We start from the raw sequence: 57,671 nt of genomic DNA on the forward strand, positions 1-57,671 counted from the left end.
CTTTTATTCATTTTAGTTGATACTTATAGTAGTCAACCAAATCCAGGGTAAGACAATGTACTGTTGATTTGATTGACTTGACTGCACGTTTCAATCACATTAACCATATCAGTTATTCCGATTGAGCTGTTCTCTTAGGAAGCATAAAATCAATTATTGGTCAATAATACATGATTTCTCAGTCTTTAATACCTGATTTCTCAGTTATTAATGGTTGAGAAATCAAACGTTAATAACTGACACATCAGACATTAACATCCTGTAAATCAAAAGATAACATTACAAAAACGATACTAATCAGGACGAGACAGAGTGAGAGCAACCGTTTGCTCTCATACTTGCCACCACGCTTGCTACCATCCCTGAAACATCGATGAATAAAGGGATACAAGTGGATAGTGAGAGCGTGATAGCAAAACGGCTATCTAATTCCTTATGGTGCGAACAGAAAAGAAGGGACTCTTTTTCTTTGAAAAAAGAGAAATCACTGTTATGTGAGACACTGTCCACAAACTATTCGAAATTCTTTCGGTAAGTACATCCATTTCTCCATTCCGAACATCCGTAAGCTGTCTTCCCTTTAATGATGGTTCCCTTACCACAAACCGGACACGGTTGTCCGACAAAAGTATCTGCATTACCGGTAGCCGGAGCAGAGGCAGGAGCAGAAGGAGTCAGAGCAGGAGACGGAGAAGATGCAGGAACTTTCGGTTCTGCTTTCGCCTTCTTTTCTTTGGGAGCACTTGCTTTACGCTCACGCTTCTTAGGTTCTTTCTTTGCCTTTTCTTCCGTTTGGGCAACTGCCTCCTGAATAGTGATACGTCGGTTCGTATTATCTGAAAGTACGCTCATCACGATTTCAGATACCATTTGCTTCAGTTCTTCAAGGAATTGACGGGCATCGTATGTCTTCTTTTCAATCTCACGTAGTTTCTTTTCCCATATACCGGTCAGTTCCGCAGATTTCAGCAGTTCTTCGTGGATGATCTGTACCAGTTCCACTCCCGTAGGGGTGGCTATCAGGTTCTTTCTTTCCTTGCGGATATAGTTTCGCTTGAACAACGTCTCGATAATGGCGGCACGGGTAGACGGCCGACCGATACCATTCTCCTTCAGAGCATCACGGAGTTCGTCATTATCCACCAACTTTCCGGCTGTTTCCATCGCACGAAGCAATGTTGCTTCCGTATAAGGTCTGGGCGGTTGCGTCCACTTCTCATTCAAGTCCGGAACATGAGGACCACTCTCCCCCTTGACAAAGGCAGGAAGTACATTTTCATCCTCTTCCTCTTTTTCTTCGGAAGTATCTTTCACATCTTTGGCAAAAACGACGCGCCATCCCGGCTCCAGAATCTGTTTGCCGGTTACTTTAAATTCTATCTTGTCCACTTCGCCCATCACGGTAGTGGTAGAAATCTTACAATCGGGATAGAACACCGCTATAAAACGACGGGCTATCAGGTCATAGACACGACGTTCCATATCCGTCAGATTCTGCGCATAAACGCCTGTAGGGATAATGGCATGGTGATCTGTTACCTTCGAATTATCAAATACCTTTTTCGATTTAGGCAATGAAGCACCCGCCAAAGGAGCAGTCAGCACCTCGTAGTCCCGAAGACCTTTCAATATTCCGGGACACTTCGGATAAATATCGTCACTCAGGAAAGTAGTATCGACACGCGGATAAGTAGCCACTTTCTTTTCATAAAGCGACTGAATCAGCTTCAGCGTTTCATCGGCAGAATAGGCAAACTTCTTATTACACTCTACCTGAAGAGAAGTCAGGTCGAACAGACGCGGAGCATATTCCTTTCCATCCTTCTTGCCGACATTGGTGACAATGAACGGAAGGTCCTTTATGCGTTCCACCAGCGCTTCTCCCTCCTCCCGGTTGGCGATAGGGTCGATGCCGGGATTGTCTATCTTCTTCTTTCCGCCACTCTTTTCTTCTTCCGCAGCAATTTCTTCATCGCTTTTACGGATCAGAGCAGAAAAGGTAGTATCACGATAATTCGTTTTCAGTTCCCAGTATTGTTTCGGCTGGAAGTTGGCGATCTCCAATTGGCGGTTGACAATCAATGCCAGCGTAGGAGTCTGCACACGACCGATGGAAAGCACTTGTTTGTTCTGACCGTATTTGATGGTATAAAGACGGGTGGCATTCATCCCCAGCAGCCAGTCCCCCATTGCACGGGAAAGTCCCGCTTCATACAGTGATTGAAAATCCGACTGGTCTTTCAACTTCGCAAATCCTTCGCGGATCGCTTCTTCTGTCAGCGAAGAAATCCAAAGACGTTTCACCGGACAGCGGGCACCTGCCTTCTGCATCACCCAACGCTGGATCAATTCTCCTTCCTGGCCGGCATCACCGCAGTTGATGATTTCATCCGCGTTCTGCATCAATCCCTCAATGATGTGAAACTGTTTTTCGTAAGTAGGGTTCTCTATCAGCTTGATGCCGAAACGTGGCGGAATCATCGGTAAACTACCCAAGTTCCATGATTTCCAGTTAGGAGTGTATTCATGCGGCTCTTTCAAGGTACAAAGATGACCGAATGTCCAGGTTACCTGGTATCCGTTTCCTTCTATATACCCTTCTTTTCTTGTATGAGCGCCGAGTACTTCGGCTATATCACGTGCTACAGACGGCTTTTCGGCTATGCAAACTATCATTTTTTCTCTTCTTGTTTTTATACTAACAGTCTACAAAGTTACATGATTATTTCTCACTGACCGCATAAAGATGAAAAAAACATCCCGCCTTCAGCCCGAATGGAGCTATAAGGCGGGATAAAAAAAATAGAAAAAATGATTAAATTCCGTGTTTATTCTTCATCCATCAGGATTTCCAGAATCTGGCAAGCAGCCTTCGCTACCGGAGTACCGGGACCGAAAATAGCAGCTACACCTGCCTTATACAGGAAGTCATAATCCTGTGCAGGGATAACACCGCCGGCAATTACCACGATATCTTCACGACCCAGCTTTTTCAGTTCTTCCATAATCTGCGGAATCAATGTCTTGTGTCCGGCAGCCAATGAAGAAACACCTACTACGTGAACGTCGTTTTCTACAGCTTCGCGGGCAGCTTCCGCCGGAGTCTGGAACAATGGTCCCATGTCTACATCGAAGCCACAGTCTGCATAACCGGTTGCTACCACTTTGGCACCACGGTCGTGACCGTCCTGTCCCATCTTCGCAACCATAATACGAGGTTGACGTCCCTCTTTCTTAGCAAACTTCTCAGCCAGTTCACATGCACGCTTGAAGTCGCCATCGTTTTTACTTTCTGATGAATACACGCCTGATATTGTTCTAATTATTGCTTTATAACGTCCTACAATCTTTTCGCAAGCATAGGAGATTTCACCCAGCGTTGCACGAACACGAGCAGCTTCTACAGCCAGTTCCAGCAAGTTGCCCTTACCGGTCTCTACGCATTCGGTGATGGCTGCCAGTGCTTTGTCCACTTCTGCCTGGTTACGTCCTTCTTTCAAACGTTTCAGGTTCTCGATCTGTTCAAGACGAACTGCCGTGTTATCAATCTCAAGGATATCAATCGGAGCTTCTTTTTCCAGACGATATTTGTTCACACCGACAATAGTCTGAGAACCGCTGTCGATACGGGCCTGCGTACGTGCAGCAGCTTCTTCGATACGCATCTTAGGAATACCTGTCTCGATAGCTTTCGCCATACCACCCAGTTTTTCTACTTCCTCGATACGTTCCCAAGCCTTGTGAGCCAGTTCGTTGGTCAGAGCTTCTACGTAATAAGAACCGCCCCATGGGTCAACGTTCTTACAGATATAGGTTTCTTCCTGAATATAAATCTGAGTATTACGGGCAATACGTGCGGAGAAGTCTGTCGGAAGGGCAATAGCCTCATCCAGCGCATTGGTATGCAAAGACTGTGTATGTCCCAAAGCGGCAGCCATAGCTTCGATACAAGTACGTCCTACGTTATTGAACGGATCTTGTTCTGTCAGCGACCAGCCGGAAGTCTGAGAGTGTGTACGCAATGCCAGTGATTTCGGATTCTTCGGATTGAATTGTTTTACAATCTTAGCCCACAACATACGGGCAGCACGCATCTTCGCGATTTCCATGAAGTGATTGGTACCAATCGCCCAGAAGAAAGACAAACGGGGAGCGAACGCATCGATATCGATACCTGCCGCTGTTCCGGCACGCAGATATTCCAGACCGTCGGCCAATGTATAAGCCAGCTCGATATCTGCCGTCGCACCTGCTTCCTGCATGTGGTAACCGGAGATAGAGATAGAATTGAACTTTGGCATCTTCTGCGAAGTATATTCGAAGATATCGGAAATAATCTTCATAGAGAATGCAGGCGGATAGATATAAGTATTACGCACCATGAACTCTTTCAGAATATCATTCTGGATAGTACCGGCCATTTCTTCGAGTTTAGCACCCTGTTCCAGACCTGCATTGATATAGAATGCCATAATCGGAAGTACTGCACCGTTCATCGTCATAGACACGGACATCTTGCTCAAAGGAATACCGTCGAACAAAACTTTCATGTTTTCGAGTGAGCAGATAGATACACCTGCCTTACCTACGTCACCTACCACACGTTCGTGATCGGGGTCATAACCACGGTGAGTAGCCAAGTCAAATGCTACGGACAAACCTTTCTGACCGGAAGCCAGGTTACGGCGATAGAAAGCATTTGATTCTTCGGCAGTAGAGAATCCGGCGTACTGACGGATGGTCCAGGGGCGAAGAGTGTACATCACTGAATACGGACCACGCAGATAAGGAGGAAGTCCGGCAGCATAGCCGAGGTGTTCCATTCCTTCGAGGTCCTCTTTTGTATAAACAGGCTTCACATCAATGTGTTCCGGTGTATTCCAGTCAGCGGAAATACCGTTAGCCTTTTGCCATTCAGCACCGTTAGCGGGCTGAAATGCAGCATATATATCTAAGTTTTTAAAATCTTTTCTCATCTTACTTCAATAGTTTGGCGTTAAACTCTTTCAAGGTATCCAATACGTTGACACGCACGTGGATGAAGTTCTCGATACCTGCTGCCTTCAGTTCATCCATACAAGCGGGAGCACCTGCTACGATAAACATAGCACGGCCGTTCAATGCATGGTATGCCGGAACCGCATATTCCGCATATTCGTCATCGCTTGAACAGAGGACTACAATGTCAGCTTTAGCAGCCATAGCAGCTTCTACTCCGGCTTCCACCGTTTCGAATCCGAGATTGTCAATAACTTCATATCCGGCACAAGCGAGGAAGTTGCAAGAGTATTGCGCACGTGCCTGACGCATAGCCAGATTACCGATAGTCAGCATGAACGCTTTCGGACGTTTGCCGGAAGCCTCCGTTTCAAGGCGTAATGCCTCAAATTCGCTGGCTGCACGGTCGAATACCAAAGTATCCACATCTTTCTCGCAAGTATGAGCATCACCTCCGCAGCAGCATTTTGCTTCTATCGGCTGTTTCTCACCTGCTTTTTCATTGAAGTTCGGGAACTGGTTGGTACCCAGCAGCACTTCACGACGTTGAGCAACTGCTTTATGACGGGCCTTGTTGCTTTCGTTCACTGCTGCCTGAACTGTACCGGCTTTCAATGCAGCATAGAAACCGCCTGCCTCTTCTACGGCAAGGAAGAGTTCCCACGCCTGTTTAGCGATAGACACTGTCAGATTCTCGATATAATAAGAACCGGCAGCCGGGTCAATCACCTTATCAAAATGAGATTCTTCTTTCAGTAACAACTGCTGGTTACGTGCAAGGCGTTCAGAGAATTCATCCGGAGTCGAATAAGTCTTATCGAACGGAACGACTGTCATTGAATCCACACCGGCCAATGCAGCACTCATCGCTTCAGTCTGTGTACGAAGCAAGTTCACATGAGCATCAAACAAAGTAAGATTGAAAGTGGAAGTTTCGGCATGAACCGCCATCTTCGCAGCACAACGACATTCTCCATTAGCCCCCTTATTGTCGCAATCACGCAGGCATTCAGGATGGTAGGAAGCTACGATGTTTGCCCACAGCATACGTGCTGCACGGAATTTAGCGATTTCAAGGAAGTAGTTGGAACTGATACCGAAGTTGAACTTAATTTTCTTGGCAACTGTAGCAGCAGGGATACCTGCGTCTGTCAGCTGGTTCATGTATTCATTACCCCATGCCAATGCATAGCCCAATTCCTGAGAAATGTAAGCTCCGGCATTGTTCAGCGAGATTGCATTTACATTCAGTACACGATAGAAAGGAAGCGGTTGGATAGCTTCGATCAGGGCTTTGGCAGTTTGAACCATATCGCCTTTTTCTTTACCGCGAGTCAGCATCTTGTTAAAGAAGTCATAATTGACAGAACCTCTCAGTTTCTTCACGTCATAATCCTTCTTCTGGAAATAAGCCACCAGCAGACCAGCCAATTCAACCACATGTCCCTGACAAGTAGAGAAGTTCAGTTCTACACACTCAGCCTGAATACCATTCAACAGTGTTTCAATGTATTCCGCATTGAGTTCTTTCGCTTTTACGTGGAAAGAAAGTGAATCCACACCTTTGTTCAGAATATCCAGTGCTTTGGCATTGGCTTCCTTCGGACATTCAACTTTGATTTCCTGGCGAACCAGCCACTCATTATTGCTCTTCTTGGTGCCTCTCAGATAGGGAAATTCTCCGGGAAGTGCATCTGTTGTTTTCAAACCCTCCAGATCTTCCATCCGGTAGAAAGGTTTCACTTTGAACCCTTCGTTTGTCTTCCAAACGAGCTTCTTCTCAAAATCAGCACCTTTCAAGTCGGCTGTAACCTTCTCCATCCATTGTTCGGTGGAGACAGGAGAAAAGTCTGAGAAGAGTTTTTCTTTTTTGTCTGCCATAGTTTATTTAAAATTAAAACAAGAATTAATATTGTCTTTATTTTTATTTGTCTCTTTCTAAATGTCAGTCGTTCGACTTGCAAATATAATTAATAAGTTCGAACGATTCCTCTTTTTAGAAAAAATTCGCACTACAGGTTACAGAGAGAAAATGAAGAATGATAAACTATAGAATGAAGAATCTCCATGCAACTTAAAGCTAAACGAAGCAAATTCCTCATTCTTCATTTTTAGTTCTCCTTTTATTTGATTAGCTCCGATGTAATGAGTAATTTTGCACCCGTTTTTAAAAGAACATTATAAAAACTACTAATATTTATGGATTGGTTACAAAGTTTATTGTGGGACCCTAGCTCCGTAGCGCACATTGTATTCCTCTACGCTTTTGTAGTGGCAGCCGGTGTGTATCTCGGTAAAATAAAGATATTCGGAGTATCTTTGGGAGTCACTTTTGTTTTGTTTGCCGGCATCCTAATGGGACATTTCGGCTTCACAGCCGATACACACATCCTACATTTCATCCGAGAATTCGGATTGATCTTGTTCGTATTCTGTATCGGTCTTCAGGTGGGGCCATCATTCTTCTCTTCTTTCAAAAAGGGGGGAATGACATTGAACCTGTTGGCTGTAGGCATCGTAGTGTTAAATATTGCTGTTGCATTGGGGCTTTATTACCTCTGGAACGGTCGTGTGGAACTGCCGATGATGGTAGGTATCCTCTACGGAGCTGTGACGAACACTCCGGGACTTGGTGCCGCCAATGAGGCCCTGAACCAGTTGAGCTACAACGGACCGCAGATTGCACTGGGTTATGCCTGTGCGTATCCGCTGGGTGTGGTAGGTATCATCGGTTCTATCATAGCTATCCGTTACATCTTCCGCGTCAATATGACCAAAGAGGAAGAGAGCCTGAAAACTCAGAGCGGAGACGCGCACCACAAGCCGCACATGATGAGCCTTGAGGTACGCAATGAGTCTATCAGCGGAAAAACACTGATTGAAATCAAAGAATTTCTGGGACGCAACTTTGTTTGCTCCCGTATCCGTCACGAAGGACACGTAAGTATTCCGAACCACGAAACGATATTCAATATGGGCGACCAGTTGTTTATTGTCTGTTCGGAAGAAGATGCTCCCGCCATCACCGTATTTATCGGAAAAGAAGTCGAACTGGACTGGGAGAAGCAGGATCTTCCGATGGTTTCCCGCCGTATTCTGGTTACTAAACCGGAAATTAACGGAAAAACGCTCGGTTCCATGCACTTCCGTAGTATGTATGGTGTCAACGTGACCCGTGTCAACCGTTCCGGTATGGACCTGTTCGCTGATCCGAACCTGATATTGCAGGTAGGTGACCGCGTAATGGTAGTAGGTCAGCAAGATGCGGTAGAGCGTGTAGCTGGTGTTTTGGGTAACCAACTGAAACGTCTGGACACACCGAATATCGTTACTATCTTCGTAGGTATCTTCTTAGGTATTCTTTTAGGAAGTCTTCCGATTGCATTCCCCGGTATGCCGACTCCTTTGAAATTAGGTTTGGCCGGTGGTCCGTTGGTGGTAGCTATCCTGATCGGACGTTTCGGACACAAACTTCATTTGGTGACTTACACCACAATGAGTGCCAACCTGATGCTGCGCGAAATCGGTATTGTGCTATTCCTTGCCAGTGTAGGTATAGATGCGGGTGCCAACTTTGTGCAAACAGTTGTAGAAGGCGACGGCTTACTGTATGTAGGCTGTGGTTTCCTGATCACTGTCATCCCGTTGCTTATCATCGGTGCAATTGCAAGACTATATTATAAGGTAAACTACTTCACTCTGATGGGATTGATAGCCGGTAGTAATACGGACCCTCCCGCATTGGCTTATGCCAATCAGGTGACATCCAGTGATGCACCGGCAGTAGGATATTCTACTGTTTATCCATTATCTATGTTCCTTCGTATCCTGACGGGACAGATGATATTACTGGCGATGATGTAAAGCGAACTAATTTAATTAATAAATAAAGCCGACCAAATTCAGAAAGAATTTAGCCGGCTTTATTATTATCGGGATTTTGTTTTCTTTTTCAATTACATTCCAATCTGTAGTTTTTTAGCCACAAACTCTTCCACAAACCGCACCGTCTCCTCAATCCCCAAAGAAGAGGAATCAACACACAAATGATAAGTAGCCGCTGCTCCCCATGTTTTATAACTGTAGTAATTATAATACTCCGAACGTCTCTTATCCGCTTTTTCTATCATCTCTTCCGCCGCCTCCTCATCAATACGATGCATCTGACACAACCGTGCGATACGATCTTCTTTAGTAGCCGAGATAAAGACATTTGCACAACGGGGATGTTCCCGTAAAATATAGTCGGCACAACGTCCGACGAACACACAGGATTTCTCTGCCGCCAGACGACGGATAACATCACTCTGCACCTTAAATAAAGCATCATTGCTCAGACAGTTGGTACATGGCATTGCCCCTTCACTGATGAAAGGAAAACGCATACCGAACAGTCCGCCGATAATGCCTTGCGAGGCTTTTTCATCAGCTTTTTCGAAGAACTCCTTACATAAGCCGCTCTCTTCGGAAGCCAGATTGATCAGTTCCTTATCATAAAAGTCGATTCCCAAACGGGCAGCCAACTTCTCTCCTATTTCTTTTCCGCCGCTACCTAACTGGCGACCGATATTGATAACATAATTACCGCTCATAGTACATTTTGTTTTATGGTTTGATAGCAAACATACGACTTTTTTCTAAAAGATGCACCATTATACAAAAGTTATATTTAAAAGAAACAATCGGAAAGCATCCTTTTTTCATATATACTCTGCCAATAATACATCTACATGGCACAGGAGTCCGGCTATCACCCACCTATTTTTTCTTCTTGCCCCACTTGGGAGTTATACCGATAAAGAACTCGAAGTTAATTCCCGGCATCGGACGGGATAATACCGAAAGATACTCTTCGTCAAAGAGATTATTGACTGTCCCTTTTAAGGATAAATCTGCCCAACGGAGTGAGAATCCTTTTTCAAGGGTCACGTTGCTCATGAGATAGGGTGGAAGATGTCCCGTATAGGATACAGCATTACTCGTCATTGTATAACGTTCGCTATAGTAACACCATTTATAAAGAAGCCCCCAACTGCGATATGTCAGCCTGCCTGATAACGTAGCTGAATATTCGGGTATGTATGGTAACTGCTTCCCTACTGACTGGTCAGCCTTGCTCGTAGGTTCACCTTCATTAATAGAAGGAGTCCACGCAAATGTTCCATTTAATCCAAGCTTCCATGCTTTATCAATTGCAACTGCATAATCAGCCTGTACTTCCACGCCATAGGCGTGTACTTTTTTAAGATTAACGGGGGAATAAAATCCCTTCGACGTAGGTAGCCAAATAATCCAGTCGTTTATATGTTGATCGAACCAGGAAGCCGAACCGGATAATGTATAAACATTATCCTTATCCACAGAAAAGGACAGCCCCGTTTCGTAAGTAAATCCACTTTCATTATTCAATGCCGGATTGCCACCCGGCAAAAAATAAAGGTCATTCAATGTCGGAAAACGATAATTACGGGTAATAGAAGCCTTTGCCATTATATTGCCTCTTTTAGAAAGAACATAATCTACAAAAAAGGCAGGAATAACCGGTGCCCATTTAGTCCCGAACATCTCTCCCCGCAGGACCAATGACATACCCAACCGATTGACCGGCTGCCATTTCAATGAGACATTACCCGACAACTCAATACGTCCTTTATCAAAATAAACAATAGAATCATTCTTCCTTCCCTGACCATACTTATCGTTCTTATTATCATCTTTATTCAGATCTTTATCCAAACTATTCACCAAATGCTGATGAGCCGACACACCCGCCGTCAAAAGGAGTTTATCTGAGAAAAAATACTCTCCATCCAACTGCCCGTAGAAAGTATTGACTTTACTACGTGAACGGGTCATTGTAGCCATTATACCATTTCCCAAATCCCGCTTATAGTCGTACGCCAACCATGTATGCACATAACCTCCCCTTGCCGATACTTTCCAGTTTTCACGCGTATGATCCCATGATAAAACACTTCGCAGTGTATGTTCCCGTTGTCGGTTCTCGAAATCCATAAGATCACCCTGATCGGTCGTCAGTAATGCCAGTTCACGGTTAGAATCAGTATACCACGCATTCAGTCCGAAGCGATCACCTTTACCCGTATTGTAATATACCTCCTGTAAAATGTGCAGATCTTTGTATGCACCACTACGATTACGTTCTATGGGATAATACTGTTCGATTATATTATATTTATCATCATAAATATTCTCTTTCTTATCATGATTACGATATTTATAATCATTGGGCGACGACTGATAGACCGCCCGCGTCGAGATCTGCCAATGTTTATCTCCATACTTCAATTGCAGAAACTCATCGAAGGTACTAAATGAACCGATACCTTGAACATATTGCATTCCGAAGCCTTCTTGATGAGCAGGCACTGTAGATAATTTCACCAATCCTCCCAAACCACCACCAGCCATATTCACCGATGAAGTGCCATGCAGCAAAGAAGCGTCATCTATAAAATAAGATGGAATCATCGAAAAGTCAGTCATCCCCAACATTGGATTGTTGATACGCATACCGTTCCATGTTACCTGTGTATGCGAAGCAGACGTTCCCCGAAATGATACAGTAGAAAGCGTGGCACGTCCGTAGCTTTTTACAAAAATAGAAGAATTGAAAGTGAGTATATCCGCCATTGACAAGGCTATATTCTCCTTAAGCACAAGTGAATCAAATCTGGTCTGCTGTACGCCTATATCTTTCATCGGGCGCTTTCCTAAAATTTCCACTTCACGAATGACAATTCCCTTTTCCGCCCAATTCTTATTGTCGCTGCTGTGTTGTTGTCCACTCATTATAGATGGAAGTAATAAAAGAACTCCTACAAACTGCACTAATAATATATTTCTCCTCATATTCTTCTCTACCGATTACTTCCAACAAAATGCTCCGGGAATAATTCCAACATAAAACTCATCCACAAGTTCCCCATCCTCCGTATAGCGATAAATCATCCCCTGTTGCTGATAGTCAATGGCGTCAGCCACATAGACATCTCCGTTTTTCGGACTAACTGTCAACCCATAATACTTCGTATCACGATACTTGAGGAAAGGACGTACGGGAACACGTTCTTCATCGACAGACATACGCCAGATATCTTTGTTAATCCAGTAAAGCTCATCACCCGCACCATTAAGCTGTACTTCCGAAGGAGCATCTCCCAACTGAAACTTAAATTGTTTCTCTATTTTAAATGTCTCGGCATCAATGCGATAAAGCGACGGCTCCTCATATCCGTATGGACTTCCTTTATACCCTCCATCAGTAATCGTCCACATCTTGAAGTTCTTATCCATCACTAGAGAAGTAGGTTGTATACCTACAGTAAGCTGATCTACCACCTTGTCCGTTGTAGTATCTATCTTTAATATACGATTCTGATAAGACCAGCAATTCACATACACATACTTGCCATACTGCACCATTTGCTCTGTCGAGCCTGTTTCCATCGTCATATCCGGACATTCGATATATCCGGTTATCTGATAAGTTTTGGGATTGACAATAAAAATACGATAATCCCATATTTGTGTAATATAAGCTTTCTCATCCGAAATAAAATGAATATAGCGTGGAGAAGTAAGTCCCGTAATGCGTCCCACCTCTTTGAATGTATTGGTGCTAATAGCGAAGATTACATGAGAATTATTCACTACCACCCATCCAATAGTATCCCGGACAATCATTGATTGCGCTACATCACCCAACTTCATCGCATTAGCCCGGTAAAAGATCTCATTCTCCACCTTTTTCGTTTCCGGATCATAATAAGATAAGGTAGCATTACCGTATTGAAAATTCCCCTCATTCATAATGAAAAGTCCATCTCCTGTAGCCCTGAAAGGCTCCATCTTGCCATAATCCCATTTCATACAACCGACAAAAGCCGTCAGACAGAAGACAATAAATAAAACAGAAAGTAAAATTCGTTTCATAATTAAAAGCGAGAAAAGGTTATTAACTAACTTGTCGCATCACTCTTCAGACATCTGCCGGCAAATCAGGATTTGCGACAAATATCAAACATAGCATTTGTACCGACCGGTTGAATGAGGAATCAATTGAATATAGGAATGAACTATACCAGTTGATTTCTACCCGAAAACCCGCGGGTATAAATCTGCAGCGTCAAGGCAGGTCTTCTGACTCGTCCCCATTTATCACGCCTTCCCAGTGATGTCACCAGTGGCAAAGAATGTGATAAACTCATCTCCCGAAAGAGAGGACTTACAGCAGCAGGTACTGTCCCGGATTTACACCGGATTCCCTTTTCATCGTTTTGGAAGGTTAGACAACTCCAAATACGAACCTTGCAGGTGCAAAGATACTATAATTATACTTCACGCCTCACTTCTCCCCTGTCTTTTTTTTAACAGGAACAAATCTGATGAACAGAATCTTTTAAAATGACGTCACTATGAACATGTATATATGATAAATATAGGATAGATAGTCTTTATAGTGAATTACGAATATTTAAATTCCAAGGATTCTCAATTGTCTCAATCGTTTTTTTATTAATAAGAGAAGCCATCGTGCGTCCCATCAATTTGAAATCAGTAGAAAGAGTAGTAATCCCTCCTGCCAGCACTTCTTTCAAAGGGGTATCATTATAAGATATAATACCGAAATCTTTTCCCGGAACTAACTGCTGACGGTCAGCCTGCTTCAACAAATTGACCAAGTCTCTATCATTAACAACCATAAACACCTCCTGCTTTACAATCTCCCTTCCCTGAATTTCGCCAATGCACTCATGCGTAAAGCCATGCTCTTTACAAAAAGCCCGTAATCCGTCATAACGTTCAAAAGGTTCTTTCGAATCTTTCTGAACCATTACAATATGCTTGTACTTTCGCAAGTTGGACAGACCATACACTAATGCTTCATAAGTATCTTTTTCAAAGTTCTGGAATACAGACGAATATTTCCCTTTCAATTCCGAGTGATAATGATCGAGTAGAAATACGTTTCCGGATAAACTCTCCAGTAAAGGACCAATATCGGCAAATTTGCCGGACATTATAATATAGGTAGTATATTTATGGTTTGCATTATTCACCAAAGTCTCAAACACCTTCCGATTATAGTTATGAAAATAAAGATCAACAGTAGCTGAATTGCCTACTGTCTCCATAAAAGAATTATAAATATCTTCTTTAAATTCATTGAACTCATTGAAAAGCAGAAATATATTGTGTTTGAACGGAACACGCGTACTTACGATATAATACCCGACTCCAGGATTCGATTTAATGATACCTCTCGATTTCAATTCTCGTATTCCGGAAAAAACAGTATCACGAGACAAGCCGTACATTTCTCTAAATTCATTAAGAGAAGGTATCCAGGCACCTTTCTTTAATCGTCCTTCATTAATCCCGTCGATCACATAATCAACTACCAACTTATATTTTGATTTATTGCTTTTCATCGTTCGTTATTTTTGCGCAAAGATACAAATATCACAGCCATACTGGTACGGAGTGGTATGTGTTTTACAACATACAGACCAGTTCGTACTAGTCAAAAAGAATATTCTATCTTTGCGGCAGATTCATCTTCATATAAATTAGAAAGTTAAACATAAAGTTAGAAACATGAAAAGTACAAATCTACTTAAATCCTTGGCAGTTATAGCAACACTATCCGGAACTCCACATAGCGCGGTACAAGGACAGACTGGGAAAGTACAATTTGCGAACATTGAAAACGTAAAAGTGAACGACGCATTCTGGAGCCCCAAATTTAAAACATGGAATGAAGTAACCATCAATGATGTACTAAACAAATTCGAGGGTAAACACACCAACGCCCCGGAACAGCACAATGCTTTCTGTAATTTTGATAAAGTGGCCAAAGGTGAACGTGGCACACAGGGACACTTCGGAGAGCCGTGGTTCGACGGACTTATCTATGAATCGATTCGGGGTATTGCAGATTATCTGGTCATGTATCCGGATAAAGAACTGGAAACACGTATTGACAGATATATCGACCGTATCGAAGCAGCACAAATGACAGAACCAACCGGATACTTAGAGACTTATACACTTCTGAAAGAACCGGAACACCGTTGGGGAGACAATGGTGGTTTCCTCCGGTGGCAACACGATGTGTATAATGCCGGCATGATGATTGAAGCCGCTGTGCATTACTACAAAGCAACCGGAAAAACCAAACTGTTGGAAGTCGCCACCCGCTATACAAATTACATGGCAGACTATATGGGACCAGCACCCAAGAAAAATATTGTTCCCTCTCACTCCGGCCCGGAAGAAGCCATTATCAAACTATACTGGCTATTCAAAGAACAACCGGAACTTAAAAAACAATTATCAGTGTCCGTAAATGAAGACGCTTACTGGAAGCTAGCTACTTTCTGGATTGAAAACAGAGGGCATCATTGTGGCTATCCTTTATGGTTGACTTGGGGCAATGGCAAATCCGAAAAATGGATCAGAGATGCCCAATATAATGCTCCTGAGCATGGCGAGCATAGTCGTCCGACATGGGGAGATTATGCTCAAGACTCAATTCCGGTATTTGAGCAACAAACCATTGAAGGACATGCCGTACGCGCCACACTATTAGCAACTGGTATCACTACTGCCGCTTTGGAAAATCATTCACCTAAATATATAGAAACAGCCAAGCGCCTTTGGGACAATATGACCGGTAGACGTATGTTCATCACAGGAGGAGTCGGCGCTATCCACGAAGACGAAAAATTCGGTCCAGACTTTTTCCTTCCTCCGGGTGCCTATCTGGAAACTTGTGCTGCCATTGGCGCCGGATTCTTTAGCCAAAGAATGAACGAGCTAACCGGTAAAGGAATGTATATGGACGAACTGGAACGCGTTCTATACAACAGTTTGCTTACCGCAGTTTCACTCAAAGGAGACAATTATACCTATCAGAATCCCTTAAACGCAGAGAAACATAATCGTTGGGAATGGCATGGTTGCCCTTGCTGTCCTCCAATGTTCTTGAAAATCACATCTGCTCTTCCGGGATTCATCTATGCATCAGACAAAAAAGGAGTTTATATTAACCTGTTCATAGGCAGTGAAACAGAAATCAAGCTTTCTTCCAAAAACAGCGTACAATTAAAACAAGAAACATCCTACCCTTGGAAAGGCAAAGTCAATATTTCCGTAAATCCACAGAAAACAGACAAATTTCCGATTAAAGTACGTATCCCGGGATGGGCACAAGGCATTGAGAATCCATACGAGCTTTATCAATCAAACTTAAAAGGAGCGCCCCAACTGTTCGTCAATGGGAAATCTGTTCCAATTAAAATCGTTGACGGTTATGCCGAAATCAATAGAAAGTGGCAGAAAGGAGACCTAATCGAGCTTGAACTACCTATACAACCCCGCATCATCACCGCACATACTAACACAAAAGATTTGAGCAACACAGTTTGTATAGCTTCCGGTCCTATCATCTACTGTTTTGAAGACGTAGATAATCCGGATTTCAAAGATTTCCGATTAGACACAAATGCTCCATTGGAAATCATTTATCAAAAGGACTTACTGAATGGAGTGAATATAATCAAAAGTAACGGAAAAACGACTGCTATTGCTATTCCTTACTACTCGATAACTAATCGTAAAAGAGATAGCAGTCATAAAGTATGGGTACCTAAACTCTAAATTAAGTTGTGAAGTTGTAAAGCAAACAATACCGGCACAGCCAACGTGAACGCCGTAGTATTCGTCAAATAACTTTCCGCATCAATACTGAAAAGTTAGATTCAATACATTCACCTCCCAGCGAAACTTTCTCGTAAGGGAGGTGAATTTTCTTCTTTTTTACTACTTTTGTCCTCAGATAAAAACATCCGTATGAAATTTAAATCCATTATTTCAACTATCACGCTATTATGCCTCCTTTCTTTGGCAAGCTGCGTATACAATAAAAAAACTTCTTTGGAAGCATTCAAGCAAGACGTATACATGCCCGAATATGCTACCGGATTCAAGATACTGGGCGCAAAGAATGCCCAAAGCACCTTGATACAAGTATCCAACCCGTGGCAGGGAGCCAAAGATGTAACAATGTCCTACTTCATCTCCCGCAATGGTGAGCTCCCCCCCGCAGGATTCACCGGACCGACCATCCCTGCCGGAGCCCAACGCATCGTATGTATGTCTTCTTCCTACATCGCCATGCTCGACGCACTGGGACAGATGAACCGCATCGTCGCCGTATCCGGCATCAATTACATAGCCAATCCCTACATCCTCGCTCACAAAGATTCTATCAAGGACATGGGTCCTGAAATAAACTACGAGCTGTTACTGGGATTAAAGCCGGACGTCGTACTGCTATATGGCATCGGTGATGCCCAGACAGCCGTGACAGACAAGCTGAAAGAACTCGCTATCCCTTATATGTATGTAGGAGAATATCTGGAAGAGTCACCGCTTGGCAAAGCCGAATGGCTGGTTGCCCTCTCCGAACTGACAGACAGCCGTGACAAAGGCATCGAAGTATTCAGTGAAATCCCCAAACGCTATCAGGCACTGAAAGACCTTACCGCATCCGTAGAGCATCACCCTACCGTGATGTTCAACACCCCGTGGAACGACAGCTGGGTGATGCCTTCCACCCAGAGCTATATGGCACAACTGGTCACTGACGCAGGAGCCGACTATATATATAAGGAGAACACCTCCAACAGCTCCGCCCCCATCGGCCTGGAAACTGCCTACGGACTGATACAAAAAGCAGACTATTGGATCAATGTAGGCACGGCATCCACACTGGACGAACTGAAAAACATGAATCCCAAGTTTGCCGATGCCAAATCTGTCCGTGATAAAACAGTTTATAACAACAACCTGCGGATAACCGCCACAGGAGGCAATGACTACTGGGAATCGGCAGTCGTACGTCCGGACGTCGTATTGCGTGATCTGATTCATATCTTTCATCCCGAACTTGTATCCGACTCAACCTACTATTACAGACATCTAGAATGAAGCAACCTCGTAGACACACCACTCTTTTATTCATCACTTTGGGAATAATCGCCGTAGTCTTATTATTAATAGATATGGCGACAGGGGACACTTATATCCCCATCCCCAAAGTATGGGCCGTACTGACGGGAGGCGAATGCGACGAGATGACACGCAACATCCTTCTCTCCATCCGCTTTATCCGGGTAGTAGTAGCAGGGTTGATAGGTATCGCCTTGTCGGTCAGCGGCCTGCAAATGCAGACCGTTTTCCAGAACCCGCTGGCAGACCCTTATCTGCTGGGAGTCAGTTCCGGTGCGGGACTCGGAGTGGCGTTGTTTATATTAGGTGCCCCGTTGCTAGGCTGGGCAGATTTCCCACTTTTGCAATCCGCCGGCATCGTAGGTTCGGGCTGGATAGGGACCGCCGTCATCTTGCTGGGCGTAGCCATCATCAGCCGGAAAGTAAAGAATATACTGGGCGTACTGATCATGGGAGTCATGATAGGCTACGTAGCGGGAGCCATCATCCAGATATTGCAGTATCTAAGTTCGGCGGAACAACTGAAAATGTTCACCCTGTGGTCAATGGGATCGCTCAGCCACATCACAGCCGGACAGCTGTCTATCATGATACCGGTTGTGTGCATAGGTCTGCTGCTCTCCGTAGCCTGCATCAAGTCACTGAACCTGCTCTTGCTTGGCGAAAACTACGCACGCACGATGGGCATGAGCATCAAACGCTCGCGGACGCTTGTCTTCATCTCTACAGCACTGCTGACAGGAACAGTCACCGCCTTTTGCGGCCCCGTAGGATTCATCGGACTGGCAGTGCCGCACATCACCCGGCTGCTGTTTGATAACGCCGACCACCGGATACTGATGCCGGGCACCATGCTGACAGGACTTATCGCCATGCTGATATGCGACATCATCGCCAAGAAATTCCTGCTGCCGGTGAATTGTATCACCGCACTGCTGGGAGTTCCGGTTATTTTATGGGTAATAGGTAAAAACTTGCGTATATTCAAATGATTCAACTCAAAGACCTGACACTGGGATACGAACAGCGTACGCTGCTGGAAAAAGTCTCCGCCCACATCACGGGAGGACAACTCGTCGCACTGCTCGGCAGAAACGGCACAGGAAAAAGTACACTGCTGCGTGCCGTCATGGGACTGGAAAAGCCCCAAAACGGAGAGATTATCCTGCACGGGAATAACATCGCTTCACTGAAACCGGAAGAACTGGCACGGAACATCAGCTTCGTCACCACCGACAAAGTGCGCATTGCCAACCTGCGATGCAGAGACGTCGTCGCACTGGGACGTGCTCCCTATACCAACTGGCTCGGTCAGCTGCAAGGAGAAGACAAGGAGAAGGTGGACAACGCCATGCACCTGGTAGGCATGGACAGTTATGCGGAAAAGACGATGGACAAAATGTCCGACGGAGAATGCCAACGCATCATGATAGCCCGTGCCCTTGCACAGGACACTCCTGTCATCCTGCTCGACGAACCTACCGCCTTCCTTGACTTGCCCAACCGCTACGAACTCTGTCTGCTTCTCCGGAAGCTGACGCAAAAGGAAGGAAAGTGTATCCTGTTTTCCACACACGACCTGGACATCGCTCTCTCACTTTGCGACACAATCATGCTGATTGATAATCCTCAACTCTACAGCCTGCCTACCAATGAGATGATAACGAGCGGACATATAGAAAGACTGTTCCATAACGAGTCAATCACATTTGACGCACAAGCCATGAAAATAAGAATCAGATAAATATCCCATATCCTGATTAAACAAAAACAAGCATGACAGGCGGAAATTATCAAATGATAATTTTAATCTCCTTACATCCATCTACCTTTGCAGATGTTTTCAACAAACTAAAAATAAGAAGTTATGAAAGATAGTATTGATTTCGGTAGTATGGACATCTCCACATTGTTTCGTAAGTTATTAGTTCCTACGGTACTGGGAATGGTATTCTCAGCTATATTCGTTATTACAGACGGCATATTCGTAGGTAAGGGAATAGGCAGTGACGCCCTAGCTGCCGTCAATATAACAGCTCCACTTTTTATGATCGCAACAGGCATCGGACTAATGTTCGGAGTCGGAGGCTCAGTAGTCGCTTCCATCTATCTGTCTCAAGGTAAACGCAAGGCAGCAAATATCAACATTACTCAGGCTCTTGTATTCTCTACGTTCATCGTATTAGTGATGTCTGCTTTATGTTTTTGCTTCGTAGGGCCATTGGGATGCTTACTCGGAAGTTCAGACAAATTATTGCCTCTTGTCATAGAATATATGATCTGGTATCTACCCTTCCTCGTATTCTATGAGTTATTGAGCACAGGCATGTTTTTCATCCGGCTGGACGGATCTCCCAATTATGCCATGATGTGCAATGCCATCGCAGCTATATTCAATATTATATTCGACTATATTTTCATCTTTGAATTTGGCTGGGGAATGATGGGTGCTGCCTTTGCCACCAGCCTGGGAACAGTAGTAGGTGGATTGATGACTGTAATCTATCTTACGCGGTTCTCCCGCAACATTCATTTGCATCGCATCAAGCTAAGTTTGAAAAGCCTGATGCTAACGCTCCGTAACGGTGGCTATATGATAAAACTGGGAACTTCCGCTTTCATCAGTGAGGCTTCCATCGCCTGTATGATGTTTTTAGGGAATTATGTCTTTATCCATCATCTCGGAGAAGACGGAGTAGCTGCGTTCAGCATTGCCTGCTACTTCTTCCCCATCATCTTTATGGTATACAATGCCATCGCACAATCCGCACAGCCGATTATCAGCTATAATTTCGGTGCCGGGCAACCGGATCGGGTTCGAAAAGCCCTACATCTTGCCATCCGTACAGCTTTAATTTGCGGAATCAGCTTTTTCATCATCACGTTTCTATGCCGTCAGAATATTGTTTCGTTGTTCATTGACCGAAGCTGTCCGGCCTTTGATATTGCGGTCAATGGCATTCCTTATTTTGGGGTTGGATTCATATTTTTTGCCGCCAATATGATAGGCATCGGCTATTACCAGAGCATCAGACGAGGTCAACGAGCCACCATCATCACTCTTCTGCGGGGAGTGGTATTCATGCTGATCGGATTCTTTGTACTTCCACTTGTTTTAGGAGTACCGGGAATATGGCTGGCGGTTTCGTTGGCAGAATTGTTAACGACTCTCTATATTATCGGAATTTATTTCAAAGATCGCTTCATGGTCCACCGACTATGAGTATATTTGCAACATGGATGCATTCATTAAAAAACTCTGCGACAAATATAAAGTATTGGAAAGTGACGTACAGACCTTACTAGGCTGTATGGAGGAAGTACATTTCAAAAAGAGAGACCTCATTGTACGTGAAGGGACAAAGAACAGCAACCTTTATTTTATAAAAACGGGAATATGGCGGGCATATTACCACAAAGACGGAGCAGATGCCACCATCTGGTTCGCTTCAGACGGAGAAGCAGCTTTCTCCGTCTGGGGATATGCAGACAATGCTTATTCACTGATTAATATTGAAGCAATGTGCGACAGTGTAGCCTACAGTATATCCCGCGCAACCTTGAATCAATTATATCATTCTTCCATCGGACTAGCCAATCTGGGACTGCGGCTGATGGATCACCAGCTTCTTCTGCAAGAAAACTGGCTCATCAACTCCGGCAGTCCACGAGCGAAGGAACGTTACCTGACTCTTATCAAGGAGACTCCGGAACTGTTGCAATATGTGCCTTTAAAGTACATTGCATCTTATCTGTGGATAACACCGCAGTCGCTGAGCAGGATTCGGGCATCCTTATAATCTTCACTTTTTTTATGAGTATAAGATCAAATATTTCTCTCAAACTCAAGTGAATAAATAAAACTGTCCGCACGATAATATCCTATATTCCATTCCAACGGACACCCTTCGGGATCATAAACAAACCTTTTACGCACCAAAATTGGATCTCCGACCTTTATCTCAAGCTTACCAGCAATGTACTTGTCAGCCAGCCTGGCACTAATATCTTCTTTAGAAACTTTTGCAATAGCATGATAATCTCTTTCCAATATCTCATAAAGAGGTCTGGAGAAATCCTCACTTCCTGTTAAACCTATTTTAGGATTAAAATAGGATATAAAGTACACGAAAGGGTATTCTTGATTTCCACGTAAACGCTCTAACTTCAGTATTCTTTTTACATCAGGAGCATTAAAAAAAAGGGCTATATCATCTGTAGGCTTTGTCCAGCTAACATGAAGTTCATAATTCATTGGTACAATTCCCAAAGTTTTCATTTCCTGTGTGAAACTCATCCAATTCTGAGCTTTGGAACATACAGCTGAATTTACAACAACTGTACCTACTCCCTTTTTCCTCATCAGCAATCCTTCGTTCACAAGGTTATTAATCGCCTGTCTCAAGGTATTACGAGATATGCCCAATTGTTTAGACAAATCAATTTCATTTGGAAGCATTTTACCTTGTTTATATTCCTCCCCTTTGATAATAGTCCTCAACTGTTCTTCTATCTGAAGATAAAGGGGGATTGCGCTGTTATGGTTAACTAATATCTTCATGATTAACTTTTTTACAAAGATAAAAATAAAAATAAAAACAGGCAATACTTTTTGTTCTTTTCAAGAAAAAGAATACATTTGCAAATGTTTATATGTTCAGACATACTAATTAATTAAATCATAATAACTATGAAGTATTATTTGGGAATAGACATAGGTGGTACACATATAAAAGGTGGAATCGTCAACCTTCTAACGAATGACATTCATCAAAACATACTATCTCACGAAGAACTGAATGCCACAGATTCAACATCAAGCATCATTACGAAAGTCAGAAAAGTTATTACTGACATTCAAGCCTGTATGCCCCTATCTAAATTAGGCGGAATCGGTATAGCCATGCCCGGTCCTTGCGACTATGCCAAAGGTATAGTTGCCATTTATGGTGTGCCAAAGTTTCAGTCACTTTTCGGTCTTAACCTTAAAGAAGAAATTAAAAAAGTATCTGACCTGAATACTGTTTTCATAAATGACGCATCCGCTTATGCCCTTGGAGAGTATTATGCAGGAGCAGCAAAAGACACAAGTAGAAGCATTATAGTCACAATCGGCACCGGACTTGGAAGTACATTTCTTGAAAATGATACTGTTTTGAACGAACTGACAGAAGGAATACCTGAACATGGATATCTCTACAACATACCTTACCGAGACGGAATGGCAGATGACTTTTTTTCGACAAGATGGTTTGTAAATACATGGAATATGCTATTTCCAGATAAAAAGGTAACTGGCGTAAAAGAAATCGCACTACGCGCTTCGAACGGAGACAATAATGCACAGTCATTATTTGAAAACTTCGCTTCAAATTTCGTAGAATTCATAACCCCATTCCTGCTAAATTTTAAACCGGAGAAACTTATTATAGGAGGAAATATAGCGAAAGCTTCTGACTTCTTTTTAGATAATATTCAGTTTCAATTAAAGAAACTCAATTTAATCACTAAAATAGATATCTGTAAATTATGGGATATGTCGCCATTAATCGGATCTGCTATTTACACAAGCAACATACTTGAAAATATGGAAAATACAAAAGAGAAAAGACACACACAGCAATTTATTGCACCTACTAACTCTACTGCCACCCCATCAGGAGAATATGATATATACCCGGCATTTCCATTGGGAAAAGGCAAAATTGGGAAAGGTATAAACCAACTAGCTGACTGGATAGAAAAGCATTCCCAAATAAAAATAGATGGTTATATTGGAGTCTTTTGGGATGAATTAATCATTAAGTTAGGAGAAGAACTCAGAAAAAGAGGAAAGAATGTGCGATTCTTTCATTCCAGTGTAGCAATGAAAGATCCACAGACTATTGAAAAAATGATTGCTCCTTATCTTGGAGGAGATAATCCGTTATTCGGCACCATTACTGATAAGCATTTGGTTAATTGGTTTGATGAAAATAAGCTTAATTCCATACAACCTGACCCGGAAGCAGATTTAAATATATTTATAGGTACAGGAGCAGCCCTATCTCAATGGAAAGCTCCCCTGATTTATATTGATATTCCTAAAAATGAGATTCAGTTTAGAATGCGCGCCGGAGCCATCAATAATTTAGGATTAGATTATCGAAAAGACAATCAACAGGCTTACAAACAACTATATTTTGTAGACTGGATTGTTCTTAATAAGCACAAAAAGCAATGCCTGCCTCTGATTGACCTACTTATTGACGGACAAAGAGAATGGGATGAACTATTAATGATTTCAGGAAATGACCTACGAGAAGGATTGCACAAAATGAGCCGCAATTTCTTCAGAGTTCGTCCATGGTTCGAGCCTGGCGCCTGGGGAGGACAATGGATGAAAAATCATATTCAAGGATTAAATAAAGAAGTAAATAATCTGGCATGGTCTTTTGAACTGATGGTACTTGAAAACGGACTAATGCTGGAGAGTGACGGATATCGGCTTGAAGTATCTTTCGATTTTCTTATGTATAGTGATTATCAGAATATATTAGGAGAATGTTCGGAAACATTTAAGTACGATTTCCCGATACGTTTCGACTTTCTAGACACCTTTGACGGAGATAATCTTTCTATCCAATGCCATCCACGCCCCCGATATATACAAGAGCATTTTAACATGCCATTCACCCAAGATGAGACATATTACATATTGGATTGTAAAAACTCGCCATGTGTATATTTAGGCTTTCAAGACAACATCGTCCCTGAGGAATTCCAATATACCTTGGAACGAAGTCAACAAAAAGCAACGAAGGTAGAGATAGAAAGGTTTGTTCAAAAACACCAAGCTAAAAAGCACGATTTCTTTCTTATTCCCAATGGCACCATACATGCTTCAGGAAAAGATTGCGTGGTATTGGAAATAAGTAGCGCACCCTATATTTTCACATTTAAAATGTACGACTGGATACGCATGGGATTAGACGGGAAACCACGACCTCTAAACATTCAACACGGAATGAATAATCTATATTTTGAAAGAAAAGGGGAAAAAGTAATCCAGGAATTGATATGCCATCCATATATCATGAAAGAAAATCAGGAGTGTACTATAGAGCATCTACCTACTCATAAAGAGCATTTTTATGATGTATATCGTTACACCTTCAAAGACCGTATTCAAATGAATACAGAAAATACATGCCATGTATGTATGATAGTAGAAGGAGACTCCGTTTGCATTGAAACAGAGGACGGCATGAAACAACGCTTTAATTATGCAGAGACTTTTGTCATCCCTGCTGCTGCCCGATCATATACAATCATAAATGAAAATCCCGACAAAAGAATAATGTTGGTAAAAGCCTTTGTAAAAAAAGAAGTTACTTTGAAATAATGTCTTAATAAAAACATCTTATCCAACTACTATGAAACGAACTATTGTACAAATTATCTTTTTCATATATTGTATTGCGAATGTATATCCACAATACAGCACAATCTGGCAACTTGGCAAAACAGATAATTCATCCAAGGAGTTTGCCTTAGCACCGGATGGAAAAGATCGATTTATTATCTCCGGATTTGGGGATAATAAAAAATATTTTTATGCAGGCGAACACACACCGGCCGATTTTCCATACATTATACCGGGGCCTACTGCTGAATGGGCTGGCTCATCTTACTGGGCAGGACAATGCAGGATACAACTTCCTATTTTAATAAAACTATCCGATGTCAATCCGCTAAAGAAATATCAATGGAATATTTTTATAGAGAATGTAGAATACGAAGACTGTATGTTCTTAAGACTGGAAGTCAACGGAAAGAATTACGATTCTCCTATAAAGCCTGGCACCAAACAGCTAACATATTCAATACAGCCCGGAATTCTAAAGGAAGGGTACAACAAGATTGTAATGCAGTTATTCAACGGTAAATCCCTAACTTTTGACGCCATTTGCCTAAACGGACCTCAAGAGACACAAATCAATAAGATAGGTGATACTCCTATTATTTCAATGAAAATGGCTGATTATGAATTAGAACAAGGGAAAACAAGAACACAGCCTCTTCTACTGAAAACTATAACTAAAAAATCCGGAACACTTAAAATACAAATCAACCAAAAGAAGATATTCAAACAAGTAGAAGAAGGAGAGAATATCTACGAAATTCCAACCGGAAAACTTAAAGACCAGTCTAAAATCAAAGTTAAAATATCAACAGAAGGACAAACAGTAGCAACTCAAGAATTTATCCGTAGTAACCAGCAACTACGCAGATCAATTGATTATGTTGATCAGTTTGCTGGTTCCAGTGGTTCACGATGGATGATAGGCCCCGGACCATGGATGCCATTTGGAATGGTAAAACTTATGCCCGATAACGAAGATGCCCATTGGAAAGCAGGATATGAATATAACGTTGAAAACATAATGGGATTCAGCCACATTCACGAATGGACAATGACAGGACTCTTAATGATGCCAACTACGGGAGATTTAAAAATACAACCCGGAACAGAAAAACAGCCGGACTATGGGTATCGCTCCCGAATTAATAAGAAAACCGAAACAGCCCGAATCGGTTATTATTCTGTTAATCTTACAGATTATAATATCCAAGCAGAATTAACAGCAACTACCCGCAGTTCCCTTCAGCGATACACATTCAACAAAGCAGAGCAGCCACGAATACTAGTTGACTTTTTCTTTCCAGCAGAATACGACTGGAATTTAGATGATGTATACGTAAAAAAAGTATCTGACACAGAAATAGAGGGATGGACCTTGAACGATTGCCGGTCAACAGGATACCATGGAGTACAAAGATATAAATTACATTTTGTCATGCAGTTTGATAAGCCATTCAAAACAATGAATGGCTGGATACGAAACAAAGTATATAGCCAAATTGAACAGCTACATAAATCAAACATGAAGTCCCGACAGGTATTTACAGTCGAAAATAACAGTCAAGACAAACTGGACGCAGGAATCTTCCTCGACTTTAACCTTAACACTGGTGATGATGTTATGGTAAGGACAGGTATTTCATTAGTAAGCATTGATAACGCACGGCTAAATCTGGAAGAAGAAATAGCGAGACCATTCGGATGGAATTTTGATAAAGTTGTCACCAATCAACAAGATACCTGGGAAACACTTTTCCAAAGAGTCAGTATCACAACAGACAATTACCTCTTAAAGCAAAAATTCTACACCAATCTTTACCGTTCTATCAGTCCACGGACCATCTGGAATGATGTAAATGGGGAATGGATAGATATGAACGGTAACAAAGCTCTTATAGACAAGCCAGGTAAAAGCGTATATGGAGGTGATTCTGCTTGGGGAATGCATTGGACATTAGGTCCATTTTATAATCTTCTCTATCCGGAGTACATGTCCAATTGGATTTACACTTACGAGCAGTTCTATCGTCGTGGCGGCTGGCTTCCCAATGGTAATCCCGGTATGAAATATTTCAGAGTCATGATAGGCAATCCTGCTTTGCCATTGATAGTCTCCGGCTATCAACATGGAATTCGTGACTTCGACAGTCAACTCATGTATCGGGCATTAATTCACCAACAAACAGCCACTATGATAAACTATCCCGGAGGAGGACAAGTCGGTAACGAAAGTTATCCCGATTATATAACCAAAGGTTATGTACCTCTATACGATGACGCATGGGATTGGAATTCTCCGCATTATCAATCATACGTTTCCAATACAATGGAATACTCATATCAAGACTATTGCGCTGCTCAATATTTTGACGCTCTTAATAAAAAAGATGACTTCAATACATTTATGAAACGTTCTGATAACTGGAAAAACATATTCGACCCATCAACCGGATATGTACGCCCCCGACGTCCCAACGGAGAGTGGATCGAAAACACCAACCCATATCATGCTCCCGGATTTTGCGAAGGCAGCGCTTGGCAATTCACCTGGTACGTTCCTCATGATGTAAAAAGCCTCATCAATTTAATAGGAGAGCGTCAATTCATCGACCGGCTGAATGCCGGATTTGCAACATCCGAAAAAGTAAGCTTCAATGCTTTAGGAGATAATATGGGAGCTTATCCTATTAATCATGGGAATGAAACAAATATGCAGGCAGCTTACCTCTTCTCTTATACCAGTGAGCCGTGGCACACCCAGAAATGGGCACGTGCTATACAAGAAAAATATTATGGAATGGGTCCCCGAGACGCCTATCCGGGAGACGAAGATCAAGGCCAAATGAGTTCTTGGTACATCTTAAGCAGCATAGGACTTTTCCAAATGGATGGCGGTTGCAGCAAAGATCCTGTATGGTTACTGGGGAGTCCGCGATTTGACCGGGTAGAAATTCTGTTAGACAACACCTATTACTCTGGAAAAAAACTTATCATAAAAGCAGAAAATGTATCCAAAGACAATTGTTACATTCAATATGTAAGATTCAATAACAAGCGCCTTAGTAATAACTATATAGAATGGAGTAAACTCAAAAAAGGAGGAACACTTCATTTCATTATGGGTGACCGACCAAATCCAAATGCATTTAAATAAATAAACACATATGAAAAATAAAAGTAAGATACTACCAGTTCTTTTTGGTTTCTTTATTATGGGGTTCTGTGACTTAGTAGGAGTATCAGTCACCTATGCGAAAGATTATTTCAGTTGGAGCGAAACCCAAGCCGGTTTCCTGCCATCAATGGTATTTATATGGTTTTTACTCATCTCTATTCCGATTTCTATCTGGATGGACAAGAAAGGTAGAAAAACAATATCACTGATAGGACTTTTATCTACTTTTATTGGAATGTTACTTCCATTACTTACATTCACACAGACAGCCTGTTATATCGCCTTTGCACTTTTAGGCATAGGAAATACCATCCTTCAAGTGTCACTTAATCCTTTATTAACCAATGTTATCGCTGAAGGAAAATTATCAAGCATTATGACAGCCGGACAATTCATCAAAGCACTATCTTCTTTTGTAGGACCTATAGTGGCCGGATTCTGCTCTGTTTATTTCAACAACTGGATATTAATGTTTCCCATATTCGCCGCCATTACTCTAATTTCCGGAATCTGGTTATTTTTCACTCCAATAAATGAGAAAGACGACAAAAGATTAACATCCAGTTTCTATCAAGTTATTTCTCTCCTGAAAAATAAAACCATCTGCCTTTTATTCGGAGGCATCATTTGTATTGTTGGCTTAGATGTAGGAATGAATGTATTTACCCCAAAACTTTTAATTGAAAATGCAGAGTTGACTAAAGAAATCGCAAGTTATGGTACAAGCTGGTATTTTGCCGCTCGCACTTTGGGGACCTTATGTGGTGTAATTCTATTAGCAAAGTTTTCCGAAATTTATTATTATCGGATCAATATGTTCATTGTATTAATAGCTTTGTCCTGCATTTATTGGATACATTCTCAATATATTATTTTGTTATTAGTATGCATTATAGCCTTTGCAATGTCTAGCATATTTGCCGTCATCTACTCGCTAGCCTTGCATACATTACCCTATAAAACCAACGAAATATCAGGACTCATGATAACTGGGATATCCGGTGGCTCCATCATTCCTCCTCTCATGGGAGTTTGCGCAGATTATACCGAAAGCCAATCAGGCTCCATCCTTGTCATGCTAATTTGTGTAATCTATCTAATTTTATGTTCGTTTCATAAATTTAAAACCATACACACAAAGCCGCATTAACATTTATTCTCAAAACAACCATTCATATATAAATTTATATTAAATAAATAAATCTTTCTAGTTTTCCTGCTTTAAATATATATATTTGCAATATGTATATACATATAAACATTATATAATACATATATCATAAGCAATTAATACTATGTAGATTAAAATATACAGCCTTTATATACAAGAAATCACATTAAATCTAATATAAAACCCTTATGACTTACTTTTTAAAATCACAGAGTATGAAGAAGCTTTTATGCAACTTACCACGCTTCGTATTATGGATAGCTTTCCTTCTAATCATTGAAAGCTATGTAACCTTGCAAGCTCAAACCAGTAGTAGTAACAACTCATCCAAAGCAATATCAGGGAAAATTGTGGATGAAACAGATTTGCCTATTGCAGGAGCTACTGTACAGGTGAAAGGATCAACAAAAGGAGCCATTTCGGATATAGATGGCTTATTTACTATTTCATCCGAACCAGGCTCTATTTTGATTTTCTCATTTTTAGGATACCAATCTATTGAATACAAGATAGATAAAGTACCTCAAACCATTAAACTTTTGCCAAAGGTAGATGAATTGGATGAAGTTACTGTGGTTGGTTTTGCTAAACAGAAAAAAGAAAGTGTGATTGGAGCAATATCAACCTTAAAACCTGAAAGATTAAAAATTCCAACCAGTAATCTGACTCAAGCCTTAGGTGGTAATGTTGCCGGAATTATATCTTACCAGTTGTCCGGTGAACCTGGAAATGACAATGTGGAATTCTTTATTCGCGGTGTGACAACTTTTGGTTACTCTAAAAGTCCACTGATATTAATCGATAATATCGAATCATCTACTACTGATCTTTCCAGACTGTCCGCAGATGACATTGCTGCTTTCTCTATAATGAAAGATGCAACAGCAACTGCCATTTATGGTGCACGCGGAGCTAATGGAGTCATTTTGATTACTACCAAGCAAGGCAAACCCGGTAAGGTAAAAATTAGTGCCAGAGTGGAAGGTTCATTGTCAGCACCTACAAAAAGAATAGACATGGTAGATCCTATCAGCTATATGAAATACCACAATGAAGCTGTACTCACACGTAATCCGTTAGCTGTCCGGCCTCATACCGATGAGAAAATAGCATCAACAATAGCCGGCAAAAATCCCTATGTATATCCGGCGGTAGACTGGTACAATGAATTATTTAATGATAATGTATTTAATTCACGTGCCAACATCAATATGAGCGGAGGTAGTGAAACTGCCAGATATTATGTTTCTTTAGGCATATCGGATGACAATGGTATCATGAAGGTAGATAAACGAAACAATTATAACAGTAACATTGATTTAAAAAAAATCTATGTACGTTCTAACATTGATATTGATGTGACCAAGACGACTACATTTTCTGTAAAATTCAGTGGCAATTTTGATGATTATACCGGTCCTATTGTAAGCGGCAATGATCTATACCGAAGAGCAATGGCAACAAGTCCTGTTTTATTCCCCAAATATTATATGCCTGATGAAAATCATACATCTACTTCACATATTTTATTTGGTAACGCAGGTGATGGTAATTACATCAATCCCTATGCGGAAATGATACGTGGTTACAAACAATACACCAATTCGGTTATTTCTGCCCAGGCGGAATTAAATCAGAAATTAGATTTTATAACTCCAGGACTTAGTATCAAAGTCTTCGCAAGTACTACCCGAAATTCATACAGCGGACAACAACGTTCTACTTCACCCTTTTATTATTCAATCAGCTATTATGATAAACTAACCGACACATATACTTTAAGGGAGCTGAACCCTAATGGTGGACGGGAAGATTTGGATTATACAGCAGAAGGGAATCAAGTCAGCAGTTCGTATTATTATGAAGCATCTCTCAACTACAACCGTACGTTCCGGGAAAAGCATAATATCACCGGATTATTAGTAGGAGTTCTGAGAGAGAATAAGAGCGGAGGCGCAAGTTCGATACAGACATCTTTACCAGCCCGTAACATTGGATTATCAGGTCGTTTTACATACGCATACGACGGACGATATTTTGCTGAAGCAAACTTTGGTTACAATGGTTCCGAAAGATTTGCCAAAAATGAACGATTCGGACTCTTTCCTTCGATAGGAGCAGGCTGGATGATCTCCGAAGAAAAGTTTTGGAATCAAGACCTTAAGAATATTATCAATAAACTGAAACTAAAAGGAACTTACGGTTTGGTAGGTAACGACAATATTGGTGCATGGAATGACAGATTCTTTTATATGTCCGAGGTAAATCTAAACGGTAGTGGTGCAAATTTCAGTTGGGGACAAGATTTTGAACGGAATGTCGGTACTATCGACATGATACGCTATCGAAATGACAAAATCAAATGGGAAATTGCTCAAAAAATGAATTTAGGTCTCGAAGTTGGGCTATTTAATATATTTGACATACAATTCGATTACTTCACCGAATATCGAAAAAACATCTTTGGCGAACGCCAAACCATCCCGTATGAAATGGGATTCAGTGCACCTCTTTATGCTAATAAAGGAGAAGCTTCTTCACATGGATTCGAAGTGCAGGTAGATGCCAACCACGCTTTCAATAAAAACTTCTGGTTAGGAGTGCGTGGCAATTTCACTTATGCAACAGGCAAATATGAGCATGTAGAAGAACCCTATCGTCCTTACCCTTGGCTTAGTCATATTGGAAAACGTATTAATCAGACTTATGGATTAATAGCGGAAAGACTGTTCATTGATGAAGAAGATATTGCAAATTCACCTGTTCAGACATATGGTGAATATATGCCCGGTGACATAAAATACAAAGATGTAAATAATGACGGAATAATTAATGATGAAGATATTGTTCCAATAGGGATTTCCTCTTCTCCAGAAATTGTATACGGCTTCGGAGTGTCGATGGGATACAAGAATTTTGATATTTCTTGTTTCTTTCAAGGAGCAGCGAGATCTTCTTTCTTTATTAATTCCAAAGCAACAAATCCTTTCATGCAAATGGATTTCGGAGGAAATAACCTCAATGGTATGATGCAAGCATATGCGGATGATTACTGGTCTGAATCGAATCGTAATATATACGCTACTTTCCCAAGATTGTCAACTACTGACATTGCAAACAATAACAGAAACAGTACATGGTGGTTACGCGACGGTTCTTACTTGCGTTTAAAATCAGTCGAAATCGGATATACATTACCTAAAAGGCTGACCAGCCATCTAGGTATGTCCAATTTGAGAATCTATGCCAGCGGACTAAATCTTTTCGCATGGAATCGTTTTAAATTATGGGATGTAGAACAAGGAAACGACGGAATGCAATATCCTATTCAGGCAGTTTACAATTTTGGTATTAACTTAAGCTTCTGATTACATTATGAAATACAAACATTTATTCACTAGTACATTATTGGCGATATTAATCACATCCTGCAACTATCTTGATATCGTGCCGGATAATATCGCAACGCTTGAAATGGCATTCAACACTCGGGCTAATGCTGAAAAATATTTAGCCACCTGCTATAACTTCGTACCTACAGCAGCCAATCTTGATCACAACTCCGGCCTCATCTGCGGTGGAGAAATGTGGTATCTGAAACCAGAGTCCCACTACTATAAAAATATAACCTCATTCAACATTGCACGTGGTATGCAAAACTCTAACGACCCCTTACTAAATTACTGGGATGGAGGTCAGGGAGGCTACAACATATTCAGAGGAATCCATGAATGCAATATTTTTATAGACAACATCGATCGCGTACCTGACATGCGTATGGAAGAGAAAAATAAATGGAAAGCCGAAGTGATGACTCTGAAAGCATATTATATTTATTATCTCATGTTGCACTATGGGCCCATTCCTTTACTTAAAGAGAACATCAGCGTAGAAGCAGACTTAGATATGATGCAACTGGAGAGAGAAACGATTAATGATGTCGTCACTTATACAACTGATTTATTGGATGAAGCCATGAACATCCCTTCCGGATTAACATTCAATGTGACTTCTCCACGCACGGAATTAGGGCGTATCACATTACCTATTGCGAAAGCAATCAAGGCTAAATTACTAATACTGGCTGCCAGTCCTTTATTCAACGGCAATACGATGTATGCTGAATTTGTCAATTCAGAAGGGATACCTTTCTTCGACCAAGAGTATAAAAAGGAAAAATGGGAGGCGGCAGCCGCAGCGTGCCTGGATGCCATCAACACTGCCCACGAAGCCGGAGCTTCTTTATACAAATTTGATGAGAAGCTAAATTATACTCCTTCATCAACTTTACAACAAGAGTTGACACTACGTAACACAATTACCGGTCGTTTTAATTCTGAAATAATATGGGCATTAGGTTCCAATGCAACAGATGGAATACAGAATCTATGCCAAGCGCATTTAACCAGCTATTCATTGGGGAACAGAATGATTCGTAGTTGCTCACAACTTGTGCCGTCATTAGAAATTGTAGAACAATTCTATACAGCGAACGGAGTCCCGATGGATGAGGATAAAGATTATGAATATGAAAACAGATATAAACTGACAACAACTCCAGAAGATGATCCTATTCATTTTACACCAAACTACACAACTATCAAGATGCATTTAAACAGAGAGCCTCGTTTTTATGCCTATATTGGTTTTGATGGTGGAAAATGGTTCTCCATCGAATGCTGTAACGACAATGAAACGAGCTCCTATCCTATCAAATCAAAGAAAGGAGATATTGCCGGCGTTTCAGACGAACTATATTCACCGACAGGTTATTTCACAAAGAAATTGGTTAGTTATCAAAACGTAAACACCAGTGCGACCAATATCAATTACGTATATTCTTTCCCGATTATTCGCCTGTCCGATCTATACCTGCTATATGCAGAAGCTCTCAACGAGCTTAATGAAACTCCGACTACAGATGTATACTACTATGTACAACAGGTCAGGAATAAAGCCGGTCTGGATGAAGGAGGTTCTTTGGTAAATACATGGCGTAATCATTCCAACCGCCCGGATAAGCCAACCACCCAAAGAGGAATGCGTGAAATTATACAGAAAGAGCGAATGATAGAGCTTGCATTCGAAGGCCATCGTTACCATGATGTACGCAGATGGAAGTTAGGCTCTACATATCTGAATACTCAGATAAAAGGCTGGTCGGTATTAGAGCAGGACCCGGAGTACTTTTATAATGCACGAGTTCTCTTCACGAGAAAATTCATGCCAAGAGATTATTTATGGCCTATTAAGACCAATTCTATCAACAGAAATCCGAAACTTGTTCAGAATCCTCAATGGTAACTTTTAACATAAAAATGACAAAGATGAAAAATATAGCTTTTATACTTTTAATACTTGCAGCAGTTTGTTTTGCAAACTGCGCCGGTGATTACGAGGCCGAACCACGCGGTACGAATGATGGAAAAGCTCCGGCACCGATTACTAATATATCGGTGAAGAATGTAAACGGAGGAGCTATTATTAAATATACTCCTTCCGATGATGTCGATTTATTATACGTCAAAGCTATCTTCACTAATACCCGCGGAGAACAGCAGGAAGTAAGATCTTCCATGTATGTAGATTCTTTGGTAATAGAAGGGCTGGGGGATACACAAAAGAGAGAGGTCAAACTTTACTCTGTAGACCGCCACGAAAACTATTCCACACCGGCTATCGTGACTATTGAGCCTCTGACTCCTGCAGTCGTTCAGACACAAGAATCATTAAAAGTGACTGAAAGTTTTGGAGGTTTCTTCCTCGATTTCAATAATGCAGCAAGAAGTGCATTATCTTTCTACATTTACAAATGGGTAGATGAGCACAATGAATACGAGATCCATGACGTATACTCCTCACAACAGGAAGAAGGCCGCCTGACTATAAAAGGCTTAGAACATAAATTATTGAAATTAGCCATCTTCGTTAGGGATAAATGGGAAAACACTTCCGACACATTGTATGCCGAAATTACTCCTTGGAAAGAAAGCTTATTAGATAAAACAAAATTCCAACTTGTCAAAGTTATGGATGATGTCAGCTGGGATTACCACGAAGGTTATCATTCCCGTCTATGGGACGGGCAAATAGGTGGATGGAACTGGGGACATACCGAATACCCGATACCTTTCCCGCATGCCTTCAGTATTGATTTGAATGTCAATGTACGTCTCAGCCAATTCCAATTCTGGCAACGTCTGGACAGCCAAGACTTATTATATGCCCATGGAGCTCCCAAGTACTTCAAATTATATGGCTGCGAAGAGGGTAAAGATTTGCAGAATCCGGATAACTGGGTGGTATTATTTGATGGAGAAATGAAGAAACCATCCGGCGGGGCATTTGGTGATGCGCTTACTCAGGAAGATATTGAGGAAGCCCAAAGAGGCCATGTATTTACCCTCAACCAAGATGTACCATTCATTCGCTACTTCCGGTTCCAGAGTTTAATGTCATGGTCGGGAATGGAAACATCAGTTATGTCAGAAATCACTCTTTGGGGAGATATCCAAGGTGAAGAATAACCTTATAAAATAGACAGAAATGAAAAAAGTAATATATATAATAACTACTATTCTCCTGTGTATGACCTCCTGCACAGATATTCATGATACCTATTCTGAATATATCAAAGACGGAGAACAAATTTATGTAGGAAAGCTGGCGGATGTAAAAATACATCCGGGATTTCAGCGTATGATGATAACGGGGTCTATGAAATATCTAGCCACAGCAAAGACTTGCATAATAGAACTTGTAGGTTACGACAAGGTTTTCACAACAGACATTGACAGAACGCAACCTGAATTCAGTTATGAAATCAAAGATGTGGAAGAAGGCAACTATTACGTTAAAATAACCACAAAGGATAAAGAAGGTAATACCTCACTATCCGAAACCTACAATGTAGATGTATACGGAACGGAGCACATAGCGACTTATTATCCCAAGCGAATTACCGATATACAATTCGTCATTGCCGACAACTCGCTCAACTTAATTTGGAATCAGGCAGACAATGTGGTGGAAGCAATAGTTAAGTACTATGATTCAAATGAGCAACTACTAACTTTAACAGTGAAAGGAGATGCTGCTTCAACCAATTTACCTGATTGGAAAGCTACTTCTATATTAACAGTAGAAACACGAATCCTACCCAGCGAAACAGCATTGGATATCGTATCCCTGCCCATTTCAGAATACACTTTGCCCGACGATCCGATTGTAGAAATCCCCAGAACTAACTTTGCCAACGCAAATATGCCTTCAGATGTTGTAAACGGTTATGGCGGTTCAGTAGAAAAGTTATGGAACAATGATACATGGAATTATGACAGCGGTTATCATGCCGGCGATAATCAAGGAGTTCCTCATCATCTGACCATTGACATGGGACTTACAGCAACGATTACCGAATGCGAACTGTTCTTTACCGGATATGAAAGAACAGACTGGATGCCTCGATTATTCCAAATATGGGGAATTGAAGATGTAGAAGACCTGGAAAGCCATGAACCGGATGTTCCATCTATAAACCCGGCTTGGGAAGAAAGTGCGAAAGCAAAAGGATGGAAACAGCTGACTACAAAAAACATTTCTGTTTCCGGTTGGCAACCCAGTATTAAGTTCGCCTGCGATAAAGAACACGAAAATATAAGATACATCAGATACCGTATTGTAGAATCACTCTCAGCTCCACACGTAGGAATGGGGGCCTATGGTTCCGCCAGCGAAATCAAGTTCTGGGGTAAAAAGGTTAGTTTGTTACAGTGATAACAGTTGAATTTGTTTTTGCATAGGAGTGTATACAAAAAAAGAATGATACATTCCTATGTAAAAAACAAATTTGTATCTTGAATCCAAAAGACCGAAAGTTAATATGAAAAGAATACCATTGAGTTTATTCACGTTTTTATTCCTCCTATCCGGATTATGTGCAGCACCTACCAAGACTGTCTGGCAAATCGGGGAGAAAAATCATAGTGCCAGTGAGTTGGCATTGTCCCCTGACAAATACAAAGAGTTTCTGGCAAATGATTTTGGTTGGGAGGACAGGTTTTATATCATTGGATTGTCTTCCCCTCAAAAAGATTTTCCTTATGTTCTGCCGGGACCTGCCGATCATTGGGGAGGAACAAGTTATACTGCCGGTATACGGACTCATGTTTTAAACATACTCTTTGGTATGAAGGAAGTTCCCGAAACGGACTCATGGAAATTAATCATAGACCTATTAGATACTCACCACGAATTTCCGGCACTATTTAAAATAACGATCAACGGAAAATCATGGAAATATGCACTTCCCAAAGGAAGTGGAAAATCAATAGACGGTGACTATTCACAAATCAAACCGCATACGATCGAAATTCCTCTGAACTCCGGAGTGATCAGAAAAGGAAGCAACTCCATCGCGCTTACAAGTCTCGAAGGCTCATGGATTCTCTTCGATGATATCAGACTTATGGGGCCGGATAATGCTGAACTAAATGAAGTCAACAAATCCGTTTATCTCCGGGATGTTAAAGCTGCGGACTTTCAAACCACCAGTCCTGTAGCCCAACCACTATTAGTAGACATAGAACATCTTTCCGGGCATCCTCTCCTTGAAGTGAAAGTAGATGGAAAAAAGATACTGGAACAACGTTTGGAAAAAGGAAGATACATACTAGAAGCTCCGATGCCAGTTGTCAAGTCTCCCAAGACAAGCCATTACATCATATCCGCCGATGGTGCAATCTTAGATAAAGGAATGATCAGACGCGCACCTCACAATACAATCACACTGGCCGATTACATCGATACACGAATGGGAACTGCGCACTCCCGTTGGATGATAGCACCAGGTCCGTGGATGCCATTCAGCATGGTCAAATTAAGTCCGGACAATCAGGATAGCGGTTGGCAATCGGGATATGATCCTTCATTCGAGAGCATAGGTACGTTTAGCCACATACACGAATGGACCATGGCGGGTCTGGGCATCATGCCTGCCAACGGTCCTTTAAAAACGGAGATAGGCAGCCAGTCTTCCTTAGTCAAAGATGCCAATTCGTATCGTTCAGCCATCGACAAAACAAGTGAAGAAACGAAAGTCGGATATTATAAAGTAGACTTGACCGATTATCAAATCAAGGCGGAACTGACTGCCACCTCCCGGTGTGGTTTTCAGCGTTATACATATCCGCAAGATAAGGATGCCCGTGTCATGATCGACCTGAAAATCCCTAGTGAATACGATTACCAAATTGTTGAAGGAAGTATAAAGCAAACAGGAGCACGACGGATCGAAGGATTCAGCAAGCAGCTATCCAAAAATGTATGGTCGGCGGATGCGGATCAGAACTATACAATTTATTTCGTGATTGAATTCAATAAAGATATCAAGAAATTTGGAGGATGGCACGATCATACTTTATGGGAAACAGATACTATGACAGCCAGCTACCCTCAGCGATTCGGCTGTTATGCCGAATTTGATACTACCGATCATCCGGAAGTTATGGTACGTTCCGGAATATCTTATGTAGATATGGCAGGGGCTTCCAACAATCTTTCCAATGAGATAATGGAACCATTCGGGTGGAATTTTGAAGCTGTACGCAAACATCAGTCGGATAGTTGGAATAATATTTTAAACAGAGTCCGGATATACAGCAACGATTATCGGGAAAAGGTAAGATTTTACACCAATTTATACCGTGCTTTCTGCCGGAATACTTTCAGTGATGCAGACCGCAGATGGGTGGATGCAGCAGGCAACATTCAAAAGCTGGACGACCCGGATGCTGTCGCTTTGGGATGCGATGCCTTCTGGAATACTTTTTGGAATCTGAATCAGGTATGGAATCTGATTGCTCCCGAGTGGTCATCCAGATGGGTAAAATCGCAGTTGGCTATGTATGACGCCAACGGATGGCTGGCAAAAGGCCCCAGCGGAATGAAATACATACCTGTAATGGTGGCCGAACATGAGATTCCCCTTTTAGTAAGTACTTACCAAATGGGAATACGGAATTACGATGCAGAAAAAATGTTCCGGGCAATCGTAAAGATGCAAACTACCCCAGCTCAACGTGTAGCCAATGGGTTTGCCGGCAACAGAGATTTGGAAACTTATCTGCAACATCAATATGTACCTGCCGACAAAGGACGTTTTTCTAACACATTAGAATACTCTTATGACGACTGGACAGTCTCTCAACTAGCAAAAGCACTGGGAAAAGAGGAATATTACCGAACATTCTCCAACAGAGGCAACTGGTGGAAAAACGCAATCAACCCGGCGACAGGTTATGCCCAAATGCGCTACAGCAATGGAGAATGGGAAAAGAACTTTGATCCGTTCAAATCAGGAGCTAACCATCATTATGTAGAGGGAAACGCCTGGCAACTTACTTTTTTTGTACCTCAGAACGTTCCCGCACTCACCGAAATTATCGGTAAAGAGCTCTTCATCGACCGGCTGTCATGGGGATTCAAAGCCAGTGAGCCATGGAGGTATAATGCCCCGGGAGACCAGTATTGGGACTTTCCAGTAGTACAAGGTAACCAGCAATCCATGCACTTCGCCTTTCTATTCAACTGGGCAGGCCAACCGTGGCAAACGCAACGGTGGAGCCGTTCCATTATCGACCGCTATTATGGCTTTGACACATCAAATGCCTATTTGGGAGACGAAGACCAAGGACAAATGAGCGCTTGGTTTGTCATGGCTGCATTGGGATTATTCCAGACGGACGGAGGTTGTAACGCAGAACCTGTTTATGAACTGGGGAGTCCTCTGTTTGAAAAAATAAAAATAGATTTGGGAAAACATTTCGGTAGAGGAAAGCAATTTATCATCAAAGCTAGCAATACTTCGCGGGAAAATAAGTACATCCAGTCCGCCAAACTAAACGGCAAGAAGTTGAACTCTTTCAAGTTTCCGGCAAAAGAACTGCTCAAAGGCGGCACATTGGAACTTGAAATGGGAGATCGTCCGAATAAAAATTGGGGAATCAAATAACATCATAAAAAAAATAGTAACAAATGAAAAAGATCTTACTCAGTCTTATCACAGCAGCCGTTTTATTATCATGTCAGTCATCACGTGACACATCACACAAGTATACAGCCATCACTCCGGGAGTAGAATGGCTCGACACCAACAACGAGAAAATAAATGCTCACGGAGGCGGTATATTATATCACGAGGGAATTTACTACTGGTATGGCGAATGTAAAAGTGATTCCACTTACTGGAATCCCAATGTTCCCGGTTGGGAATGTTATCGTACGGAAGCCGGTGGAGTAAATTGTTACTCTTCCAAGGACCTTCTCAACTGGAAATATGAAGGACTCGTTCTCCAACCGGAAATATCTGACACACAATCCGATCTCCATCCTTCCAAAGTGCTGGAGAGACCTAAAGTTATATACAATGACAAAACCAAGAAATTTGTAATGTGGCTGCACGTGGACAGTGACGACTACAATAAAGCTGCTGCCGGAGTCGCTGTTTCCGATTCACCGACTGGTGTTTTCACCTATCTGGGTTCGATGCACCCGAACGGGCAAATCAGCCGGGACATGACCCTATTCAAAGATGACGACGGCAAAGCTTATCATATCTACTCTTCCGAACAGAATTCTACATTATATATCAGTTTGCTGTCCGACGATTACCTGAAACCTTCCGGCACTTTCACACGCAATTTCGCAGGTAAATTCCGGGAAGCCCCTGCTGTGTTCAAACACAACGGACTATACTACGTCATCAGTTCGGGATGTACCGGCTGGAGTCCCAATGAAGCGGAATATGCAGTGGCTACCCAAATTTTAGGACCATGGACCGTAAAAGGAAATCCTTGTGTAGGAAAAGATGCCGACAAAACCTTCTATGGACAAAGTACCCATGTACTGCCGATTCAAGGAAAGAAAGACGCATACATAGCCATGTTTGACAAATGGAATAAAACAGACCTAATTCACTCAACCTATATCTGGTTGCCTATACAGTTCCGTGAAGACGGAAGCATGGCTATTCAATGGCTGGATAGCTGGTCACCTGATACATACGAATTCTAATTAAGATATAGCAACGGCATATCATTTTCTAAAAGGAACTCACATGAGAAAGATAAAAATTAAAGAAATCGTTTGTATCATCGGATTGTTGGGAACTCTCACAGCTCATTCTCAAAATACAGTCTGGCAAATAGGAAACAAAGATAAATCCGCCAAAGAGTTCAAGTTCTATAAAAACGATTATCGGAACTACATCAATGATGTTTATCTATACGAAGTAGGGAGAAATCATTCTGCTGATTTTCCTTACTTTCTGCCGGGGCCTAGTGATGCCTGGGCAGGTGGCATATCAGGGCAGGCTGTTATTGGCTTTTCATTGGCCGAAGCTCCTTCTCCGACAACCCAAATACAACTACGACTTCTATTTGCAGAAACTCATCCTTCCTCACCTCCCCGACTGGAGGTGAGGCTCAACAGCTTCGAGAAATCCATCCAAACACCCAAAGGCACAAACCCTGAATATCTGGACACAAAAGAAACAACTTCAAAAGAGTTATCCGTCACGCTTGACATTCCGGCTGATGAGTTCAGAGCAGGAAACAACACACTCACGATCCGAAATATATCAGGCAGTTGGGTAGCATTCGACCAGATAAAGCTGACATCTGACTCTCCTCTGCAAACAAACAATCTTACGACCAAAGCCAGTCTCGTATCTTCCGCCTTCTCTCCTGTATTGGTGGTCGGAAAGAAAAAAGAACTGAGACAGCCGGTCAAAATAAAAGCAGTCAACTGGCATCATAAAAAGAGACCGGTGGAACTGCAAGTCGGTAATTTCCCACCGGAAAGATACGTATTGTCCCCCGGAATAAATAACATTGAGACATCCATTCCGGAAGTCACCGCTCCATGTGAGTTACCGATCATACTGAAAGAACAAGGAAAAACCGTCAGCAAAATCAATGAAAAGGCAACTCCTGTCAAGAAATGGACAGTATATCTCGTTCAGCATACTCACACAGATATAGGCTACACCAAACCTCAAACCGAAATCCTGTCGGAACATCTCCGGTATATAGATTATGCCATTGAATACTGCGAACAAACAAAAGACTACACAGATGATGCGAAGTTCAGATGGACCTGCGAATCGGCGTGGGCTGTAGACGAGTATTTGAAAAACAGACCGGAAGAACAAGTGAACAAACTAAAAAAATACATTGCCGAAGGACAAATAGAAGTTGCATCCATGTATTTCAATATGTCGGAGATTGTAGACGAAAACTCTTTCAAGACTTTCCTTCAGCCTGTCAAAGAATTCAGAAAACATGGAATTCCCTCTGCGCTGGCCATGCAGAATGACGTCAACGGAATTGCATGGTGTCTGGCAGATTATCTGCCGGACCTCGGGATAAAATACCTGTGGATGGGAGAACACCATTACAAATCGCAGGTTCCGTTTAATATGCCGACTGTCTTCCAATGGGAATCTCCGTCAGGTAAACCGATCCTGACTTACCGTGCCGACCATTATAATACCGGCAATTTCTGGGGAATAGAGCAGGGAGACATTCAAAAGACAGAACCGAAGTTACTACATTATTTATCAGAACTGGAGCGTAAGCATTATCCGTTTGATGCAGTAGGCGTACAATACTCCGGTTATTTCACGGATAATTCACCGCCCTCCATCATTGAATGCAAACTCATCAGAGAATGGAATGAAAAGTACGCATATCCTAAGCTACGAAGTGCCACTGCATCCGAATTTATGGATTATGTAACGGAGCGATACGGGGATAAAATTCCCGCATACAGAGCCGCATATCCAGACTGGTGGACAGACGGTTTCGGTTCTGCCGCAAGAGAAACAGCAGCTTCACGCAAAACTCATTCGGATATGACAGCGGTAGAAGGGCTACTGTCTATGGCTGTATTAAAAGACAAATGCCTGCCACAGGCCACTCATCAACAAATAGAGCACATACATGAAAGCCTGCTATTCTATGATGAACACACGTTCGGAGCATCCGAAAGCGTCAGTGATCCGTTGTGCGAAAACAGTCAGGTGCAATGGGGAGAAAAGTCAGCCTATGCATGGGAAGCAGTCAAAAGAACACAAATGCTGTATGAAACCTCCGTCGGTTTACTTCAAGGAGACCTCCGCAGAGGCAAGAACCCGACCCTTACGATTTTCAATACGTTGAACTGGAAACGTTCGGAGATGCTGACTGTATATATTGATTTTGAAGTGATCCCCCGAAACCAATTCTTCGAAATAACAGACTTTCAAGGACATTCGTTGAAAGTTCAACCGATCCGTTATCGCAGAGAAGGGTGCTACTATGCAATTTTCGCAGAGGATATTCCGCCTATGGGATACAAGACGTTTGAAATTGTCTTCAAACAACCGTCTACTGATACAGGAACTATTACAATAAACAATGCCAGTATCGAAAATCATTTCTACAAACTACAACTCAACCCGGACAAAGGAACGATCCAAAGTTTGTATGATAAAGAATTGAATTGTGAACTGGTCGATAGTTCGTCTCCATGGGAACTGGGTGCTTTTATCTATGAGAAATTAGGTAATCGTGACCAATTGGCCCAATATCGCCTGGATGATTACAACAGAACAGGATTGAGTGAGTGCCGGATCATCGACAGTTCGAATGGACCTATTTATCAACGTATCCTGTTGCAGGGAAAATCTCCGGGAACAGACGAAGCATTCGGGGTCAATCTGGAAATTAAATTATATCATGATACCAAACGAATAGAACTGGAGTACGCAATCAAGCGTCTGCCGGAAACGGATCCCTCAGGGATATACGTTGCTTTTCCCTTCCAACTGCCCGAAGGAAAACTGGCATTCGACGTTCAGGGCGGAACAGTTATATCTGGCAAGAATCAACTGGAAGGGACATCTACAGACTGGAATACTGTTCAAAACTTTGTATCGGTACAAAATAATCAGGCGCAAATTATTATAGGAAGCAGCCTCATCCCCCTCTATCAACTAGGAGACATAAATCTCGGTAAATTTCAATATCAGAAACAATACGAAAGGCCTCATGTCTACTCGTGGGTGATGAATAATTACTGGAATACCAACTTCAAAGCTTCCCAAGAAGGAGAGTTCCGTTGGAGTTACCATCTGACCTCTTCCGTTGACCCATCTAACAACCTTGCTACCAAGTTTGGCTGGAGCTCACGTATTCCTCTATATGCCCGGGTAATGCCGACAGGAACAGAGAATCATAAACCCACAGAGTACTCAGCCTTCCATTTTGAGAAAGACAATTTCCTGATGACTTCATGTACCCCCTCTAAAGAAGAAGGTTATATACTACTGAACATTAGAGAGATAGATGGAAAGAGAACCAACCTCAGGATTTTAAATGAAGACGGGCAAACCATCCCCTTCACAATAGTAAACGCTATTGAAGAGAAATTGGAAAATGAAACGTCAGAGCATATATTTGAGGGGTACCAGAATAAATTTATAAAGATAAAACGTTTTTAATCAAAAGAATCAAATGCGTAGTCTACCCTAAAAAACGGAAGAATCATCACCACAAAGAGACGAGGAGATGTCAAAAGTCAGTAGCAACTCTCCTAATACTATTGACTTTTGCCCCTCATCATCTGTCAGAACGACCGGAAAGTATCTGCTCCAAACTTTCATCGACCACTCCCGCCAACTGAAGATTGGACAGCAAGCGGTCATAAGAAATCCTCCCTACTCCTTCCATTTTCAGCAGCCATCTCCATCCCTTTCCCGATACTAATTCCAGCAGTTGCCCTACCGTCCGGATTTCTTCTTTATACAAGACATTAGTCAGCCTCGTATCGGCCACTTTGCCGACAGACAATTGGAGTACCCTTTCTTCCTGATTCAAATTTATATTCTTGCTTTTATCCGCCAAAGACTGAAAACGGGCATCTATGATATGTTTCCGATAAGTAGCCAACACATTCTTTCTCACTTTCAGTCCTCTGAGATGAGAATTATAAATCTGTAACGCCCTGTCATAAGTAATTCGATGCCGACCGGCAACTTTCTCTATTGACTCCCCCATAGAGATGGAGTAGAAAATATCACGGGCTCCGGGATGAACAATCAATTGGGAAAGTTCACGAATAATAATTTCATATAGAGGTTTACACGTTTTCTGTGTTCGCAATACATATAGCAGATCATCATATCTGGAAATAATAAAGTCGCGTTCCAGCTTTTTCTCTTCCACAATCTTTGCCAGATAATCCGCTTGCAATCCAAGCCTTTTGTGAGCTTCGAGATAGGCAGTCAGACTTTCGTCATCCAAGAACAGTTGGTTGCCCATCCGGCAACTGGTAATGTAACCGAGATTCGCCCAGTTTCGCAGAGTTGCTTCCTGAACGCCATGTCTTTCAGACATTTGTTTTGTTGTGAGCCAATAGGACATAAAAAAACGGAACTAAGTTAATACTCTTACCTAGTTCCGTACCTTTTATATTATAAAAGAGTACGGAGCTGTCACATCCCGCTAATAGGAGGTAGTAACGGCTACCTGATGTATACGGGCAGACAGCCCGTACCCTATGAGAAGTCATAGAAGTACAGGCGTCTTCCCGGCATACATCAAAAAAATCCGTTACAATTTCCTATTAGCCGAGGAAACGCGCAATCGCACACCTTTAAACGGTATGCTACGTTCCGATGACAAAGTTACAAATAGTTTTCGGAAAATAACAAAAGAGGCTAATAAATGTTTGGGGAAAATTAGAAACAAAGCAATCGTCACTATTATATAAATTCAAAAGACTATGTTGTAACAATTAACATTACCAATCCATCATTTTATATTATATAAAAGTAGAACAGAATCTGAATTATTTCACAATATCATTCAGATCAAAGTAGAGCAAACGTGTAGCAGAATCCACATCTTCATCATTCAATGGGACAAAACCGTTTTTCATATAAAAAGGCACAGCAGCCGCATACGCATCAACAGTTAAAAAACGGCAACCTGTTTTATTCTCAATAATAAAATAACTTTTAATAAAATTCAATAGGAATGAGCCTATTGATTGACCTTTTACAGACAAGTCAACACCCAAACGACAAATCTTTGCAGCAGGATAGCTTTTTAAACGCTTCTCATTCACAAACCGATGTTTGCGGAAACGATTGAATTCAGTTTTATTTTCAAAATCAGACAAAGAGATCCTGTCATTGGCAAGACTGAAATAAGCAACCGATCGCTGATTAACTTTATTCTCAAGTACATAACTGACAGCCAGCAAAGCTTCCCGATACAGGAAAGATTCATTCAAAATAAAATCGTTCAAGTCGGTATCTCCGCAATCGAACGATTCTATTTTTTCTGAGGTATCTAGTTTACGCATCTCATACGTTGTCTCTATTAACTGACGATCCATATCTATTTTTTAAATATTTTCATTGCCAGTTCGTAGTCTTTCAATCTTTTTGCCCGCTGCTCGGAGGTCTCCCTGCGTTTTTCTTTCATCCGCTCTTCAAACCGCCGTGCATCTTCTCCGAAAAGTATCGGAGTTTCTTTAATCGGTCTTGCCATACTCACCTATCTCCTTTCTTCATTTAATACGCTACAAAAGTAACCTAATAAATCGGGAAGTGCAAGTAACCAGGAATTTATCTTCGAGACATATATGTCTCAAATACACTCACTATATCTTCTCTATATTTCTTTATATCAAAAAGAGATTGCCGCTATCTTCATAAAACACGGAATAAAATACGAACCGACCTTCGATATATACATCGAGAAATACGATTGGTAGAAGCAGAATTATTCTCACCCCTTTGAGAAAATATTCTCATAGGCATGAGTATTTTTTCTCACTGTGGTGAGAATTTTTTCTCAAGGCGATGAGAATAGTTTGAGAACTTTATTGCAGTTGCCCCGCCGCTTTCAAGTAAGCCACATAGTTTACATACAACTGAAAATGGGCATCCACTTTCGTCTGATACGCCTGTTGCCACATAACTTGCGCTTCCAGATAATCCGAAAGAGTTTCCAATCCCACCTCATACTGTTTGCCGCTGACTTTCATATTCTCTTCCGCCTGTTCCAGCGAACGTTCTGAAAGCTCGCATTCCAGTCGGGCCTCATCCAAATTATTAGTGGCCTGCGTCAATTCAAGCAACATCTTTTCATTGGCATTTTCCTGTTCAAGACGAGTCTGTTCCAGTTTTACCTTGGCAGAGCGCACCTTATTCATACGTTCGCCAAAATGAAACAGAGGTACTGAAACATTCAGAAAGACGGAGAATGATCCTTTTTTCATCAAAGTTTCGTCATTGATTTCCAATCCATGGAAATAGTCATAACTTCCCTTCACTCCCACACGTGGCAGCAGTTCACTCCGATTCAGCTTTACCTGCTGCTCGGCCATGGCGATCTGTTTATTCAAAATACCATATTCGGGACGGGCACTGATATCGGCAACCTGTGTCTTCCACTCTTGCTCCACTTCCGGAAATTCATCCGAGATATCAATCCCCGCTGTCAGAGGCCGACCGATATAGTGGCAAAGATTCATGCCGGCAAGACGGAGCGCATTATCCGCCTTGCGCAATGCCAGCTCACTCTCATTAAGTTTCACTTGTACCTTCAACACATCATTCTGAGGTTTCATGCCATGCTGGTGGGCACTCTTCACATTCCGAAACAGCTCATTGAGCAACACATGATATTTCTCCGCTACTTTCTTCATTTCTTTGGCTTTCACTAGTTGCACATAAGCCTTGTCTGTATTCAGAATCACTCCGGATGCAGTCAGTTCCTCATTCAGATGTGCCATTTCCTTGCCGAGCAATGACATTTTATAGGCGGCGCGAATCTTTCCGCCCATATAAAGCGGTTGTTCCACTTGTACTCCGCCTGTATAGACGGTCCCGACTTTATAGTCCAGATTCAATCCGGGGAAATAAGCGTAACCGCTTGTTGCCAACTCTCCAGTAACGGGATCGGGCAGGAATACCGGCAGATTTCCTCCCCGAATGCCCAAGCTGCCGTCTGCCGTACTATACAGTCCGGTTCCGCTTGCTGTAAAATTGGGGAAGAAGTTAGCTTTATAGCTGAGAGACAGCAGCCGGGCTGCCTCCGTCTGTTTATCGGCAGCAGCCATTTCCTTGTTATATTTTAGAGCCATTTCACGGCATTGTTTCAGGCTGAGCTTCTCTTGTGCCGAAACAGAAAGAGAAGCCGCCATTCCAAACAAAACACTAACAGCTACGAGAAATTCTTTTTTCATTTGTCTGTCTTTTTGATATGAAAGAATAATGCATACAGAATCGGGATAAAGAGCAACGTGATGAGCGTGCCAAACAGCAATCCTCCCATGATAGAAGCTGCCAACGAACCGAACATAGCATCGGGCAACAGCGGAATCATTCCAAGAATAGTGGTCAGCGAAGCCATCATCACCGGACGGAGACGACTCTGGGAGCTATCGATCAACGCAGTGACCGGTTCTACTCCCTGGCTGATCTGCAACGTAATTTCATCCATCAGCACAATTCCGTTCTTTATAATCATACCGATCAATCCCAATGTGCCGACAATCGCCACAAAATTGAATGTCTTCCCGGTCAGCAACATCACGGCGACTACACCGACAAAAACCAACGGTATGCAGCAGAAAATGATAATCGGCTTACGATAGTCTTTAAACAGCATAATCAGTATCGAGATCATCAGAATAATGGCAAACGGGAAGTTCTTGAACAAATACTGCATAGATTTCGTACTGGCATTCCTTTCACCCTGCCATTGCAGTTTATAACCGTCGGGCAATGGGATCTGCTCTATCTGTGCGGCAATGGACTGGCGTGCCTTCTCTGTTTCTATTCCCGGAACAGGCGAACACTGTACACGCTGGCTACGCTGCCCGTTATAGCGGGGGACGACGGGATCTTCCCACTGTACATCGATCCGCTTGCTGATCTGTTTCAACGGAGTAGTTCCCATCAAGGTTTCTACCAGTTCGTCTTTCGAAAGCGTTCCCGTTTTCAGTTTCATCATCATCTCCTGCGTCAACAAGCCATTCAAAGAAGGAAGAGAAGAAAATATTTGTGTGTTATCCAAATCCTCAATCGGTCTTCCCTGTTCGTCAAGGCAGCGCAGATAGATATTGTCCCGATGGATTCCTTCGTGGAAAGAACCGATGGGAATGCCACTGGTGGCCGAAAGCAACGAGAGGCTTACATCATTACGGCTCAGTCCGATAGCGCGGGCAGTCGGCTGGTCATATTCAATGGTCAGCACGGGAATCTGCGGCTCCCAGTCCGTAGTTATCAGATATACATCCGGACAGCTTTCCATAATGCTGCGGGCACTGTCTGCCAATTGATGCAAAACAACCGGGTCCGGCCCCGTAAACTGTGCCTCGATCGGATATTTCTTGAACATCAGGTTATAGCGGTTCAGTTTCACGTAGGCATCGGGGTAACGAGACGAAAGATATTGCTGAATCTCGGGCATATTATCCACCAATGCATCGGGAGAAGTAAAGTCTATAATCAATTCACCGTATGCCAAAGAAGGATTGGCTATGTTACGCACCAAATTATAACGACCGGGGGTACCACCGACGGAAGCTGTGACATGGGTCACTTCCGGACGAGTTTTCAGATAGGCTTCAATCTCTTCCAAGTCACGTGTGACACGGGTATAATTTGTTCCTTCCGGCAATTTATATTCCATATAAAGCTGATCGTACACCATATCCGGAAAGAAACCCTGTTTCATGAACCGATAGCTGAAAGCTGAAAGAGCAACCAACGCTACCATCGCAAAGACAAAACTCCAGCGATGAGCCAGACTAAACCGCAGCAAGGAACGTAGGACGGCATAAATCTTTCCTTCATACACCCGTTTTCCGGTAGTTGACGCTTCTTTCGAAACTTCGGGATGCAAAATTCGGTTGGCCATCAACGGTACGTGCACCAGAGCCAGTACCCAGCTAAGCAGTAACGAAACCGCCAGCACGATAAATAAGTCGCGCGTATACACCCCTGCAGTATCGGGAGACATGAAGATAGGCAGGAAAGCAATGATAGCAATCAAAGTGGCTCCGAGCAAAGGCATCGCAGTCTGCCGCCCGATAGCGGTCATTGCCTCCATACGGCTCTTGCCGGCTTTCAGATCGACCAGTATACCGTCAATAATAACAATCGCATTATCAACCAGCATCCCCATAGCAAGCACAAATGACGCCAGCGAAACCCGTTGCATCGTGCCATCCACAAAATACAGGAACAGAAAGGAGCCGAACACCGTTACCACCAGACTGATTCCGATAATAACTCCACTCTTGAATCCCATCGTTATCATCAGAATGACAACTACGATAATGACCGATTCGATCAGATTAAGAATGAATGTTCCCAACGAACCGGATACACGTTCCGGCTGGTAGAATACTTTATGACACTCCACTCCTGTCGGAAGCCGCTCCGCTTTCAATTCGTCCAGTTTCTGTTCTACCCGTTTGCCAATCTTGATGATATCCGAACCGGAAGAAGCCGCAATCAGTATTCCCATGGCACGCTGCCGGTCATAAAAGAGTTCATTGCGGGTAGGATTCTCATAATCTTTCTCAATTCGGGCGATGTCACTCAAACGTAACTGGTCATCATCGTGCCCCTGAATCAGCATACGTCCGATATCTTCTACCGTCTTGAACTTGTCACTCACCGTTACCCGAATACGATTATCGCCATTATCGTAGTATCCGGTATAAGTGGTTTTATTCTGTCCGTTCAAGGTAGCGAGAACTTCGGCAGGTTTCACGCCCAGATTCGCCATCCGGTCCTGCAGTAAAGAGATGTTGATGCATTCCTCACGCTTTCCATACAAGTCAACCCGTTCCACTCCGTCCAGTTCGCTGACTTCCCGCTTTATCAGTTCGGCATAATCAGACAGTTCCCTGTCCTGCAATCCGTCTCCTGTCAGCGCATAAAACATACCGTACACATTTCCGAAATCATCTTTCACAAGGGGAGTAGCAGCGCCTTCGGGAAGTTCCGCCTGTGCATTCGCTACCTTACGCCGCAACAAATCCCAGCATTGTTCCACATCTGCCTCCTTGACGGTCGTTTTCAGTTCCACCTGAATCAGGGAGAGATCATTGTAAGAATAACTTTCTACATTATCTATATTCCCCATTGTACGGATATTCTTTTCAAGTACATCCGTCACTTCCAGTTCCACCTGATGTGCGGACGCTCCGGGATAGGTAGTCACTACCATGGCGACTTTCACCGTTACTTCCGGGTCTTCCAACTTACTCATTTCATAGCTGGAATAAGCTCCTCCGACTATCAGCACCGCAATCAAGAAGTAAATTAACTTCTTATTTTCAAATGCCCATTTACTTATATCGATCATAGCAATCCTCCCACATTGGTTTTAGAAGCAGGCAAAAGGGGTTCTACCTGTTCCCCATCTTTCACATGATGTACTCCCGAAGCAACAATCAAGTCACCGGGCTTCAAGCCCTCCGCAGTCACCAGGCACCTGCCGCTGCCCAGCAGACGGGTGACTGTCACATCACAACGACGGATGGTCCGGCTGGAAGCATCATAAAGGAAAACACTCGCCATCCCCTTATCACGAAGAACCGCACCCGTAGGAACGGACAGATGACGCACTTCCCCTTCGGTACATTCTATAGTGACCATTGTATTCATTCCGGGGGAAGGAAGCGCCTGCGCTTCACCTTTCTTCAACTGCAAACGCATCGTATACAGTTGATTGGCATTCGCTTTAGGGGTGACATTTATCAGATCGAGCGCATACTCCTGACCGGGATAAATGTCGAACGTACAAGTGTAACCGGTGAACTGTTGGCGACGGATATATTCTACTGCCGGAAGATTAATTTCCACCTCCGGTGTCCCCTCGCTGATAATGGAGACAACGGGCATACCGGCCGCAATAGTCTCATGGGAATCAAAAAGACGTTTCTGTACATATCCGCTGAAAGGAGCATACAAACGGGTATATTCCAGCTGATCTTTCGCATGATTGTACTTGGCGGTTATCTGTTTCAACCCGTACATCGCTTTATCATTGGCGTCGGGAGTCGTTACATTCTCCTTATAAAGTGCCATCACACGCTCCGCCTCCGCCTTCACACTTTGATACTCCGCTTCCGCAGCATCCAGCTGAATCTGATAATCAGCAGGGTCCAGTTCGGCAAGCAGCTGTCCTTTGCGCACATACGTTCCGTCGTTGACGTACATACGCAATATAGTTCCGCTTACACGGAATGATAAACTTATATCCTGCGCCGCCTTCACCCGTCCGGGAAATTGCAAAGCCGTCTGTCCACCGGCAGAAAGTACAGTATCAATCTTCACTGTAGGTTTGCTATCTGTAATCTGTGTACGTTGGCTGCAAGATGCCAACAAAACGACTAAAATTCCTGTTAATAAAAAGTTGAATCGTTTCATATTTTCATTTGTTATTTAGTTCATGCAAAAGTATCCCAAGCAGATAAAAGTAAAAAGGTTGATTTAAGCTATAAATTGTCCGATTTGCAGTTTTTTCAACTTAAAATCCTCAAATACTTTGCTATTTGTATTTATTTATACGTTTCTTTGCAACAGAAACCACCCCAAAAGAAAAGAGGAAATGGAACAACAGATACCTTTTAGTTATGTTATAATATCTCCGGAGAATGCTACGGAAAAAGAAGGCTATATGATATCTACCATAGACAAGTGTGGTTTCTTTTTTTGCCAGAAAGGAGAAGTGGAAGTTGCCCTGAATGACAAGTCGTATTTAATAAGTAAAGGAAGTGTCTGCATTTATATGACAGGCAGTCTCTTGCGCATCCAGCGTATCAGCAAGGATATAAAAGGGATTATGCTGGAGGTGGATTTGAATTATATTATTCCGATCGTTAATAAGATAGTCAATTCAGAAAACCTGCTCTATCTACGGGAAAATCCCTGTTTCTCAATTACAGAATATCAATACAACTATCTGGAACAATTAATCAAAGCCCTACAACAGCGAATGGATATAAAAGCACATGACATCCCGCTGCAAAGACAGCACCTGATATCCGAGCTCATCAAATCATGGGGGCAAACCTTATGCTATGAATTGCTGAACGTTTATTTTACCAACCAGCCTCTCAAACCTTTATCGCAAGACAAAAAGGATAAAATCTTTCAGAACTTCGTCATTACCCTCTTCCGCTATTATCAGCAGGAACGGGACGTTACCTTCTATGCCAGTAAACAGTACCTTTCTTCCCGGTACTTTTCTGCTGTCATTAAAGAAAAATCCGGTAGTACCGCCCTGCAATGGATTGTACAAATGGTAATTACCGAAGCCAAACAACTGCTCGAAAACTCCGATCTCACCATCAAGGAAATTGCAACAAAGCTGAATTTCCCGACTCAGTCTTTCTTCGGTAAGTATTTCAAGCAATACGTAGGTGTCTCTCCGAAAGAGTATCGGAATAAACAGATCAGGCAGTTGCCTTTCTGAACTGACGGAACTGCCACCAAAGCATCCCTCCTGCAATCAGACTGGCTATCAAATCAGAGATAGGCATACTGATCCACACGCCGAGCTGCCCGTAAAACCGGGGAAGAATCAACAGGCAAGGAATCAGTACAAGCACCTGACGGGAAATAGAGAGAAAGATAGCCTTGCTCGCCATACCGATACTCTGGAAGAAGTTGGAAGTCACCATCTGAAAACCGACAATCGGGAAAAACATCACAACAATCCGTAAGCCCTTTGCCGAGATATTCACCAATTCTTCGTGCGTCGTAAAGATAGAAACAGCCAGTTGCGGAATAAACATTCCCATCAGAAAACCGATGGTTGTAACAATGGTCGCGGCATAAATCGTTATTTTCAGCACTTGCGTCACGCGCGGATACTGTTTGGCGCCGAAGTTATAGCCGGCAATGGGCTGCATTCCCTGATTCAAACCCATCACAATCATAACGAAGAGGAATACCAGACGGTTGACAATGCCGAAAGCTCCGATAGCCAGATCCCCTCCGTGCTGTTTCAGCCCCTTATTAATAAGGATGACGATAAAGCAGGCGGCAAGATTCATCAGAAAGGGAGCCATACCAATGGCCAGAGAATCAAAAACAATCTTCTTTTTCAGTCGGAAAATGCCTTTATGAAAATGCAGGAGTTCGTCCTTATTACTAAACAGCTTGAACTGCCAGAGAAGTGCGATGACCTGTGCGGTAATCGTAGCGATAGCCGCACCCTGTATTCCCCAGCCAAAGCCGTAAATAAAAATAGGATCGAGTATCGTATTAATGACCACGGTAGCAATCGTAGCATACATCGCCTTCTGTGGATGCCCTGCGGAACGAAGTACCGCATTCAGGCCCAGGTAAAGATGGGTGATGACATTTCCCCAGAGGATAACCACCATATAGTCGCGGGCATAGCCGACAGTCGCCTCACTTCCCCCGAAGAAGTAAAGAATCGGATCGAGGAAGATCAGGGTAAGAACCGTAAAAGCCAGTCCGATGATAATATTTAATACCAGCACATTGCCAAGTACCCGTTGTGCCGTATCATAATCTTTCTGTCCCAGCTTCACCGATACCAGTGTAGCCGCTCCCACACCTACCAGCGAACCGAAAGCCGCTGCAAGGTTCATCAGCGGAAACGTAAGTGCCAGCCCCGAAATAGCCATTGCCCCCACCCCGTGACCGATGAAAATACTATCTACCATATTATAAAGAGAAGATGCCGTCATGGCGATAATTGCCGGAATGGCGTACTGCATTAAAAGCTTCCCGATCTTTTCCGTACCCAGCGCAGTGGGTGTCTTTTGTCCTGTCATACCTATTGTTTTGAGGGCGCAAAGATACAAAAAAGAGACGGATTACAGGATATATGAGAAAAGTTTCGTATTTTTGCCTCCAAAATTGAGTTAATACATAACGAAATGAATATATTAGAACTAAGTGAACAGGAAATTATTCGGCGCAATAGTCTGAATGAGCTTCGTGCAATGGGTATCGATCCGTACCCCGCTGCAGAGTATGTAACCAATGCTTTCTCTACTGATATAAAAGCAGAATTCAAAGATGAAGACGAACCGCGTCAAGTTTCTGTAGCGGGCCGTATTATGAGCCGCCGCGTGATGGGCAAGGCTTCGTTCATCGAACTGCAGGACTCTAAAGGTCGTATACAGGTATACATCACACGTGATGACATCTGTCCGGGAGAAGACAAGGAATTGTACAACTCTGTATTCAAACGCCTGCTCGACTTAGGTGACTTCGTAGGTATCGAAGGTTTCGTGTTCCGTACACAAATGGGCGAAATCAGTATCCATGCCAAGAAACTGACCGTACTTGCCAAGTCTATCAAACCGCTGCCTATCGTAAAATATAAAGACGGCGTAGCTTACGACTCTTTTGAAGATCCCGAACTCCGTTATCGCCAACGTTATGTGGACCTGGTAGTAAACGAAGGCATCAAAGAGACATTCGAAAAGCGTGCCACCGTAGTGAGAACACTGCGCAACGCCCTCGACGAAGCCGGATATACGGAAGTAGAAACACCGATCCTGCAATCCATCGCAGGCGGAGCAAGCGCACGTCCGTTCATCACTCACCACAACTCACTGGATATAGACCTCTACCTGCGCATCGCAACGGAACTTTATCTGAAACGACTCATCGTAGGTGGTTTTGAAGGTGTATACGAAATAGGAAAGAACTTCCGTAACGAGGGAATGGACAGAACCCACAACCCCGAATTCACTTGTATGGAACTTTATGTACAGTACAAGGATTACAACTGGATGATGAGCTTCACCGAAAAGTTGCTGGAACGCATCTGTATCGCCGTAAACGGAAGCACCGAAACCGTTGTAGACGGAAAGACAATCAGCTTTAAAGCTCCTTACCGCCGTCTGCCTATCCTCGACGCCATCAAAGAAAAGACAGGATATGACCTCAACGGCAAGAGCGAAGAAGAAATCCGTCAGATCTGCAAAGAACTGAAGATGGAAGAAATCGACGACACCATGGGCAAAGGCAAACTGATTGATGAAATCTTCGGTGAATTCTGTGAAGGCAGCTACATCCAGCCGACTTTCATCACCGATTATCCGGTGGAAATGTCGCCTCTGACAAAGATGCACCGTTCCAAACCTGGACTGACCGAACGTTTCGAGCTGATGGTAAACGGCAAGGAACTGGCCAATGCCTACTCGGAATTGAACGATCCGCTGGATCAGGAAGAACGCTTCAAAGAACAGATGCGTCTTGCCGACAAGGGTGACGACGAAGCAATGATTATCGACCAGGATTTCCTGCGTGCTTTGCAATATGGCATGCCTCCTACATCCGGCATCGGTATCGGTATCGACCGTCTGGTGATGCTGATGACAGGACAGACCACCATTCAGGAAGTACTGTTCTTCCCGCAAATGCGTCCGGAGAAAGTAATCAAGAAAGACCCTGCCGCCAAATACATGGAACTGGGTATTGCAGAAGACTGGGTGCCGGTCATCCAGAAAGCCGGCTACAACACAGTAGCTGATATGCAGGATGTTAATCCGCAAAAGTTGCACCAGGACATCTGCGGAATCAATAAGAAATACAAATTAGAACTGACCAATCCAAGCGTGAACGACGTGACCGAGTGGATAAATAAACTTAAATAAGTTGAGAGTTGAGAGTTGAGAATTGAAAGTTGTTACTTGAACAACCTTTTTAATGACCAACTCTCAACTTTCAACTTTCAACTTTCAACTAAATATGAAACTACCCGGTAAGATAGCGATAATGGGCGGAGGAAGTTGGGCTACAGCCATCGCAAAGATGTGTC

General features: G+C 42.6%; 35 protein-coding genes and 1 riboswitch (1 of these 36 running past the window's edge). Of the genes, 20 read left to right on the plus strand and 15 right to left on the minus strand.

From position 1 onward, the window contains the following. Positions 1-513: 513 nt before the first annotated feature. From KTR07_RS17050 to mutA, 3 genes are all read right to left on the minus strand, one after another. On the minus strand, positions 514-2,676 hold the full coding sequence (locus KTR07_RS17050) for a DNA topoisomerase 3 (protein WP_008766576.1): 2,163 nt from the start codon (positions 2,674-2,676) through the stop codon (positions 514-516). 152 nt (positions 2,677-2,828) lie between these two features. After that, a complete protein-coding gene (gene scpA, locus KTR07_RS17055) occupies positions 2,829-4,976 on the minus strand; it encodes a methylmalonyl-CoA mutase (protein ID WP_055220029.1) in 2,148 nt (715 codons plus the stop codon). Position 4,977: 1 nt separating this feature from the next. Next, the gene (gene mutA / locus KTR07_RS17060; RefSeq protein WP_008766578.1) at positions 4,978-6,879 is read right to left on the minus strand and encodes a methylmalonyl-CoA mutase small subunit; all 1,902 of its coding nucleotides are present in this window, start codon (positions 6,877-6,879) and stop codon (positions 4,978-4,980) included. A 318-nt stretch (positions 6,880-7,197) separates the two neighbouring features. Here mutA and KTR07_RS17065 point away from each other — a divergent pair, with 318 nt between their 5' ends. Further along, the gene (locus KTR07_RS17065; RefSeq protein WP_008766579.1) at positions 7,198-8,862 is read left to right on the plus strand and encodes a putative transporter; all 1,665 of its coding nucleotides are present in this window, start codon (positions 7,198-7,200) and stop codon (positions 8,860-8,862) included. Between the two features lie 92 nt (positions 8,863-8,954). Here KTR07_RS17065 and KTR07_RS17070 read toward each other — a convergent pair whose 3' ends face one another. From KTR07_RS17070 to KTR07_RS17085, 4 genes are all read right to left on the minus strand, one after another. Further along, positions 8,955-9,590, minus strand: a complete 636-nt coding sequence (locus KTR07_RS17070) for an AAA family ATPase (RefSeq protein WP_008766580.1) — start codon at positions 9,588-9,590, stop codon at positions 8,955-8,957. Between the two features lie 166 nt (positions 9,591-9,756). Further along, positions 9,757-11,811 carry a TonB-dependent receptor gene (locus tag KTR07_RS17075; RefSeq protein ID WP_011108133.1) on the minus strand — a complete coding sequence of 685 codons (2,055 nt, stop codon included), beginning with the start codon at positions 11,809-11,811 and terminating at the stop codon, positions 9,757-9,759. Between the two features lie 75 nt (positions 11,812-11,886). Then, on the minus strand, positions 11,887-12,954 hold the full coding sequence (locus KTR07_RS17080; protein WP_008766582.1) for a YncE family protein: 1,068 nt from the start codon (positions 12,952-12,954) through the stop codon (positions 11,887-11,889). 179 nt (positions 12,955-13,133) lie between these two features. After that, a riboswitch (cobalamin riboswitch) is annotated at positions 13,134-13,347 on the minus strand. Positions 13,348-13,475: 128 nt separating this feature from the next. Further along, on the minus strand, positions 13,476-14,453 hold the full coding sequence (locus tag KTR07_RS17085) for a GntR family transcriptional regulator (protein WP_008766583.1): 978 nt from the start codon (positions 14,451-14,453) through the stop codon (positions 13,476-13,478). 166 nt (positions 14,454-14,619) lie between these two features. On the opposite strand from KTR07_RS17085, the gene KTR07_RS17090 reads away from it, so the two are divergent. The 6 genes from KTR07_RS17090 (at position 14,620) to KTR07_RS17115 (ending at position 21,836) form a co-directional block, all read left to right on the plus strand. Then, positions 14,620-16,683 carry a glycoside hydrolase family 127 protein gene (locus tag KTR07_RS17090; protein ID WP_008766584.1) on the plus strand — a complete coding sequence of 688 codons (2,064 nt, stop codon included), beginning with the start codon at positions 14,620-14,622 and terminating at the stop codon, positions 16,681-16,683. 192 nt (positions 16,684-16,875) lie between these two features. Then, the gene (locus KTR07_RS17095) at positions 16,876-18,015 is read left to right on the plus strand and encodes an ABC transporter substrate-binding protein (RefSeq protein WP_008766585.1); all 1,140 of its coding nucleotides are present in this window, start codon (positions 16,876-16,878) and stop codon (positions 18,013-18,015) included. Beyond that, positions 18,012-19,028, plus strand: a complete 1,017-nt coding sequence (locus tag KTR07_RS17100) for an iron ABC transporter permease (RefSeq protein WP_008759785.1) — start codon at positions 18,012-18,014, stop codon at positions 19,026-19,028. The genes KTR07_RS17095 and KTR07_RS17100 overlap by 4 nt, the downstream gene beginning before the upstream one ends. Further along, a complete protein-coding gene (locus tag KTR07_RS17105; RefSeq protein ID WP_008766586.1) occupies positions 19,025-19,780 on the plus strand; it encodes an ABC transporter ATP-binding protein in 756 nt (251 codons plus the stop codon). Before KTR07_RS17100 ends, KTR07_RS17105 begins: the two co-directional genes overlap by 4 nt. 123 nt (positions 19,781-19,903) lie before the next feature. Next, positions 19,904-21,259, plus strand: a complete 1,356-nt coding sequence (locus KTR07_RS17110; protein WP_117981370.1) for an MATE family efflux transporter — start codon at positions 19,904-19,906, stop codon at positions 21,257-21,259. 13 nt (positions 21,260-21,272) lie between these two features. Then, a complete protein-coding gene (locus KTR07_RS17115) occupies positions 21,273-21,836 on the plus strand; it encodes a Crp/Fnr family transcriptional regulator (RefSeq protein ID WP_008766588.1) in 564 nt (187 codons plus the stop codon). Positions 21,837-21,862: 26 nt separating this feature from the next. Here KTR07_RS17115 and KTR07_RS17120 read toward each other — a convergent pair whose 3' ends face one another. Beyond that, complete coding sequence (locus KTR07_RS17120) at positions 21,863-22,597, minus strand: GntR family transcriptional regulator (protein WP_008766589.1); 735 nt, start codon at positions 22,595-22,597, stop codon at positions 21,863-21,865. 129 nt (positions 22,598-22,726) lie between these two features. Between KTR07_RS17120 and KTR07_RS17125 the strand changes: the two genes are divergently transcribed. The 10 genes from KTR07_RS17125 to KTR07_RS17170 all read left to right on the plus strand — a co-directional run bounded on the left by KTR07_RS17125 (position 22,727) and on the right by KTR07_RS17170 (position 45,328). Further along, a complete protein-coding gene (locus tag KTR07_RS17125; RefSeq protein ID WP_008766590.1) occupies positions 22,727-25,420 on the plus strand; it encodes an ROK family protein in 2,694 nt (897 codons plus the stop codon). Positions 25,421-25,451: 31 nt separating this feature from the next. Beyond that, entirely contained in the window at positions 25,452-28,595 is a 3,144-nt protein-coding gene (locus KTR07_RS17130) for a GH92 family glycosyl hydrolase (RefSeq protein ID WP_011108135.1), read from the plus strand. A gap of 10 nt (positions 28,596-28,605) precedes the next feature. After that, positions 28,606-29,766 (plus strand): sugar MFS transporter, encoded by a 1,161-nt coding sequence (locus KTR07_RS17135; protein ID WP_008766592.1) that lies wholly within the window; start codon positions 28,606-28,608, stop codon positions 29,764-29,766. Between the two features lie 236 nt (positions 29,767-30,002). After that, positions 30,003-33,155 carry a TonB-dependent receptor gene (locus KTR07_RS17140; RefSeq protein WP_048697081.1) on the plus strand — a complete coding sequence of 1,051 codons (3,153 nt, stop codon included), beginning with the start codon at positions 30,003-30,005 and terminating at the stop codon, positions 33,153-33,155. 7 nt (positions 33,156-33,162) lie between these two features. Then, positions 33,163-35,091, plus strand: coding sequence for a RagB/SusD family nutrient uptake outer membrane protein (locus KTR07_RS17145; RefSeq protein ID WP_217315467.1), 1,929 nt, complete (start codon positions 33,163-33,165; stop codon positions 35,089-35,091). 23 nt (positions 35,092-35,114) lie between these two features. After that, positions 35,115-36,314, plus strand: coding sequence for a DUF5000 domain-containing lipoprotein (locus KTR07_RS17150; RefSeq protein WP_016268601.1), 1,200 nt, complete (start codon positions 35,115-35,117; stop codon positions 36,312-36,314). A gap of 19 nt (positions 36,315-36,333) precedes the next feature. After that, complete coding sequence (locus KTR07_RS17155; protein WP_016268602.1) at positions 36,334-37,563, plus strand: DUF4998 domain-containing protein; 1,230 nt, start codon at positions 36,334-36,336, stop codon at positions 37,561-37,563. A gap of 106 nt (positions 37,564-37,669) precedes the next feature. Next, positions 37,670-40,798, plus strand: a complete 3,129-nt coding sequence (locus tag KTR07_RS17160) for a GH92 family glycosyl hydrolase (RefSeq protein WP_016268603.1) — start codon at positions 37,670-37,672, stop codon at positions 40,796-40,798. Positions 40,799-40,821: 23 nt separating this feature from the next. Beyond that, on the plus strand, positions 40,822-41,859 hold the full coding sequence (locus tag KTR07_RS17165) for a glycoside hydrolase family 43 protein (RefSeq protein WP_008766598.1): 1,038 nt from the start codon (positions 40,822-40,824) through the stop codon (positions 41,857-41,859). Positions 41,860-41,902: 43 nt separating this feature from the next. After that, positions 41,903-45,328: a glycoside hydrolase family 38 C-terminal domain-containing protein gene (locus KTR07_RS17170; protein WP_117981369.1), complete on the plus strand. Its 3,426-nt coding sequence runs from the start codon at positions 41,903-41,905 to the stop codon at positions 45,326-45,328. Between the two features lie 118 nt (positions 45,329-45,446). On the opposite strand, the gene KTR07_RS17175 is transcribed toward KTR07_RS17170, so the two are convergent. The 6 genes from KTR07_RS17175 to KTR07_RS17200 form a co-directional block, all read right to left on the minus strand. Further along, positions 45,447-46,223 carry a hypothetical protein gene (locus KTR07_RS17175; protein ID WP_011108139.1) on the minus strand — a complete coding sequence of 259 codons (777 nt, stop codon included), beginning with the start codon at positions 46,221-46,223 and terminating at the stop codon, positions 45,447-45,449. A gap of 454 nt (positions 46,224-46,677) precedes the next feature. Then, positions 46,678-47,229 carry a GNAT family N-acetyltransferase gene (locus KTR07_RS17180; RefSeq protein WP_008766601.1) on the minus strand — a complete coding sequence of 184 codons (552 nt, stop codon included), beginning with the start codon at positions 47,227-47,229 and terminating at the stop codon, positions 46,678-46,680. Between the two features lie 2 nt (positions 47,230-47,231). After that, positions 47,232-47,384, minus strand: coding sequence for a hypothetical protein (locus KTR07_RS17185; RefSeq protein WP_008766602.1), 153 nt, complete (start codon positions 47,382-47,384; stop codon positions 47,232-47,234). 334 nt (positions 47,385-47,718) lie between these two features. After that, positions 47,719-49,086: a TolC family protein gene (locus KTR07_RS17190; RefSeq protein ID WP_008766603.1), complete on the minus strand. Its 1,368-nt coding sequence runs from the start codon at positions 49,084-49,086 to the stop codon at positions 47,719-47,721. Next, on the minus strand, positions 49,083-52,223 hold the full coding sequence (locus KTR07_RS17195) for an efflux RND transporter permease subunit (RefSeq protein ID WP_008766604.1): 3,141 nt from the start codon (positions 52,221-52,223) through the stop codon (positions 49,083-49,085). The genes KTR07_RS17190 and KTR07_RS17195 overlap by 4 nt, the downstream gene beginning before the upstream one ends. Next, entirely contained in the window at positions 52,220-53,290 is a 1,071-nt protein-coding gene (locus tag KTR07_RS17200) for an efflux RND transporter periplasmic adaptor subunit (protein ID WP_008766605.1), read from the minus strand. Before KTR07_RS17200 ends, KTR07_RS17195 begins: the two co-directional genes overlap by 4 nt. A gap of 181 nt (positions 53,291-53,471) precedes the next feature. On the opposite strand from KTR07_RS17200, the gene KTR07_RS17205 reads away from it, so the two are divergent. Continuing rightward, on the plus strand, positions 53,472-54,338 hold the full coding sequence (locus KTR07_RS17205; RefSeq protein ID WP_011108141.1) for an AraC family transcriptional regulator: 867 nt from the start codon (positions 53,472-53,474) through the stop codon (positions 54,336-54,338). Here the strand turns inward: KTR07_RS17205 and KTR07_RS17210 are convergent. After that, positions 54,319-55,701, minus strand: coding sequence for an MATE family efflux transporter (locus KTR07_RS17210; protein ID WP_008766607.1), 1,383 nt, complete (start codon positions 55,699-55,701; stop codon positions 54,319-54,321). The two genes, KTR07_RS17205 and KTR07_RS17210, sit on opposite strands and share 20 nt — an antisense overlap. Positions 55,702-55,776: 75 nt before the next feature. Between KTR07_RS17210 and lysS the strand changes: the two genes are divergently transcribed. Beyond that, positions 55,777-57,507, plus strand: a complete 1,731-nt coding sequence (gene lysS / locus KTR07_RS17215; RefSeq protein ID WP_008759776.1) for a lysine--tRNA ligase — start codon at positions 55,777-55,779, stop codon at positions 57,505-57,507. 94 nt (positions 57,508-57,601) lie between these two features. Further along, positions 57,602-57,671, plus strand: partial view of an NAD(P)H-dependent glycerol-3-phosphate dehydrogenase gene (locus tag KTR07_RS17220; RefSeq protein WP_008759775.1) — the start only. The gene runs 926 nt beyond the window's last position; 70 of the gene's 996 nt are visible here — the first part of the coding sequence; it begins with the start codon at positions 57,602-57,604; its stop codon lies beyond the right edge, outside the window.

Source organism: Bacteroides sp. MSK.20.82 (assembly GCF_019052485.1).
GTDB lineage: Bacteria > Bacteroidota > Bacteroidia > Bacteroidales > Bacteroidaceae > Bacteroides > Bacteroides thetaiotaomicron.

Excerpts from the sequence above, each read along its gene's own strand:
- KTR07_RS17150 (WP_016268601.1), top strand. The coding sequence starts at position 35,115 with ATGAAAAATATAGCTTTTATACTTTTAATACTTGCAGCAGTTTGTTTT.
- KTR07_RS17100 (WP_008759785.1), top strand. The coding sequence starts at position 18,012 with ATGAAGCAACCTCGTAGACACACCACTCTTTTATTCATCACTTTGGGA.
- KTR07_RS17085 (WP_008766583.1), bottom strand. The coding sequence starts at position 14,453 with ATGAAAAGCAATAAATCAAAATATAAGTTGGTAGTTGATTATGTGATC.
- lysS (WP_008759776.1), top strand. The coding sequence starts at position 55,777 with ATGAATATATTAGAACTAAGTGAACAGGAAATTATTCGGCGCAATAGT.
- KTR07_RS17110 (WP_117981370.1), top strand. The coding sequence starts at position 19,904 with ATGAAAGATAGTATTGATTTCGGTAGTATGGACATCTCCACATTGTTT.
- KTR07_RS17185 (WP_008766602.1), bottom strand. The coding sequence starts at position 47,384 with ATGGCAAGACCGATTAAAGAAACTCCGATACTTTTCGGAGAAGATGCA.
- KTR07_RS17155 (WP_016268602.1), top strand. The coding sequence starts at position 36,334 with ATGAAAAAAGTAATATATATAATAACTACTATTCTCCTGTGTATGACC.
- KTR07_RS17050 (WP_008766576.1), bottom strand. The coding sequence starts at position 2,676 with ATGATAGTTTGCATAGCCGAAAAGCCGTCTGTAGCACGTGATATAGCC.
- KTR07_RS17105 (WP_008766586.1), top strand. The coding sequence starts at position 19,025 with ATGATTCAACTCAAAGACCTGACACTGGGATACGAACAGCGTACGCTG.
- KTR07_RS17130 (WP_011108135.1), top strand. The coding sequence starts at position 25,452 with ATGAAACGAACTATTGTACAAATTATCTTTTTCATATATTGTATTGCG.
- KTR07_RS17195 (WP_008766604.1), bottom strand. The coding sequence starts at position 52,223 with ATGATCGATATAAGTAAATGGGCATTTGAAAATAAGAAGTTAATTTAC.
- KTR07_RS17120 (WP_008766589.1), bottom strand. The coding sequence starts at position 22,597 with ATGAAGATATTAGTTAACCATAACAGCGCAATCCCCCTTTATCTTCAG.
- mutA (WP_008766578.1), bottom strand. The coding sequence starts at position 6,879 with ATGGCAGACAAAAAAGAAAAACTCTTCTCAGACTTTTCTCCTGTCTCC.
- KTR07_RS17125 (WP_008766590.1), top strand. The coding sequence starts at position 22,727 with ATGAAGTATTATTTGGGAATAGACATAGGTGGTACACATATAAAAGGT.
- KTR07_RS17200 (WP_008766605.1), bottom strand. The coding sequence starts at position 53,290 with ATGAAACGATTCAACTTTTTATTAACAGGAATTTTAGTCGTTTTGTTG.
- KTR07_RS17190 (WP_008766603.1), bottom strand. The coding sequence starts at position 49,086 with ATGAAAAAAGAATTTCTCGTAGCTGTTAGTGTTTTGTTTGGAATGGCG.
- KTR07_RS17095 (WP_008766585.1), top strand. The coding sequence starts at position 16,876 with ATGAAATTTAAATCCATTATTTCAACTATCACGCTATTATGCCTCCTT.
- KTR07_RS17160 (WP_016268603.1), top strand. The coding sequence starts at position 37,670 with ATGAAAAGAATACCATTGAGTTTATTCACGTTTTTATTCCTCCTATCC.
- KTR07_RS17140 (WP_048697081.1), top strand. The coding sequence starts at position 30,003 with ATGAAGAAGCTTTTATGCAACTTACCACGCTTCGTATTATGGATAGCT.
- KTR07_RS17180 (WP_008766601.1), bottom strand. The coding sequence starts at position 47,229 with ATGGATCGTCAGTTAATAGAGACAACGTATGAGATGCGTAAACTAGAT.
- KTR07_RS17145 (WP_217315467.1), top strand. The coding sequence starts at position 33,163 with ATGAAATACAAACATTTATTCACTAGTACATTATTGGCGATATTAATC.
- KTR07_RS17135 (WP_008766592.1), top strand. The coding sequence starts at position 28,606 with ATGAAAAATAAAAGTAAGATACTACCAGTTCTTTTTGGTTTCTTTATT.
- KTR07_RS17175 (WP_011108139.1), bottom strand. The coding sequence starts at position 46,223 with ATGTCTGAAAGACATGGCGTTCAGGAAGCAACTCTGCGAAACTGGGCG.
- KTR07_RS17205 (WP_011108141.1), top strand. The coding sequence starts at position 53,472 with ATGGAACAACAGATACCTTTTAGTTATGTTATAATATCTCCGGAGAAT.
- KTR07_RS17070 (WP_008766580.1), bottom strand. The coding sequence starts at position 9,590 with ATGAGCGGTAATTATGTTATCAATATCGGTCGCCAGTTAGGTAGCGGC.
- KTR07_RS17075 (WP_011108133.1), bottom strand. The coding sequence starts at position 11,811 with ATGAGTGGACAACAACACAGCAGCGACAATAAGAATTGGGCGGAAAAG.
- scpA (WP_055220029.1), bottom strand. The coding sequence starts at position 4,976 with ATGAGAAAAGATTTTAAAAACTTAGATATATATGCTGCATTTCAGCCC.
- KTR07_RS17115 (WP_008766588.1), top strand. The coding sequence starts at position 21,273 with ATGGATGCATTCATTAAAAAACTCTGCGACAAATATAAAGTATTGGAA.
- KTR07_RS17090 (WP_008766584.1), top strand. The coding sequence starts at position 14,620 with ATGAAAAGTACAAATCTACTTAAATCCTTGGCAGTTATAGCAACACTA.
- KTR07_RS17165 (WP_008766598.1), top strand. The coding sequence starts at position 40,822 with ATGAAAAAGATCTTACTCAGTCTTATCACAGCAGCCGTTTTATTATCA.
- KTR07_RS17065 (WP_008766579.1), top strand. The coding sequence starts at position 7,198 with ATGGATTGGTTACAAAGTTTATTGTGGGACCCTAGCTCCGTAGCGCAC.
- KTR07_RS17170 (WP_117981369.1), top strand. The coding sequence starts at position 41,903 with ATGAGAAAGATAAAAATTAAAGAAATCGTTTGTATCATCGGATTGTTG.
- KTR07_RS17080 (WP_008766582.1), bottom strand. The coding sequence starts at position 12,954 with ATGAAACGAATTTTACTTTCTGTTTTATTTATTGTCTTCTGTCTGACG.